55 protein-coding genes and 1 pseudogene (1 of these 56 running past the window's edge) are annotated in these 57,671 nt (G+C 35.0%); 31 read left to right on the top strand and 25 right to left on the bottom strand.

Annotation, left to right across the window (positions count from 1 at the left end):
- The 6 genes from ES765_RS15705 to ES765_RS15680 all read right to left on the bottom strand — a co-directional run.
- Nucleotides 1-1,005, bottom strand: partial view of an aldehyde dehydrogenase family protein gene (locus ES765_RS15705; protein ID WP_138115260.1) — the 5' portion only. It extends 549 nt beyond the left edge of the window; the window shows 1,005 of its 1,554 coding nt (coding positions 1-1,005); it begins with the start codon at nucleotides 1,003-1,005; its stop codon lies off the left edge, out of view.
- Between the two features lie 76 nt (nucleotides 1,006-1,081).
- Complete coding sequence (locus ES765_RS15700) at nucleotides 1,082-1,456, bottom strand: DUF1304 domain-containing protein (protein WP_138115259.1); 375 nt, start codon at nucleotides 1,454-1,456, stop codon at nucleotides 1,082-1,084.
- Nucleotides 1,453-1,995: a 3-hydroxyanthranilate 3,4-dioxygenase gene (locus ES765_RS15695; protein ID WP_138115258.1), complete on the bottom strand. Its 543-nt coding sequence runs from the start codon at nucleotides 1,993-1,995 to the stop codon at nucleotides 1,453-1,455. Before ES765_RS15695 ends, ES765_RS15700 begins: the two co-directional genes overlap by 4 nt.
- 111 nt (nucleotides 1,996-2,106) lie before the next feature.
- On the bottom strand, nucleotides 2,107-2,613 hold the full coding sequence (locus ES765_RS15690; protein ID WP_171017323.1) for a CAP domain-containing protein: 507 nt from the start codon (nucleotides 2,611-2,613) through the stop codon (nucleotides 2,107-2,109).
- 285 nt (nucleotides 2,614-2,898) lie between these two features.
- Nucleotides 2,899-3,378 (bottom strand): CAP domain-containing protein, encoded by a 480-nt coding sequence (locus tag ES765_RS15685; protein WP_138115256.1) that lies wholly within the window; start codon nucleotides 3,376-3,378, stop codon nucleotides 2,899-2,901.
- 189 nt (nucleotides 3,379-3,567) lie between these two features.
- On the bottom strand, nucleotides 3,568-4,092 hold the full coding sequence (locus tag ES765_RS15680) for a CvpA family protein (RefSeq protein ID WP_138115255.1): 525 nt from the start codon (nucleotides 4,090-4,092) through the stop codon (nucleotides 3,568-3,570).
- Between the two features lie 82 nt (nucleotides 4,093-4,174).
- Between ES765_RS15680 and ES765_RS15675 the strand changes: the two genes are divergently transcribed.
- The 3 genes from ES765_RS15675 (at nucleotide 4,175) to ES765_RS15665 (ending at nucleotide 8,029) form a co-directional block, all read left to right on the top strand.
- Nucleotides 4,175-4,531, top strand: coding sequence for a hypothetical protein (locus ES765_RS15675; RefSeq protein ID WP_138115254.1), 357 nt, complete (start codon nucleotides 4,175-4,177; stop codon nucleotides 4,529-4,531).
- Nucleotides 4,532-4,695: 164 nt separating this feature from the next.
- A complete protein-coding gene (gene glpK, locus ES765_RS15670) occupies nucleotides 4,696-6,183 on the top strand; it encodes a glycerol kinase GlpK (RefSeq protein ID WP_138115253.1) in 1,488 nt (495 codons plus the stop codon).
- A gap of 178 nt (nucleotides 6,184-6,361) precedes the next feature.
- A complete protein-coding gene (locus ES765_RS15665; protein ID WP_138115252.1) occupies nucleotides 6,362-8,029 on the top strand; it encodes a glycerol-3-phosphate dehydrogenase/oxidase in 1,668 nt (555 codons plus the stop codon).
- Here the strand turns inward: ES765_RS15665 and ES765_RS15660 are convergent.
- From ES765_RS15660 to ES765_RS15645, 4 genes are all read right to left on the bottom strand, one after another.
- The gene (locus tag ES765_RS15660) at nucleotides 8,003-8,245 is read right to left on the bottom strand and encodes a hypothetical protein (RefSeq protein WP_138115251.1); all 243 of its coding nucleotides are present in this window, start codon (nucleotides 8,243-8,245) and stop codon (nucleotides 8,003-8,005) included. The two genes, ES765_RS15665 and ES765_RS15660, sit on opposite strands and share 27 nt — an antisense overlap.
- Nucleotides 8,246-8,511: 266 nt before the next feature.
- Nucleotides 8,512-8,844, bottom strand: coding sequence for a hypothetical protein (locus ES765_RS15655; RefSeq protein WP_138115250.1), 333 nt, complete (start codon nucleotides 8,842-8,844; stop codon nucleotides 8,512-8,514).
- Between the two features lie 18 nt (nucleotides 8,845-8,862).
- A complete protein-coding gene (locus ES765_RS15650; RefSeq protein WP_138115249.1) occupies nucleotides 8,863-9,315 on the bottom strand; it encodes an alpha/beta fold hydrolase in 453 nt (150 codons plus the stop codon).
- 130 nt (nucleotides 9,316-9,445) lie between these two features.
- Nucleotides 9,446-10,447 (bottom strand): NAD(P)H-dependent glycerol-3-phosphate dehydrogenase, encoded by a 1,002-nt coding sequence (locus ES765_RS15645; protein ID WP_138115248.1) that lies wholly within the window; start codon nucleotides 10,445-10,447, stop codon nucleotides 9,446-9,448.
- Between the two features lie 109 nt (nucleotides 10,448-10,556).
- On the opposite strand from ES765_RS15645, the gene ES765_RS15640 reads away from it, so the two are divergent.
- Nucleotides 10,557-11,471 (top strand): nicotinic acid mononucleotide adenyltransferase, encoded by a 915-nt coding sequence (locus tag ES765_RS15640; RefSeq protein WP_138115247.1) that lies wholly within the window; start codon nucleotides 10,557-10,559, stop codon nucleotides 11,469-11,471.
- A gap of 59 nt (nucleotides 11,472-11,530) precedes the next feature.
- Here ES765_RS15640 and ES765_RS15635 read toward each other — a convergent pair whose 3' ends face one another.
- The 3 genes from ES765_RS15635 to ES765_RS15625 form a co-directional block, all read right to left on the bottom strand.
- Entirely contained in the window at nucleotides 11,531-11,935 is a 405-nt protein-coding gene (locus tag ES765_RS15635) for a DUF421 domain-containing protein (protein WP_138115246.1), read from the bottom strand.
- Nucleotides 11,936-12,057: 122 nt separating this feature from the next.
- Nucleotides 12,058-12,447: a hypothetical protein gene (locus ES765_RS15630; RefSeq protein WP_138115245.1), complete on the bottom strand. Its 390-nt coding sequence runs from the start codon at nucleotides 12,445-12,447 to the stop codon at nucleotides 12,058-12,060.
- Nucleotides 12,448-12,534: 87 nt separating this feature from the next.
- Nucleotides 12,535-13,383, bottom strand: coding sequence for a helix-turn-helix domain-containing protein (locus tag ES765_RS15625; RefSeq protein WP_138115244.1), 849 nt, complete (start codon nucleotides 13,381-13,383; stop codon nucleotides 12,535-12,537).
- Nucleotides 13,384-13,526: 143 nt separating this feature from the next.
- Here ES765_RS15625 and ES765_RS15620 point away from each other — a divergent pair, with 143 nt between their 5' ends.
- Both ES765_RS15620 and ES765_RS15615 read left to right on the top strand, forming a co-directional pair.
- Entirely contained in the window at nucleotides 13,527-14,501 is a 975-nt protein-coding gene (locus ES765_RS15620; protein ID WP_171017322.1) for a phytanoyl-CoA dioxygenase family protein, read from the top strand.
- Nucleotides 14,502-14,583: 82 nt separating this feature from the next.
- Complete coding sequence (locus ES765_RS15615) at nucleotides 14,584-16,209, top strand: SulP family inorganic anion transporter (RefSeq protein WP_138115243.1); 1,626 nt, start codon at nucleotides 14,584-14,586, stop codon at nucleotides 16,207-16,209.
- A gap of 52 nt (nucleotides 16,210-16,261) precedes the next feature.
- Here the strand turns inward: ES765_RS15615 and ES765_RS15610 are convergent, their stop codons facing one another.
- The gene (locus ES765_RS15610) at nucleotides 16,262-16,630 is read right to left on the bottom strand and encodes a DoxX family protein (RefSeq protein WP_138115242.1); all 369 of its coding nucleotides are present in this window, start codon (nucleotides 16,628-16,630) and stop codon (nucleotides 16,262-16,264) included.
- A gap of 51 nt (nucleotides 16,631-16,681) precedes the next feature.
- On the opposite strand from ES765_RS15610, the gene ES765_RS15605 reads away from it, so the two are divergent.
- The 3 genes from ES765_RS15605 (at nucleotide 16,682) to ES765_RS15595 (ending at nucleotide 18,872) form a co-directional block, all read left to right on the top strand.
- On the top strand, nucleotides 16,682-17,056 hold the full coding sequence (locus ES765_RS15605) for a DoxX family protein (protein ID WP_171017321.1): 375 nt from the start codon (nucleotides 16,682-16,684) through the stop codon (nucleotides 17,054-17,056).
- 206 nt (nucleotides 17,057-17,262) lie between these two features.
- Nucleotides 17,263-17,619 (top strand): DUF2237 family protein, encoded by a 357-nt coding sequence (locus ES765_RS15600; protein WP_138115241.1) that lies wholly within the window; start codon nucleotides 17,263-17,265, stop codon nucleotides 17,617-17,619.
- 212 nt (nucleotides 17,620-17,831) lie between these two features.
- Nucleotides 17,832-18,872, top strand: coding sequence for a lactonase family protein (locus tag ES765_RS15595; RefSeq protein ID WP_171017320.1), 1,041 nt, complete (start codon nucleotides 17,832-17,834; stop codon nucleotides 18,870-18,872).
- Here ES765_RS15595 and trxA read toward each other — a convergent pair.
- The 5 genes from trxA to ES765_RS15570 all read right to left on the bottom strand — a co-directional run bounded on the left by trxA (nucleotide 18,869) and on the right by ES765_RS15570 (nucleotide 22,815).
- Nucleotides 18,869-19,165: a thioredoxin gene (gene trxA, locus ES765_RS15590; protein WP_138115239.1), complete on the bottom strand. Its 297-nt coding sequence runs from the start codon at nucleotides 19,163-19,165 to the stop codon at nucleotides 18,869-18,871. The two genes, ES765_RS15595 and trxA, sit on opposite strands and share 4 nt — an antisense overlap.
- A 50-nt stretch (nucleotides 19,166-19,215) precedes the next feature.
- Nucleotides 19,216-19,917, bottom strand: a complete 702-nt coding sequence (locus ES765_RS15585; RefSeq protein WP_138115238.1) for a DsbA family oxidoreductase — start codon at nucleotides 19,915-19,917, stop codon at nucleotides 19,216-19,218.
- Between the two features lie 225 nt (nucleotides 19,918-20,142).
- The gene (locus tag ES765_RS15580; protein ID WP_138115237.1) at nucleotides 20,143-20,622 is read right to left on the bottom strand and encodes a c-type cytochrome; all 480 of its coding nucleotides are present in this window, start codon (nucleotides 20,620-20,622) and stop codon (nucleotides 20,143-20,145) included.
- Nucleotides 20,623-20,782: 160 nt separating this feature from the next.
- Nucleotides 20,783-21,745, bottom strand: coding sequence for a YheT family hydrolase (locus ES765_RS15575; RefSeq protein WP_138115236.1), 963 nt, complete (start codon nucleotides 21,743-21,745; stop codon nucleotides 20,783-20,785).
- 95 nt (nucleotides 21,746-21,840) lie between these two features.
- Nucleotides 21,841-22,815: an NAD(P)H-dependent flavin oxidoreductase gene (locus ES765_RS15570; RefSeq protein ID WP_138115235.1), complete on the bottom strand. Its 975-nt coding sequence runs from the start codon at nucleotides 22,813-22,815 to the stop codon at nucleotides 21,841-21,843.
- Between the two features lie 120 nt (nucleotides 22,816-22,935).
- Here ES765_RS15570 and ES765_RS15565 point away from each other — a divergent pair.
- Nucleotides 22,936-23,415 (top strand): annotated as a pseudogene (locus ES765_RS15565) (acyl-CoA thioesterase).
- Nucleotides 23,416-23,496: 81 nt separating this feature from the next.
- Nucleotides 23,497-24,114 (top strand): GntR family transcriptional regulator, encoded by a 618-nt coding sequence (locus tag ES765_RS15560; RefSeq protein WP_138115234.1) that lies wholly within the window; start codon nucleotides 23,497-23,499, stop codon nucleotides 24,112-24,114.
- 20 nt (nucleotides 24,115-24,134) lie between these two features.
- Here the strand turns inward: ES765_RS15560 and ES765_RS15555 are convergent, their stop codons facing one another.
- Complete coding sequence (locus tag ES765_RS15555) at nucleotides 24,135-25,046, bottom strand: DMT family transporter (RefSeq protein WP_138115233.1); 912 nt, start codon at nucleotides 25,044-25,046, stop codon at nucleotides 24,135-24,137.
- Entirely contained in the window at nucleotides 25,043-25,396 is a 354-nt protein-coding gene (locus tag ES765_RS15550; RefSeq protein WP_138115232.1) for an arsenate reductase family protein, read from the bottom strand. Before ES765_RS15550 ends, ES765_RS15555 begins: the two co-directional genes overlap by 4 nt.
- 140 nt (nucleotides 25,397-25,536) lie before the next feature.
- Between ES765_RS15550 and ES765_RS15545 the strand changes: the two genes are divergently transcribed.
- Nucleotides 25,537-25,998, top strand: coding sequence for a DinB family protein (locus ES765_RS15545; RefSeq protein WP_138115231.1), 462 nt, complete (start codon nucleotides 25,537-25,539; stop codon nucleotides 25,996-25,998).
- Here the strand turns inward: ES765_RS15545 and ES765_RS15540 are convergent.
- On the bottom strand, nucleotides 25,995-26,738 hold the full coding sequence (locus ES765_RS15540) for a DUF3298 and DUF4163 domain-containing protein (protein ID WP_171017319.1): 744 nt from the start codon (nucleotides 26,736-26,738) through the stop codon (nucleotides 25,995-25,997). The two genes, ES765_RS15545 and ES765_RS15540, sit on opposite strands and share 4 nt — an antisense overlap.
- An 84-nt stretch (nucleotides 26,739-26,822) precedes the next feature.
- Here ES765_RS15540 and ES765_RS15535 point away from each other — a divergent pair, with 84 nt between their 5' ends.
- The 4 genes from ES765_RS15535 to ES765_RS15520 all read left to right on the top strand — a co-directional run bounded on the left by ES765_RS15535 (nucleotide 26,823) and on the right by ES765_RS15520 (nucleotide 32,750).
- Nucleotides 26,823-27,977 carry a cystathionine gamma-synthase gene (locus tag ES765_RS15535; RefSeq protein WP_138115229.1) on the top strand — a complete coding sequence of 385 codons (1,155 nt, stop codon included), beginning with the start codon at nucleotides 26,823-26,825 and terminating at the stop codon, nucleotides 27,975-27,977.
- A gap of 162 nt (nucleotides 27,978-28,139) precedes the next feature.
- Entirely contained in the window at nucleotides 28,140-29,483 is a 1,344-nt protein-coding gene (gene gdhA, locus ES765_RS15530; protein WP_138115228.1) for an NADP-specific glutamate dehydrogenase, read from the top strand.
- A gap of 134 nt (nucleotides 29,484-29,617) precedes the next feature.
- Complete coding sequence (gene recO, locus ES765_RS15525; RefSeq protein ID WP_138115227.1) at nucleotides 29,618-30,346, top strand: DNA repair protein RecO; 729 nt, start codon at nucleotides 29,618-29,620, stop codon at nucleotides 30,344-30,346.
- Nucleotides 30,339-32,750 (top strand): TonB-dependent receptor, encoded by a 2,412-nt coding sequence (locus ES765_RS15520; RefSeq protein WP_249356500.1) that lies wholly within the window; start codon nucleotides 30,339-30,341, stop codon nucleotides 32,748-32,750. The genes recO and ES765_RS15520 overlap by 8 nt, the downstream gene beginning before the upstream one ends.
- A gap of 54 nt (nucleotides 32,751-32,804) precedes the next feature.
- On the opposite strand, the gene ES765_RS15515 is transcribed toward ES765_RS15520, so the two are convergent.
- Entirely contained in the window at nucleotides 32,805-33,101 is a 297-nt protein-coding gene (locus ES765_RS15515; protein WP_138115225.1) for a hypothetical protein, read from the bottom strand.
- 186 nt (nucleotides 33,102-33,287) lie between these two features.
- Here ES765_RS15515 and ileS point away from each other — a divergent pair, with 186 nt between their 5' ends.
- The 4 genes from ileS to ES765_RS15495 all read left to right on the top strand — a co-directional run bounded on the left by ileS (nucleotide 33,288) and on the right by ES765_RS15495 (nucleotide 38,419).
- Nucleotides 33,288-36,686 (top strand): isoleucine--tRNA ligase, encoded by a 3,399-nt coding sequence (gene ileS, locus ES765_RS15510; protein ID WP_138115224.1) that lies wholly within the window; start codon nucleotides 33,288-33,290, stop codon nucleotides 36,684-36,686.
- A gap of 3 nt (nucleotides 36,687-36,689) precedes the next feature.
- Complete coding sequence (locus ES765_RS15505; RefSeq protein ID WP_138115223.1) at nucleotides 36,690-37,073, top strand: TraR/DksA family transcriptional regulator; 384 nt, start codon at nucleotides 36,690-36,692, stop codon at nucleotides 37,071-37,073.
- 86 nt (nucleotides 37,074-37,159) lie between these two features.
- Complete coding sequence (locus tag ES765_RS15500; protein ID WP_171017318.1) at nucleotides 37,160-37,732, top strand: DUF4097 family beta strand repeat-containing protein; 573 nt, start codon at nucleotides 37,160-37,162, stop codon at nucleotides 37,730-37,732.
- Nucleotides 37,733-37,765: 33 nt separating this feature from the next.
- Nucleotides 37,766-38,419, top strand: a complete 654-nt coding sequence (locus ES765_RS15495; RefSeq protein WP_138115221.1) for a lipoprotein signal peptidase — start codon at nucleotides 37,766-37,768, stop codon at nucleotides 38,417-38,419.
- A gap of 2 nt (nucleotides 38,420-38,421) precedes the next feature.
- On the opposite strand, the gene ES765_RS15490 is transcribed toward ES765_RS15495, so the two are convergent.
- Complete coding sequence (locus ES765_RS15490; RefSeq protein WP_138115220.1) at nucleotides 38,422-38,991, bottom strand: 5-formyltetrahydrofolate cyclo-ligase; 570 nt, start codon at nucleotides 38,989-38,991, stop codon at nucleotides 38,422-38,424.
- A gap of 497 nt (nucleotides 38,992-39,488) precedes the next feature.
- On the opposite strand from ES765_RS15490, the gene uvrC reads away from it, so the two are divergent.
- The 9 genes from uvrC to ES765_RS15445 all read left to right on the top strand — a co-directional run bounded on the left by uvrC (nucleotide 39,489) and on the right by ES765_RS15445 (nucleotide 52,632).
- Entirely contained in the window at nucleotides 39,489-41,282 is a 1,794-nt protein-coding gene (uvrC, locus tag ES765_RS15485) for an excinuclease ABC subunit UvrC (RefSeq protein ID WP_138115219.1), read from the top strand.
- Entirely contained in the window at nucleotides 41,260-43,560 is a 2,301-nt protein-coding gene (locus ES765_RS15480; RefSeq protein WP_410504677.1) for a patatin-like phospholipase family protein, read from the top strand. The genes uvrC and ES765_RS15480 overlap by 23 nt, the downstream gene beginning before the upstream one ends.
- A gap of 342 nt (nucleotides 43,561-43,902) precedes the next feature.
- Nucleotides 43,903-44,682, top strand: a complete 780-nt coding sequence (locus tag ES765_RS15475) for a DUF3108 domain-containing protein (protein WP_138115218.1) — start codon at nucleotides 43,903-43,905, stop codon at nucleotides 44,680-44,682.
- A gap of 7 nt (nucleotides 44,683-44,689) precedes the next feature.
- Nucleotides 44,690-45,655: a tryptophan 2,3-dioxygenase family protein gene (locus ES765_RS15470; RefSeq protein ID WP_138115217.1), complete on the top strand. Its 966-nt coding sequence runs from the start codon at nucleotides 44,690-44,692 to the stop codon at nucleotides 45,653-45,655.
- 6 nt (nucleotides 45,656-45,661) lie between these two features.
- Nucleotides 45,662-46,963, top strand: coding sequence for a peptidoglycan DD-metalloendopeptidase family protein (locus tag ES765_RS15465; protein WP_138115216.1), 1,302 nt, complete (start codon nucleotides 45,662-45,664; stop codon nucleotides 46,961-46,963).
- Nucleotides 46,944-48,581 (top strand): glucose-6-phosphate isomerase, encoded by a 1,638-nt coding sequence (pgi, locus tag ES765_RS15460; protein ID WP_138115215.1) that lies wholly within the window; start codon nucleotides 46,944-46,946, stop codon nucleotides 48,579-48,581. Before ES765_RS15465 ends, pgi begins: the two co-directional genes overlap by 20 nt.
- A gap of 170 nt (nucleotides 48,582-48,751) precedes the next feature.
- Nucleotides 48,752-51,460: a TonB-dependent receptor gene (locus ES765_RS15455; protein WP_138115214.1), complete on the top strand. Its 2,709-nt coding sequence runs from the start codon at nucleotides 48,752-48,754 to the stop codon at nucleotides 51,458-51,460.
- A gap of 95 nt (nucleotides 51,461-51,555) precedes the next feature.
- Nucleotides 51,556-52,014 (top strand): hypothetical protein, encoded by a 459-nt coding sequence (locus tag ES765_RS15450; RefSeq protein ID WP_138115213.1) that lies wholly within the window; start codon nucleotides 51,556-51,558, stop codon nucleotides 52,012-52,014.
- Nucleotides 52,015-52,035: 21 nt separating this feature from the next.
- Nucleotides 52,036-52,632 carry a DUF1080 domain-containing protein gene (locus ES765_RS15445; protein WP_138115212.1) on the top strand — a complete coding sequence of 199 codons (597 nt, stop codon included), beginning with the start codon at nucleotides 52,036-52,038 and terminating at the stop codon, nucleotides 52,630-52,632.
- Between the two features lie 23 nt (nucleotides 52,633-52,655).
- Here ES765_RS15445 and ES765_RS15440 read toward each other — a convergent pair whose 3' ends face one another.
- Nucleotides 52,656-53,699: an endonuclease/exonuclease/phosphatase family protein gene (locus ES765_RS15440; protein WP_138115211.1), complete on the bottom strand. Its 1,044-nt coding sequence runs from the start codon at nucleotides 53,697-53,699 to the stop codon at nucleotides 52,656-52,658.
- A gap of 105 nt (nucleotides 53,700-53,804) precedes the next feature.
- On the opposite strand from ES765_RS15440, the gene ES765_RS15435 reads away from it, so the two are divergent.
- Together ES765_RS15435 and ES765_RS15430 are read left to right on the top strand one after the other, a co-directional pair.
- Nucleotides 53,805-56,546, top strand: a complete 2,742-nt coding sequence (locus ES765_RS15435) for a carboxypeptidase-like regulatory domain-containing protein (RefSeq protein ID WP_138115210.1) — start codon at nucleotides 53,805-53,807, stop codon at nucleotides 56,544-56,546.
- A gap of 16 nt (nucleotides 56,547-56,562) precedes the next feature.
- A complete protein-coding gene (locus tag ES765_RS15430; protein WP_138115209.1) occupies nucleotides 56,563-57,567 on the top strand; it encodes a DUF5689 domain-containing protein in 1,005 nt (334 codons plus the stop codon).
- Nucleotides 57,568-57,671: the final 104 nt, after the last annotated feature.

Raw genomic sequence — 57,671 nt, 5'->3', positions numbered from 1 at the left:
TGGGTTGCCAATTCTTAATTGCTTATATGCAGCAACTATGGCATCTTTTACCTTGTCATACATTGACTCATGAATAATTAATCTTCGTGTCGATGTACAACGTTGGCCAGCTGTACCTACAGCACCGAATACGGCGCCTATTACGGTCATTTTTAAATCTGCATCTGGTGTGACGATGATGGCATTATTACCTCCTAATTCCAATAATGATTTGCCCAGTCTCGCTGCTACAGTTTGGGCAACTATTTTACCCATTCGTATAGAACCAGTGGCAGAAACCAATGGGATACGATTGTCTTTGGTCATGTATTCACCAACCGTATGATCACCATTTATTAGACATGAAATACCTTCTTGTAGATTATTGGCCTTAAGAACTGCCGCGGCTATATTTTGACAAGCGATACCGCATAACGGTGTTTTTTCAGAAGGTTTCCAAACACATACATCTCCACATATCCATGCTAATGCAGTATTCCAAGCCCAAACCGCTACTGGAAAGTTAAATGCTGAAATAATTCCGACAACTCCCAAGGAGTGATACTGTTCGTACATTCTATGACCAGGTCTTTCGGAATGCATGGTCAAGCCGTGTAATTGTCTCGATAGGCCCACTGCAAAATCACAGATATCTATCATTTCTTGAACTTCTCCTAAACCTTCTTGATAACTTTTTCCCATCTCATAGGAAACCAATTTTCCTAATGGTTCTTTAAGTTCTCTTAGCTTATCTCCAAATTGTCTAACGATTTCTCCACGTAGGGGTGCAGGTTTGGTTCTCCACTCCTTAAATGCAGCTGTTGCAGTAGTCATTACTTTTTCATAATCTGCTTGTGAAGTCGTCTTCACCTTAGCGATTAAAGATCCATCTACTGGGGAAAATGATGAAATGATGTCTCCTGATGCAAAATTATTGGAACCAGTAGATGTACCATCATTAATATCGTTGATTCCTAATGCTTTTAAGGCATCATGTATTCCAAATTCTGTGGCTATTTTTGACATTTTATAACTTTTTAAGCGATTAATGTTAGATTTTACGAAAATACAAAGAATATTATGCATTGGACATGCCAATGTCTTACAATGAAAATTTTATGATTGCCCAAAACGTGAATCCTATTAAAGCTGGAACACTTTGAATAAGGAATATTTTTTTTGAAACTGAATAGCCACCATAGATTCCAGCTACTACAACACATCCTAAAAAGAACAGGGCAATATTAGCTGACCATACTGGGGTGCTAATAAAAAAGGACCAAATGAGTCCTGCTGCCAAAAAACCGTTATACAAACCTTGGTTAGCAGCCATTTGTTTTGTAGGTTCAAATAGGTCTTGAGGGAAATGTATAAATACTTTTCTTCCTTTAGTTGTCCATGCAAACATTTCCAAGTAGAGGAAATAAATGTGCATTAGTGCAACCAGTGCCGTAATTGTTTTTGCAATAAGTATCATGCTTCTTTCGCAATAAAACGTTCGTCTACGGGCATTACAGTACCGCAGTTTTCACAGGTTCTTAATTCTTTGGAACTATAAAAGTGCTTGAAATGTGATAAGAAATCTTTTTCAATATCATTGAGGGTAAAATAAGCTTCGTATAATTTGTGGTTACAATTGTCACAAAACCATAATAGCCCATCGTCAACGTTCATATGTGCTCTTTTGCGCTCAATAACCAAGCCAATAGAGCCTTCTTTTCGTACAGGTGAATGTGGTACTTTAGCAGGGTGTAGATACATATCTCCAGGCCCTAATTGCATCGTTTTCTTACGACCGTTTTCTTGAATATGAACTTCTATAGTACCTTCTAACTGATAAAATAGTTCTTCCGTTTCATTATAGTGATAGTCTTTTCTAGCATTAGGTCCTGCTACAATCATTACAATGTAGTCGCCTGCATCTTTATATAGATTCTTATTGCCAACAGGGGGCTTAAGCATTCCCCTATTTTCTTCTATCCATTGGGTAAGATTAAATGGTGCTTTAATACTCATCTGTTCAATTTTAAGTGAAAGTTAAAAAAACTGTTTACCCTTACCTAAAACTAAAGCATAAAAAAGCCTTTGAATTACAAAGGCTTTTTTTTGTAAAATTATTAGAATTGACTATCTAAAAAATAGCTGAGTAAAGTAAAGGTCTCCATTGCTGTTTGGTCTAATGCTTATTGCAGAATAATTATAATCACCTTCAATATTTTTTCTATGTCCTGGGCTATCCAACCAAGCTTCGAAAGCGTCTTCAAGAGTATCGTAATTTCTTGCCACATTTTCTGCTACAAATACAGCCTCTGTTCTTTTTGAAATATTTTCTGCACGTTCACTAAATTTATCGTGGCTAGTGTTTCCTTTTTCAATCATATAGTCTGTATGAATACCTGCATAATAATATGTAGTACTTTCAAAAACCATTTCATTTAAACCGATACTAGCTCTAAAGTTATTAATCATGTCAAAAAGTTCAGCTTCTAAAGTATTATGTATATCAGAAGAAACTAAAGTTACTTTAGCTGATAAGTCATCAGTATTATCTTGGTAACCTGCAAAGTTTTCGTATTTGGAACAAGAGGATAATAAAACTACACTCAATGCTAAATAGGGGAAGGCTAATTTCATGTTGGGAAACATTTTATTATGAATTATGTTTCAAATGTAGACTCAAGGTTGATTTCTGAAAGAATAATCTCCATAGCGGTAATGAAAAAATCGTTAAGCTGCCAAATAAGGCAGAACGGATACCTATCGATTAAGTACATAGTTCATTTCATCGTGAAAAAGTGTAATTCGTGTGATTTTTCCCACTTAATTATCTACACAAATCAGAGTAACCTAGAGTAGTTAAAACAGAACCCTCTTGATGTTGTTTTTAAACGGAAAAATATGCTTTTAGCCTAATTTTGTCTATTGCTTGTAAAAAAGTTGGGTGAAATAGTAATTACCTAAATTATCTGTTTTAACACTGATACCCGTGTGGGTAAAATCCCCTTCCATAGTTTTCTTGTGGCTGCTGCTGGTATACCAAGATTGAAAAGCTTCAACCGCTGTTTGATAATCTTTAGCTACATTTTCTGCAACCATATCAACGGTAACTTCAGAATTGATGTTAGATGCTCTCGAGCTAAAATTGTCATGGCTAATACTACCTTTAGCAATCATGTAGTCGGTGTGAATGTTGGCATATTTGTAGGCAACATTGCTAAATTTAAGTGGGATAGTGTTTAAAGCTAACCTGTGCTCATTTACAATTTCCAGTAGGTCTTGTTCAATTGTAATTGCATTTTCTGCTTCTATAACAGGCATACCCTCAATAGGATCACTTGTGCAAGAACCAAAAAATACTACAAATAGGACAGAGACCGCATAATGCAATTTCGTTTTCATATAGTGTCATTTTGTAATATAGCCTTTTGGCGTAGCGCAGTAGGTAAGTAAGATGAGAATGTTCTAAGTTCTCTATCGATAGGGGGTATCGATAGCGTAATAGTATACAAAAAATGAATTCAGCAGGGAAACTATAAATTTTATTCGATGAAGTGTTTAAAATCTAGGAATAAGCGCTTTAAATGATTGCTAAATGGAAATAGAATCTTGAGGAAATTCCTTTGACAATGCTTCGTTCTCCAGCACCTTATAAAAAATCAATGCGCCTATATCTTTTATGGGTTTATATAATATAGATTCTTTTTTGGTATTCTCATCCATCAGGTTAAATGTGTTGTCCATACGGTCAAAAAATATGAAAGCAGCACCTAATAAGATTGCTACTTTTAAAGTACCGAATAGGGCACCGGCAATTTTGTTTAAAAGTCCGAGCATAGCAAAATTGGCAACTTTGGTTAGTAATTTACCTACTAAGTGTACACTGATAATAATAAATATAAATGTAATAATGAAGGCGATGATGCTCATATTGCGTTCATTCCATTCTAGATGTTCTGATAAATAATCGCCCGTTACATATGAAAAGTGAATTGCTCCATAAATACCAGCAATTAATGCAACGATAGAGGCTATTTCCATAAAAAGGCCATTTTTAAGGCCTTTCCATAAGCCCCAAACCAAAGGAATTCCAATAATTATATCTAAAAGCCCCATTCGTAAAGTGTTTTCGCAAATATAGAACTTTGATTTGTACCTTTGAAAGGTCTAAACAATAGTACTGAAGGACAGAATTATTATGGCTAGGGATATACAGTTAAAAGAGCGATGGAATTTTTTGGTGGAAACGCTATCAATAAAATTTTCTGATGGTGATCCATTAGAATTGGATGCAATTATATATTTGGTAGGTGTTCAAGAATTAGGACAATACCATAGAAAATATAAGAAAGATGATAAACTAGATTTAATGCATATTGCTATTTGTCGTCTCTTGGAGCCTTACGGATTTTATGAGTTTAGTTTTTTTGATGAGGATGGATGGCCACATTACACTATAAATGAGGAATTACCCCCGTTAAAGGCGGGTGAACAAACGGTGCTTATGAAAGAAGCAATTGTCAATTATTTTTTAGAAAAAGAATTCATTAAATAAACATTGTCAAGTCATATTCACCCATAATAATCGCATCAAAAGAGACTAGAGTACAATCTTCAATAGTGCTTTGGTCACATAAAATGTTTTTCAGGAAGTCTTCATTAGTCCCTTTTTTGAATTAGTTGTTAAATCAGCTATATTTAAGAAAATAACATACACAAATGTCAAGGCAATTTATAATATCATTAGATCAAGGTACTACAAGCTCAAGAGCTTTATTAGTAAATCATGAAGGTGCTATACAAGGGATGGTTCAAAAGGAATTCAAACAGATTTTCCCTAAATCTGGATGGGTTGAACACGACCCAAAAGAAATAGTATCCTCACAGATGGAAGTTTTACAAGAACTCTTGAAGCAAGAAAAAGTTGAACCATCAGAAATACTTGCTATTGGGATTACCAACCAAAGAGAAACTACGGTGGTATGGGATAAGAATACTGGAGAGCCGATTTATAATGCTATTGTTTGGCAAGATAAGCGGACAGCTGATATTTGTGAGCATCTCAAAAAAATCGGACTAACCGAGCATGTTAAAAAAACTACAGGACTTGTTATAGACTCATATTTTTCTGGAACTAAAGTTAAATGGATATTAGATAATGTTGAAGGAGCAAAGAAAAAAGCTGAAGCCGGTGATTTATTAATGGGAACTATAGATACTTGGTTAGTTTGGAATATGACAAAAGAGCATAATCACATTACCGATTACACGAATGCTTCTCGTACTATGATGTATGACATTGTAAATTTAAAATGGGATGACAAAATGCTGAAAGCCTTAAGCATACCCAAAAGTATGCTACCAGAGGTAAAACCATCGGCGGCGTATTTTGGAGATTATGAATACGATGGTGTGAAAATACCGATTACTGGTATAGCGGGCGATCAACAAGCGGCACTTTTTGGTCAAGGTTGTTTCAAGAAAGGTTCGGCAAAGAATACCTATGGCACAGGTTGCTTTATGTTAATGAATACTGGAGAAGAGCCTCAGTTTTCTAAAAACGGATTATTGACTACTATAGCATATGGTTTAAATGGAAAAGTAAATTATGCTTTAGAAGGTAGTGTTTTTATTGCAGGTGCAGCAGTACAATGGTTAAGAGATGGACTTGAAATTATTAAGGACGCCAAGGAAACAGAAGAACTGGCTAATTCTATAGAAGGTGAAAATTCTGTGTATGTAGTTCCTGCATTTGCAGGACTTGGAGCTCCCTATTGGGACATGTACGCAAGAGGGGCTATTTTTGGTTTGACCCGTGACACAGGCAAGGCTCATATTGCAAAGGCAACGTTAGAATCGCTCGCTTATCAAACTAAGGATATATTAAAGGCAATGGAAGATGATTCGGGTATTCAATTGAAGAACCTGAGAGTAGATGGTGGAGCGTGTGCCAATAATCATTTGATGCAATTTCAAGCAGATATTTTAGATTCGGAAGTTCACCGACCTGAGATCATAGAATCGACTGCTATGGGTGCAGCCTATTTAGCGGGTATTCAAGTAGGTTTATGGAAGCAATCTGATATTGATGAGAGCCGACCAATGAACCGTATTTTTAAACCCACTTTTGATCGGGTAAAAAGGAAACGTTTATATAAAAAATGGCAAAAAGCCGTTGAGCGCTGTAAAGGTTGGGAAGAAGATTGATTCTTAGAGATTTTATTTTACAATTATATAATTCAATCAAGCATATTTTAGAGCAATACTACCCATATCTTTGATATTGGGATTAGGTGTGAAATGAATTCAGCCTAATTGTGATATCATGCGAAATTTTAATTAGTGAGTCAGATTTCACCATTAAAAATTAAATAAACATCTACTGATGAAAAACATAAAATTTACCAATTTAGAACGTCAAAAGACGATTGATACTATAGAAGGAGAAGATTTTGACTTAGTCGTTATTGGCGGAGGCATAACAGGTGGGGGTATTGCTTTAGATGCTGCTTCACGTGGGCTTAAGGTTGCTTTGCTAGAGAAAGGTGATTTCGCCTCGGGTACAAGCAGTAAGTCAACTAAGTTAATACATGGAGGACTTCGTTATTTAAAACAATTTGATTTTTGGTTGGTAAAGGAGGTAGGTTCTGAACGTGCAATTGTACATAAATTGGCGCCTCATTTAGTATTGCCTGAAAAAATGTTACTACCCTTAATTGAAAATGGTTCTTATGGCAAATGGCTCACTTCAATAGGTCTTAAAGTTTACGATATTCTAGCGCAAGTTTCGGGAGATGACAAACGAAAAATGTTAAAAAAGAAGGAAGCCATGAAATTGGAGCCTTTGTTGCCAAAGAAGATTCTTAACGGTGCGGGGTACTATGCTGAATATAGAACGGATGATGCGCGTCTTACAGTAGAAACTATAAAAACCAGTTTGCTTTTTGGAGCGAAAGCGTTGAATTATGCAAAGGTGAACGAGTTTTTGTACGTAAATGAAAAAGTAGCAGGGGTTAAGGCAACAGATGAGATTACTGGTAAGGAATTTACCATAAAATCAAAATACGTAATAAGTGCGGCCGGCCCATGGGTTGATGAATTAAGGAGTTTGAATAATTCGAAAAAAGGAAAACAACTTCACCTTACCAAAGGGGTGCATTTGGTTTTCCCATATGAGAAATTACCGGTCAAACAATCCGTTTATTTTGATATACCAGATGGTCGAATGATGTTTGCTATTCCGAGAGGTAAAATCACCTATGTAGGTACTACAGACACAAATTATAATGACAGTAAGGATAATGTTACAACAAATATAGCAGATGCTATCTATTTGATTTCTGCAGTAAATAACATGTTCCCTAGTATCGATTTAGAACTGGGCGATATTGTTTCATCTTGGGCAGGGCTGCGCCCATTGATACATGAAGAAGGTAAATCTACCTCTGAACTATCGAGAAAGGATGAAATTTTCGTTTCTGATACGGGTTTGATAAGTATTGCTGGGGGTAAATTAACAGGCTACCGTAAAATGGCCGAACGAGTTGTTGATCGTATTGCCAAAAGAATGGAGGAGGAGTACGAGACTGAACTTAAGGATTGTTTTACCGAAAAAATATTTCTTTGCGGTAATGAAGATTTTAGAAAGTTCAAGCATGTAAAAAAATACATTACTGAAATTTATAATCGAATAAAGGATGATGGATTTACTGAACATGACGCTTGGTTTTTGGTAACCAATTATGGTAAGCAAACAGAGGTTATTTTAGATAATTACTTAAAGCTTGTTGAGAAGGATAAATATGTTCGCTTAGCAAAAGCTGAACTTACCTTTGGAATTGATTATGAAATGGTGCAAAATCCGATGGATTTCTTTATTAGACGTACAGGTAGGCTGTATTTTGATATTGATAGCATTAGAAGGCTTATGAATCCTATTCTTAAAGAATGTCAAAATAGATTCGGGGTGCCTGATAAAACAGTAGAAGATTGGAAAAAGACTTTAGAAGCTGATTTAAAGGAGCATTCAGATTTTTCGTTGACTCGAGACTGATAAATTCCATTCAATTGGCTTTCTTATAGAACTGCAATCCGTATTGGGTTTCTGAGAAGGGTCGTTGTAAAATTCTTCTGTGATTTGAAAAAAGCATGAATTAAATAGGGCGTGGCTATCATCTTGAAAGATGATGCCATAACCATTTTCTAAATGTTTCAGAGCCTCAATGGCGTAACGAACAGGTCTTACAGGGTCCAAACCATCACTCGCCATTAACGTTGGGATATTTGAAATTACAGGTTGATTTTCAATTTCAGAAGCTCTGTAAGAATGCCAATTGGCTAATGTGCCAAATCAAAGGAGGCAGATTCTTCTCCAAGTTCTGAATGTTATAGTAAAGAATTAAAAGCGGCTGTAATGTCAGTAAAAGGAAGTTCTTCATAGGTCAATACCGAAAAACTCATTGGTAAATTTATAAGTCTGTAAAGCTGCGTTATTTTGTTTAATTCGTTAATTAATGGTTCGTTGTCTTTATTTTCTTAGGCTTCGATAATCAATGGAATACTTGCAATTGAATTGCGGTCGTAGAGTGATTGTTTTAGTACTAGAAGAGCATCTCTTTGGTTTAAAATAAATTCCTCACCTTCAAAATCAAATCGCAAAGGCTCGGTTTGTAATTTATTCAAGACGTTTAATAATCGCTCTTTTAAATTTGGAAATCTGTTATTACAATCTTCATCGTTTTCGCAACGTTTACAAATTTTAAAAAGTGAACTTTCGAAATTTTGACTGAAGTCAGATAATAAATTTGATTCTGGTGCTAAAACGGAAAGAAGCACAGCACTTCTTACGCTTTTTGGAAAATCACGCATTATTGTGAATCCTAACTTTTAGCCGTAAGAACCGCCAAAAAGATTCCATTTTTTATAGCCTAACTCTTTGCGTAAATCTTCAAAATCGGCGGCAATTTCCTTACTGTTGTACCCGGAAAGGTCAACTTCATCATGTTTTATAGATTCTTTGCATTCATCTAAAAGGTCATTTAGAGCTTTAAATTCCTCTACCTTGGTATAATTTTGCCTTAAAATTGCTATTGCAGCTTCACCAGATTCGATACAGTTAGCTTCAGAAAGACCTGTTCCGCGTTGGTCCATCAATATAATGTCTCGCTCATTTCGTAATTGATAATTTTTCCAGAAATTTTCCATTGTCAAAGTTGGTGCACTTGGGCCACCTTGCGAATAGACAATAGGGTCTTTTTTTGAATCAATGTTTTTCGCTTTTAAAACTTTGTAGACAAGTTTCAGTAAACGAGAATCAGACTTTTCACGATTTTCGGACACCACTAAGGTTCCGCTGATAATTTATTTTTGGGGAGTAGTATTACAGGCACTGAATATAATTGCAAAAAAGAATATTATCCAAGAACGCATACTACTATCGATTAGTTCATTCTATGATAAGGAACTTTCTCTAATTCAATTTATCTGTAAGAGCAAGAAATACCTTCTTAGGGTTTTTGTTCTCGTAAAGTACTTGGTAAACGGCGTCTATTATAGGCGTCTTCACTTTTTTAGTGAAATTTTCTTTGATAGTATATGCACTTTTGGCAGCGTAATAGCCTTCGGCTATCATACTCATTTCCATCTGAGCACTTTTTACCGTATATCCTTTGCCGATCATATTTCCGAACATTCTGTTTCGGCTAAAAGTGGAATAACCTGTTACCAATAAATCGCCTAAATAGGCAGACTTATTAATATTACGGTCAATATTATGAATACGCTTGGTATACCGCTTCATTTCCCGAATGGCATTGCTCATTAATACACTTTGAAAATTATCACCATACCCTAATCCATGCGCAATACCGGCCGATATAGCATAGATATTCTTCAACATAGCTGCGTACTCAGTACCTATGATATCCTTGCTAATATTAGTTTTAATATAATTGCTTGATAGATTTTGGGCAACCAATTCAGCCTTATCGGTATCTGCACAGGCAATGGTCAAATAAGAAAGGCGTTCCAAGGCAACTTCCTCGGCATGACAAGGTCCGGTTATGACACCGATATTTTCGAAAGGTATCTTATAGATTTCATGAAAATGTTCACCTACGATCATTCCTGATTCTGGCACGATTCCTTTTATTGCAGAAAATATAATCTTATCCTTTATGGGTGTTTTAAGTTTTTCCAATTCCTCAACTAAAAACGCAGATGGAACAGCAAAAATTAATATATCTGCAAAGTTTACAGCCTCATTTATATCATCTGTTAAAAATAATTGTTCAGTCTTGAATTCGACCGAAGTAAGATAATTTGGATTGTGTTTTTGAATTTTTATATAGTCTATAGCATCAGAATTACGCATGTACCATCCTATCTTTTCTTGGTTGTTGGTCAACATCTTAACGATGGCGGTTGCCCAGCTCCCTCCTCCTAATACTGCAAATTTCGCATCCTTTTTCATACTACAAACTTACCAAATATTTACATGGTTATGATGCGTTGATAAACAAGCCTATATGGTTTTTGGCATGGTGATTGTTTATACTTTAATAACTTAAAAATAAAATCATATGAAAACAATTAAACTACTCACCGGTTATTTTCTTTTGGCCACACTAATGGTTTCTTGTTATGCAGATGTAATCATAGAAGATGATTTTATTGAAGAATCGGCATATAATACAGATCAAGTTTTACAGAGTTTTGATCTTTGGTATGTGGATATTAATGCTACACGTGGCGGTGGTGAAGTTCCATTTTTGCAACGTGCTTTTACGGTCTCTTTTAATCGTGGGGTGCTATATGCTAATAATAATATAGTTGGTATAGGAAAAACAGGCGGCGGTTATGGTATTGACGTAGGAACTTATGGCACTTTGAGAGGCATAGTAGATATAAACCATGATATAGATGGTCGTTGGGACTTGGAAGTATTTGCTATAAATGGAAATACGATTGAACTGTATGATGTTAGTACAGACACCTCTTATTTTCTAAAAGGCTACCAAACTAATACGTTTGATTATGATATGGTGTTCTACGATAACATCAATTATTTCATTCAGGAATATGATGCTTGGGAGAAAATCTATACGAGTGAAACGGGAGCTTTGAATGATTTTGATGATGAGAATTACATGCAATTTTTACCCAGTTTTTTCAGGTCGTCTTTAGATTCACCTAATACAAGTGTAGCCAATTTGCAATGGGATTATGAAGGTGATTATGAAGTATATGATGTGCAAGGAGACAATTCTCTAAAAACATTGACCTTAGATTATGATTTCTTAGGGGGTGATTATTTTGAATTTTATGTGATTAATGACAGCACGATAGAATTATATCACCCTGATAGTGGTACTACCTACGAATTTAGAGGAAGAGGTTATCAAGAATACTTAAAATCTGGCAAGGGTACCGATAGTAAAAAAAGGACTAAATCTTCTAATTCAACTATGGATGTAAAGAGGAAAAAAGTAAAATAGTTTTTGTGTTGATTGTCTCAAAAATGCCCTATTCATATAAATAGGGCATTTTTTATTTTTTAAATAGAAGCAACGTCTTCCAAGATTATAGAATCAATTTGAATTGATTCTGAAGAATGTAGTACAGATATATCACCTGTTGTTTCAAAAACAACGGCTTTAACCTGTGATAGTTGTAATACGTTAGCCTCACGTAATTTACCCCTTAAATCAGCCTGACTTACCAAGGCTTTTGTTAAATTCTCTTCAAATTTAGTTCCGTTTTTCATAAGCAAAATAGGTGTGTTCGTCAATACCTTTTGAGCTTTGTTAGATGTTGACATGATTTTTGCAAATAGTGCCTGAAGACTTGCTAATAGCACTAAGGAAACAAATGCCGGTATTAAACTTGAAACAGGTTTGTGAATAGCATCCGCCAAGATAGATCCCATGGCAATGGTGACAGGAAAATCAAAACTTGACATTTTTTCAAAAGTACGTTTCCTGTCACACGGGTAATAAGCATAATGTACAGGTAGATACAAACTGCGGCAACACACATTTGTATGATAGTTTTTAGGGAGAGAGGATTAAATAGTTCCAAGTGTTATTGTTTTGAAAGTTCTAGCGATTGAATATTGTTGGCACCATCTGTAGATTGCCATTTCTGATAGTCATTCTTGTTCTCAATGAAAATCCATGTTTTGGATAGTTCAGAGTTGTCACCTTCAATCGTAATGAATTCTTCCGTAGCGATCCAATTAAATGGGGTAGCGTCTTTATTGGAAACGCCTAATAAAGAGTAATCCAAGTTTTTTGTGCCTGTCCCATTTTTTTCAAAGGTAATTCTACCAACATTACTGACGGACATTCCTAGCTCACCAGGGGTTGCACGTTGGTATTTTTGAACAGTCCAAGTGCCAACCAATCTAGGAGAACAGGATGAAAGCGCAAAAAACGAAATAGAAAGTAGGAGTAGCTTTGATATAGTCTTCATAGTAGTATTTTTTTATCAAAATAACTTAAATGGGCATATAAGGTTTACTCATTAGCGTTTATTGATGCTTCATTCAAGAAGAAAATTCTAATTTGCATGTAATCTTTTTTTAAATGTAGAGGGATTTTCACCAGTAACTTTTTTAAACGTTCTGTTGAAATAGGAGAGACTTTCAAAGCCACATTCAAAACAAGTTTCACTTACGTTTTTTCCAGTCAGCAACAAACGCTTCGATTGGCTGATGCGATATTGATTTAAAAACTCGATAAAGGTACTACCTGTGGCTTTTTTGAAATAGCGGCAAAAAGCTGGCTTTGTTAAATTACAAAATTTTGCAACTTCATCTACAGAGATTTTACCTTGGTATCTTTCATCGATCAAGGCGTAAATGTCACGAATACGGTCTTGCTCTTTTTTACTATATCGGTTTTTATAAGGTTTTTTGTGTAACAGTTCAAATTCATTGCTTTGAGATAATCTTTTAAGAATGTTCATTATGGTCATGAAATATTCGAAGGGCTTAAGTGTGTGTAATTCTTTTAGTGCAGATCCAACAACCTTTTTTGTTTCACCGTGAAATGCAATACCATATCTCGATAATTCCAGTAACCTACTGAGACTTTTTAATTCTGGTACAGGGTCAACGAATGCATTTTTAAATGAGGGCTTAATATGCAATACTTCTTCACGATATGTTGTTTTTACTCCGTAGTCAAAATTTAAATGAGGAATGTTTGAGCCTATAAGTACAAGGTCGGTTCCCTCATATTCTGATATGTGATCACCTACATGGCGGGTACCCGTTGCACCTTCAATATATACCAATTCATATTCTGGATGAAAATGCCAGTAAAAAAGGGGGCTCAGTTTAGGGTCATGCAAAAGTCGGAATGGGCTTTTGGATATAGACTCAATCGTTTCTAGTTCAATTTTCATAGTTAAATGTAACAAAATTGCGCATTATTTTATTTGAATGGTTAGAATAAGTCAATATTGTTCAAATAGTGGTTAATATTAAGGTGGTTTGTAATAGGTATGAAATATAGTTTTACCATAACTATTACGCTAATTTTATAACTATGCAACAACCAAATGATAACGTAGAAATGGGTAACAAAGCCCATAAAGAGATACCTGGAAATCCTTCTACGGCGACTAGCAGCAAGCAAAAATTAAATACCCGTCCTAACGGAGAATCTTTACGTGTACTAAGTGATGAAGATTGGCAATTTTGGATGTATAACGGTTACATCGTAATTAGGAATGCAGTATCAAAAGAGCAAGCAAAACGCACAGCCGATTTTCTCTGGGAGTTTGACGAAAAGAGTCCTGCCGATGCTACAACCTGGTATGCTCCACCACGCGCTGAAATGAAAATGAAGGAATTGACAGGTACAGGAATGGTTGAGGTGTATAATCATCAGCATTTATGGAACAATAGGCAAACGCAAAGGGTGTATGATGCTTTTGTTGACGTATGGGGAACTGAGAAATTGTGGGTCACTATTGATCGTGCCAATTTAAACTTTCCGTTGCCAGCGGGTGTAGAAAAGAAAGGATTTATTCATTGGGATTATGACCCTGAAACTAAACCCCAAAATGTACAGGGTGTTTTGGCTTTAGCGGATCAAAGCGATGAAGATATGGGCGGTTTTCAATGTATTCCTTGGTTATACCGTAATTATGATACTTGGAAACTTACGCAAACTGAGAACCGAGACCGTTTTCAACCTAGCTTAAAAGGTTTGGAACATAAAATTGTTAAAGTAAAAATGGAAGCTGGCGATTTACTAATTTTCAATAGTACCGAACCACATGGAATACGACCCAATAAATCTAAAGATAAGGTGCGTATAGCTCAATATATTTCAATGATGCCCGCCGAACCAGATAATGAAGATCTGAAGAATTGGAGAATAAATTCGTGGAAACATAAAATAGCACCCGAAGGGTATGCCTTTCCTGGCGACCCACGCAATTGGGAACAAACAAAATATGAAACTGCCAATTTATCATCCTTAGGAGATAAACTATTAGGATTAAAAGACTGGTAAACAGATAATTTGGGAATAATCAGCATGTTTGTGGTGAGGCCAGTAAATATCACTATTTTTGCGCCCTTTAAAATAAAGCTACATGGCGAAGATTTTCAACTTATTCGATTTTAAACAAAAGGTAGACTATAAGACAGAAATTCTTTCTGGGCTTACCGTAGCCTTAGCTTTGGTTCCAGAGGCTATTGCTTTTGCCCTTATACCTGGGTTTTCACCTTTAACGGGACTTTATGCAGCTTTTGTATTAGCCTTAATTACTTCGATTTTTGGAGGTAGACCCGGTATGATTTCGGGTGCAACTGGAGCAATAGCTGTTATTTTTATTGGGTTAATATTAGAATTAAAAAGAAATTTTCCAGGTATTGAACCTGACACTATTTTAAACTACGTTTTTGCTACAGTCATAATTGCCGGATTATTACAGATACTGGCTGGAGTTTTACGATTAGGAAAATTTATACGTTTAGTACCACACCCGGTTATGTTTGGTTTTGTTAATGGTTTGGCGATAATCATTTTTATGGCACAGTTTCCGAACTTTTACCAAAAGGGTACTGATAATTTATTGACTGGTATGAACATGGCTATAATGTTAGTCCTTACCGTTATGACCATGGCCATTATTTGGGGACTACCTAAATTAACCAAAGCAATTCCATCTACCTTGGTTGCCATTGTTGTAGTATCAGCAATTGTAATAGGTTTTGGAATAGATACATTGACTGTTGCTGACACTATGGGAGCAGGGGAGACAATTAAAGGTGGTTTTCCTCCATTATCCATCCCACAAATACCATTGACTTTTGAAACTTTTAAAATAATCTTTCCTTTTGCGGCAATCGTTGCAGGTGTTGGTTTAATTGAGAGTTTGTTGACATTGAATATTATTGATGAGATTACCGAAACTAGAGGTAGTGGTAATAGGGAATGTGTTGCGCAGGGTACAGCGAACATATTGTCTGGCTTTTTATCTGGAATGGGTGGCTGCGCTATGATTGGGCAAAGTTTGATTAACACATCATCAGGAGCTAGAGCAAGATTATCTGGAATTACCGCTGCTATAATGTTATTGGTATTTATCATGTTCGGGTCTAGTGTAATTGAACGTTTACCCATGGCAGCATTGGTGGGTTTAATGTTTATGGTTGCTATTGGAACTTTTGAGTGGGCAAGTTTTAAGACTTTTCGAAAAATGCCAAATTCTGATGTGGTAGTCATGATTTTGGTAACCTTGATAACTGCAGTTACTCACAATTTGGCTATCGCAGTACTATTAGGCGTAATAATTTCAGCTTTGGCTTATTCGTGGGAAAATGCGAAGAGAATACGTGCAAGAAAGCATATTGATGAAGATGGAGTTAAGCATTACGAAATTTATGGACCTTTGTTTTTTGGTTCGACCACATTGTTTAGTGAAAAATTTGATGTTATCGATGACCCAGATGATATAATAATCGACTTTAAAGAAAGTAGGGTGGCAGATATGAGTGGTATAGAGGCCTTAAATAAGATTACCGAACGGTATTCTAAAGTAGGAAAGAAAGTTCATTTACGTCACTTAAGTAAGGATTGTATTCGCTTATTGGAAAATGCTGAAGAAATTATTGATGTGAATGTTATAGAGGACCCAACGTATAAGGTAATGTTAGATAAGCCTACAAAAGGAAATGGAGATAAGAAGAATCCGTTTAAACTTTGGGGTCTATAATACTTGAAACGGTATAGAGCCGTTTTATTACATTTATATTTAGCCGGCTGAATTAATAGGAGTAGTAGATAATTAGCATCGATAGTAATAAGAATATAAATGCTGGTAAAGATTTTGTTAAGGAATCATCAATCCTAAAGTGCATTATAATGGCACCTAGCATTAAAATAACCATAACTGCTGCTGCGGGTAAAGCCAATACAGGAACCCAAATAGATACAATTAATGAGAGTGCACTTAAAACTTTTAATGCACCTATTAAGTAGACCATTGATTCAGAAAGTCCATAGGAGGCAAATTCAGTTTTCATTGAAGAAGCATCACCTCCTCTATACGGAGTTTTTTTATTGAATCGAAAAAACCAAACATTTATGATGGCTATAAATATAATTATTTTGGCAGAAATGATAATATAGTTCATAATGTTTAATATATTTTCTATAAATTTAAACAAAATATATTGAACTAGTATATGTTATTTTCTGATTTTAAAGAATATTTTTGGATTACAAAGCTTATAATTATATTCTCTGGAGTTTCTTTTCTTTTCTTTGGAATTAGCTGTTTGTTCTCAAATTATATGGTGAGTGAGTTTAAGCGTTATCATTTAGAAAATTTTAGAATTTTAGTAGGTTTACTACAATTAATGGGCTCTATTGGACTTTTTATAGGCTTATTTTCTAAAAATTGGGCAATTTTGGCAAGTATTTGCTTAGCGGTATTAATGGCTTTCGGTTTTGTGGTAAGACTTAAAGTAAAGGATGCTTTTTTACTAGCATTTCCATCATTGTTCTATTCATTATTGAATATGGCGTTATTTATTCTCTTAACTCGATTTGAAAAATAAATAGCGTTACACAGATTTAAAATAATTGAACGATTATTATCCTAAATGGCTATGAATAATATTTGTGCAACTAAAATTTAGCACTAAGAGTAACACCAATTTAATATATGGGTATACGGATGAAATAATCTTTAAATATAAAACATATTGAAAGCTTTACTTTCTAATAGATACCATGTAATTATTAAGTTTGATAATATAAAATTATGTCCACTAACGTATTAGATACCACCCTAATTTCTTGTTGTTACGAGCCTTTAACAGGCTTTTATCGAGATGGTTATTGCAAAACAGGCCCTGAGGATGTTGGCACACATACCGTATGTGCAATTATGACCCTCGAATTTCTTGAGTATTCAAAAAATCAGGGTAATGATTTAACCACACCGTTACCGATGTATAAATTTCCTGGATTAAAACCCGGAGATAAATGGTGTCTTTGCGCAACACGATGGAAACAAGCTGCTAATGCGGGAGCAGCCCCACCTGTAATTTTACAAGCAACTCACAAGAAAACCTTAGAGCTTGTAGATTTCAGTCTTCTTTTAGAACATAAGTGGTAACAGTTTTAAAACGTATGCTCTTTAATTTATATGTGAATAGGCAATTACACTTCTCATGAATGGAGTTTTATAATATTTAATTTTGTACGATTCCTAATAGATAATTAAATTGCACTTATTTTTAAAAAGTTAAGTTCAAAAAGATGAAGTGTAAATTACTATTTATCATTTTAATGTCAGGGATGTTATTTGGCGTATTAAATAGTTGTAAGATGGAAGAATTGAAGAGTGAAGCAGTCCTTTTTGTAGGTACATATACCAATAATGGTAGTGAGGGTATTTATCGTTTTAATCTAAATCTAGAAACTGGTCAATTGAGTAATCAGTCGTTGGCGGCCTCGATAAAAAACCCTTCGTTTCTTACCTTTTCGCCCGATAAGAAAACATTATATGCGGTAGGTGAGGTTGATGATTTTATAGAAGGTAGTGGTTCAATTACAACTTTTAGAGTAAAAGATAACGTGCTCACCGAAATAGACACAAAATCAACGTATGGTGCTAATCCTTGTTATGTAGGTGTTGACAAAGAAGGAGATTTTGTGGCAGTAGCTAATTATTCGGGTGGAAATATTGCAATTTATAAAACCATGGATAATGGAGACCTTGTTCCATCACCACAAGTTATTGATCATAAGGTTTTAGATACACGTAAAACAGCGCATGCACACATGTCTAAATTTCTAAATGGAGAACTATTCGTTTCGGATTTAGGTTTAGATAGGATAAAAAAATATAGCCAAACCAATGGTAAGTTTTCTCCAAGCCAACAGAAAGAATTGGTTGTAACTGAAGGTGCAGGGCCTAGACATTTTGTGGCTTCTAAAGAAGGGAAGTTCCTCTATGCAATTAATGAATTGAATTCAACCATAACCTTATATAATCGAGAAGGTGAAAAGTATTTCGGTCTAGAAACCTACGATGCTGTAGCAGGCGATTTTAACGAAGAGAGTTTCTGTGGTGATATTCATTTGTCTCCAGATGGTAAATTTTTATACGGTTCTAATAGAGGAGAGAATACTATAGTAATTTTTAAAGTGGATGAAGCTAGTGGAAAATTAGAACTTATAGGAAGGGAATCTGTGAAAGGAGATTGGCCTCGAAATTTTTCAATAGACCCTAGCGGAAATTTTTTATTGGTAGCAAATCAGCGGAGTAATAACATTGTAGCCTTTAAGCGGGATAATGAAAGAGGAACTTTGAGTTTTATTAGCGAAGTTGAATTACCAAGCCCTGTCTGTCTACAATTTTATTAACTTGTTTTAATCACCTGTAGTAATTCATGTTTAGGAACTACTCCAGATTGTCTCCATACTTGCTTGCCATTTTTAAACAGAATCATAGTAGGAACTCCTTTTACTTGATATTTTGCAGCTAACGATTGATTCTTGTCCACATCTATTTTGACAACCTTAATTGCTTCGCCCAATTCTTCCTTAACTTGTTTAAGAATGGGAGCAAGTGTTTTGCAAGGTCCGCACCAGTCGGCAAAAAAGTCAACCAATACGGAGGTTTCATCGTTTATGATTTCAGAAAATGATGCTTTCATAATTGTTTTATTTGTTATAGTTCAAAACTATAGTATTTATGGAAGTTGAATTAACAAACTCCAGTTACTGGATCACAACTATCGCCTTCGTTAAGTGTTTTTGTTGAAGAAACTTGTTGAAATGCCGCTAAAAATGCAGATGCAGGTTGCGCACCACTAATACCGTAGGTGTCATTGATTATAAAAAATGGCACACTGTTTACACCGCGCTGTTGGTAATGTGCAATTTCTTGTTTCACGGAATAAGCAATCGAATCATCAGCTAAAATTTGTTTTGTTTTCTCAGCCGTCCATCCATATTCAGTCATGATTGAGCTAAGTATATCAATGTTGTTCAGATGCAGGTTTTCATCAAAATAGGCTTTCATGAAACGTTCTTTAAGTGCGTCCTTAAATCCTTCGTCACCTGCTACATGAAGTAGTTGATGTAGAGGTAGGGTGTTAATTGCTAGCCATTCTTCTCCAAAATTAAAAGTAATACCATCTTCTTTTCCACTAACCTTCAGCCGTTCGGTCATTTCAAGCGGACCTTCTAAATTTCCGAACTTATTTATAAGATAGGTATCTCTATCCAAACCTTCAGCAGGAATGTTAGGGTCCAACTGAAATGGATGCCATTCGATTTCTATAGGTATGCCTTTCCATTCTTTAATAGCTTTTTCTAATCTTTTTTTCCCAACATAACACCATGGACAGGCAACATCAGATACTATGTCAATTTTTATTTTATCTTTTTGCATTAATTTTTTCATTTCGTAGTATGATTACTTGGTCGTAAAAAGATGATAAAACCTACTTTCCATTTTTCAATATAATTATTCACTTTACGTAGCGTCTTAAGAGTGAATAATTATATTCATTCAGGTTTTCTTTTAATCAATAAATTGATAGAGAATTAAGATATATAATACGTCTTATAAAAGAAAACCCATACAATTAATTGAATGGGTTTTCTTTTATAAAGTATGGAAATTCGGTTACAGTGTACGTAAGTACTCTGCCAAGTTGCGAGCTTCTTCTTCGTTTAAGTTCTGATTTAGCATGATAGCATTGTTATATTCCTTCAACAATGCTTTTGCAATAGGGTCTTCCTTTAACATTTTATCTGGGTTGATAATCATATTCATAACCCATTCCGGACTTCTTCGTTCGTAAACTCCCTTTAAAGCTGGGCCAATCATACGTTGCTCAGCCATGTGACAAGCCGTACATATAGCTTGAAATTTTTCTTTACCTGCAGCAGCCATTTCTTCATTTACAGCATCAGCAAAGGTTACATCTGTAATTGGTCCTACACCCTTGTTGTCAAGGTCGACTGGTACACCTTCACTTTTTGTTTCAGCTTTAACTTCTTTTTTGGCTCTGTTCATTTCAAAACCTTCTTTTTTCTCTTCTTTTTTTTCGCCACAGCCTATAGCTAGTGTGCTAAGAGCTAATAAAGTGAATAATTTACGCATGTCTATAAAATAATTTATGAGTTGTTCAATAATTGAAGTACTAATATAGCAATTTTTACGGGTTGAAGTATGTTTTGTTTGAGTAGTATTAAAAATTTCAGCAGTAATGTTTGCGTATTATTTTTCTAAAACAATACGTACGTTTTGCGGAGTTGTGAGCTTAATCATATGCTAAGAGAAATTCTAAGGTTCTTCGCTCTGCATAGGTGAAGTTATTGGCTCCATGAAAACCTACATGGCCTCCATATTTAGGCATTTCGAAAAATAAGTTTTTATGTTGTTTGGCAATGTGTATTGGGTAACAGGCCTCCCCTAAAAATGAATCATTTTGCGCATTAATTAGTAAGGCAGGTACTTCTATATTTTTCAAAAACTGAAGACTACTACATTGCCTATAGTAATCCATAGCATCTTTAAAACCATGTGCTTTACTCGTGTAGATATCATCAAAATCTTTTAGCGTTTTCACCTGCTTGATGTCCTCATCTGAAATTCGAGTTGGAAAAAGTTGCTTTTTTATTTTAAGTTTTTCAATCAAATTACTCCTAAATCGTTCAGCATATAAAATGTTTTTAAACTGCAATAACTCATGTAGTGAATCTGCTAATTGGCACGGTACTGAAATGGCAACTGCGCCCTTAATTTCTTTTGGAACGATGCGTTCTTCTCCTAAATATTTCAATAATAGATTTCCACCAAGGCTAAAACCATGTAAAAAAATGTCTTGGTAGGTGTCTAATTGTAATACATGCTCAATCACAGATTGTAAATCTTCTGTAGCACCAGAGTGATAAGAGCGATATAGTTTGTTCGCAGTCCCACTACACCCCCTTAAGTTAATAGCGCAAACATCAAATCCAGATTCACTTAATAGTTTAGCAGTCCCTCTTATATAAGCTCTCTTTGAACATCCTTCGAGACCATGAATAATAATCACCAATTTCTTTGATGGAGTATGGGCATAGCTCCAATCCAAATCAAGAAAATCAGTATCAGGTAATATAATTCTTGTTCTGATTTGTTCTAGTTGTTCAACTTTACGCAGCAGTCCAGAATATATAGTAGATAGGTGGCCGTTTTTAAATAATAAAGATGGATTATATGAAGAATTTACTATCGGCATTGATATAATTGAAGATGGTGCCCTTGTTGAATTAGAAAGGTGTCATTGAAAATTTTTGACACAAGAAAGTGCTTAAATAAAAATAGCTAATTTTTTTATTTTGGATAGGTTGCAAGCACCTTAATCTGTTGTTCAATAGCCTCTTTAAATTCTGATTTTAAATGTGATACTAATTTAGTAACGGGTAAACTGTCTTCAATTAGTGCAGAACCTTGCCCTGCTGACCAAATCGTTTTCCAGGCTTTTGCCTCTGTATCTAATTCTTTTCCAAAATCAATTTTTCGGTCTTTTTTAAGATCCTCTTCTGTAATTCCGGCTGCTTTTAAACTAGCACCCAGAAAATTTGCATGAACCCCAGAAATGGCCGCCGTATATACTATATCGCTCGCCCCTGCATCAATGATCATTTGGCGATACTCTGGTGTAGCTTTACTTTCATCAGTATTTATGAAACGGGTTCCCATATAGGCCAAATCTGCACCCATTTGCAATGCCGATGCAATGTCTCTACCGGTGCTGATACATCCGGATAGTAAAATTGTTTTATGAAAAAATTTCTTTATTTCTGCTACCAAAGTCATAGGGTTGATTGTTCCTGCATGACCACCTGCACCAGCGGCCACTAAAATCAATCCATCTACACCAGCCTCAGTTGCTTTTTCTGCATGACGTTTTTTAACTATATCATGAAAAACGAGTCCTCCATAACTATGAATGGCATCCACCACTTGAGAAACGGCTCCCAAAGAGGTTATAACCAATGGAACTTTATGTTTAACGCATAATTTCACATCAGCCTCTAGTCTTGGATTGGTAGGGTGTACAATTAAGTTCACGCCGAAAGGCGCAGCTTTTTTACCCGTTTTTTCTTCAAATGTTTTTAATGCCAAGGTAATTTCTACTAACCATTCTTCAAAACCTTCACTTGTACGTTGATTTAATGCAGGAAAGGTTCCTACAATACCACTTTTACAACATTCAATGACCAATTGTGGCCCTGAAATTAAAAACATAGGTGCAGCAACGACAGGTAATGCTAAATCTTTAATGAAAGTAGGTTTATTTGACATAAAGTGTAATTTTCTACTGGTTTTAAAATTAAGTATAAAAAACCATGTTCTTTGTTCCTTAAGATTCAAAACTATATTATTTTTATGGAGTAGTGCGCATGCATAGTAAAAAAGAAGAATATGTACGTTAAAGATTTTGAAATAAGATGGAGTGAGGTAGACGCAAATCGTCATCTGGCAAATTCAGCATATATTAATTTTATGAGCCATACTCGTATTTCATGTTTGATGGATTTAGGGTTTGACTATAAAACAATGGCAATTCATGAAATAGGGCCTGTATCGTTTTATTAGCATTTATATTATTTTAAGGAAGTATTTCCTGGTAAACCTGTTAAGGTGTCTTTGGAAATAATGGGAATGAGTGAGGATTGCAAATTTTTTGAATTTCATCATAATTTTTATAATCATAAAGGGGAGAATATTGCCCGTTGTGAAATGATGGGAGCTTGGATGGATTTAAAAACCTGAAAACTCACAGGCCTAACCAACGAATTTTTAAGAACTTTTAGAGGCGTAGAAAAGGCAAAAGAATTTAGAGTACTTACAAAAGAGGACTCACGTAAATTTGCTAAAATTCCAAAAACCTTACAACAATAATCTGCCTAATGCTTCGATATGTAATGTTGGGCACAATCGATTAATTAATTTTTAATAACGCTATTTTAGTACATTTACGCTATGGTTAGCTTCTCAGAAGACATATTTCAAGAGACATACGGAAAAGTCAAAAAATTGATAGTCACCAAGAAGTTGACTCCTGGGCAATTGATTACCCAACAAAGATTGTCTCACACCCTAAATATTAAAGATGAGACCATACCCGTCGTTTTGCAGCAATTACAGGAGGAGTCGCTATTGGTTGGTAAGCTAGATAATGGTTTTGCCGTTCGAGAACTAAGCGAGCAGGATATTTGTGAGATGTTCGATTGCAGATTGGCTTTAGAAACAATGACCGTAAAGTTATTTACACTTAATGTTCCTCAATCAAAAATTGATGATTTAAGAAATTTATTGGTTCCCTTTGAGAAGGGACCACAAAACGTGTATGTTTTTCATAAAATCGACCGATACTTTCATGAATTTATTGCTAAGAATTGTGGAAATAGAATAATGTATGAATTATTTAAGTCAGCAAAAATATTACCGTTTATGGATCTTGTAGGCCTTGCAAGACCGTTGAATGCAATATTACAAGAACACCTTAATATAGTTTCTGCGATGCATCAAAGAGATGAGGAAATGGCGATTCGTGCCATTCAGTTACACCTTCAGAACACAAAAAAATCACATATATAAGTCAAAAAAAGGAGATAGGGTTATCCTATCTTGGTCTTCACAGGATTTGCTTTTGGTTTTCTACTTGCAAGATAAACGCCAACCAACACTAAACATGCTGCAATTATTTTTATTAGGGTAAGATTGTCTTGGCCAGTGAGTATAGCATATCCAATACCAATTAAAGGTTGAAGATAAACAAATGCACTTAGGGTAGAAGCTTTTAGTTGGGATAGGGCAAAAATATTAAACAAATAAGTGCAAAACGTAGTTCCGAATATTACAAATGCAATTCCCCAATAAGCTTCAAAAGGAAGGGTAGACCATGATATTTGCATAAATTCATCAAATCCAAAAGGTAAACATATTAGTACGCCTAAAGAGAATAACCACTTCATAAATGTAAAAGGATGGTATTTAGTGATAAGCACCTTCACAACTACTAAATATGAGCCATAGAATATAGAATTAAGGAAAATCAGAAAATTTCCCATAGGAATATTTGGAGCATCTAGGCGTACTTCTGAGCCAAATAGAATCAATCCTAAGGCACCTAATAGGCCGATACCGATTCCTATTATTTTTCTGCCAGATATATTTTCCTTTAGGATAATTGCAGATAAAATGAGAACAATAATTGGTGTGGTCGTAATTAAAACAGCGCTATTAATAGGAGTAGAAAGTGATAATCCTTTAAAGAAAACAAGCATATTTAAACCCATTCCTAAAAAAGCACAAAAAATCATTCGCAGATAATCTTTTCGTTCAATTTGCTCTTTAGGGCCCAAGGGTGAAATGAGCCAAAATATAATGGCTGCACCTAAAACCCTTAAAATAATAAAACCATAAGGTTGCGCATAATGGGGCATGATGCCTTTTGCGATAGTATGGTTAAGACCATAAATAGTGGTAGCACCAATTGCTGCGATTATTGCAAGTAGACGTTTGCTCACGAATGAATTACCTTTTTAGCAGCCTCTATGACCTTTTTAGTATTTCCGATAAATATTTGGTCGTCAACAATAATAACAGGGCGTTTTAAAAATGTATACTGTTCTAAAATTAAGGCCTTAATGTCAGCTTCTGATAGTTCTTGTTCTTTCAGGTTTCGCTCTCTATATAACACAGCTCTTTTGCTGAATAAAGACTCGTAGCTTTCTGAGAAATCGTGCATTTGTTCCAATTGACATGCGGTAATCGGATCAGTTTTTATATCCTGTAAGACAAAGTCAGTAAGGGGTTGTAATTCTTTTATAATTCGTTGACAAGTAGAACAAGTGCTTAAGTGATATATTTTTTTCATGCTTTGGTTGATAAGTTGAAGTTGCATTTTTTGACCTTAATAAGGTTAAAGTCATAAATTCTAAACGGGTCTTATGCGCTACAAAGAAACTTATTTCTCTTTAATTGTACTATTTTTACACTCCTTTTAAATACCAAAATATGTCTAAGAATCTATTTGAAATTACAGCACAGAATCGAAGAAATTTATATGCTATTTTAACCAAAACTCCAAAAGAAAAGCTTTTGGCAATACCTGATGGTTTTAATAATAATATTTTTTGGAATATTGCACACACTATAGTTACTCAGCAAATTTTATGTTATAAATTCTGTGGGCTTCAAATGCGTGTGCCTAAGGAAATGGTAGACAAATTCATGAAGGGTACTGTGCCAGATGGCACCGCAACGGATGAGGAAATCATGATGGTGGCAGATTTATTAATTTCTACTATAGAATGGGCAAAGGAGGATTATGACAATCAGCTTTTTCAAAATTATCAAGAGTACGCCACAAGTGCGAAGGTAACATTGAAAAATATTGATGATGCAGTCGCTTTTAATTTATTCCATGAAGGATTGCATATAGGGGCAATCATCCTATTGATGAGGCATGTTGGTTAAGGTTTTATAGGAAGGTTTAAAAATACATTAGCCTCGGTAAAAGGTATGGTCAGAATAATTGGGCCGTCACCATAAGAGGCTATCTCATAAGGCTCGTAAAATAACAATAATCCTTTATTTGTATATCCAATATTTTCTGGCAAATAGAAGTTTTCTGTTTCGAACATAAAGCCTGTACTATTTATAGCTGCTTCAGCGGGTATGTTTTCTTGTTTTCTGAATATACGTTCAGTAAATGTTATGAAATCCTCTTTAGATTTAAATAATTCTGGGTAATCCATTTCAGTACTGTTTACCTTGTCAAAATTTAAGAATCTAACAGTATTATAACCATGTGCACCACCTGTGAATAAATAGGATTTTAATTTAATGGTTAGCACATCCTTATTTTCAAATGTGATGGTACCATTGATTGTAGCTTCCCAAGGCATCGATTCTTCTGGGAATTTTGCATTTAGGTCTTCATAATCTTTTATGAAAGATTCAATAGCTCCCTCAATACTTTGTGCATTGCTTTCTTCGTCGAAATTTAACCATGCAATGATTTCTTCTTTCAGGGCTATATTAATGGTCTCACCCAATTTGGTCTTATTCAATGCCTTTGGAACCCCAATCTTCACTGTAGAACAATTTTCACAGACCTTATTAGAAATTGTAAGGGGTTCAAAAGCAAGTTTATTTTCATTTTCACAACTAAATAGTAGCATACATATAAGTAGGTAGATAAGCTTTGATTTCATTGGATTATAATATTTAGTGTAAAAATACGTCTTCATTGTATGCTCCGACAGATAACGATACATTTGTGTAAATATTTATTGAAAATGGGAGCTAAAACCATAAAATTTAATACGAAGACCATTCATGGTGGTCAACAACCGGATAAGGCATATGGAGCAGTGGTGCCACCCATTTATCAAACGTCAACCTATGCTCAAACCACACCAGGCGGCCATAAGGGATATGAATATTCACGAAGTGCAAACCCTACTCGAACGGCTTTAGAAAATTCTTTGGCTAGTATTGAAAATGGCGAATTTGGTTTGGCTTTTGGCAGCGGTCTAGCAGCCATAGATGCAGTAATTAAATTATTGGAGCCAGGTGATGAGGTGATATCAACAAATGACCTCTATGGAGGCACTTACCGAATATTTAAAAAGATATTCGAAAAATTTGGAATTGTTTTTCATTTTGTTGGCATGAAAAGTATTGATGCTATTCGAGATAAAATCAATTCAAATACCAAATTAATTTGGGTTGAAACGCCAACAAACCCTATGATGAATATTATAGATATAAAAGCAGTTGCTGAGTTGACAAATACTAATAAGATTCTTTTAGCCGTAGACAATACTTTTGCAACACCCTATTTACAAACACCATTAAATTTGGGAGCAGATATCGTAATGCACTCCGCAACCAAATATTTAGGCGGCCATAGTGATACCGTTGTTGGTGCATTAGTGGTAAAGAATAAGGAATTGGCAGATAGACTTTATTTTATTCAAAATGCGAGTGGTGCTGTTTGCGGACCTATGGATAGTTTCTTGGTCTTAAGAGGAATAAAAACCTTGCATGTACGAATGCAACGGCATTGTGAAAATGGAAAAGCAGTAGCTGAATACCTTAAAGGTAATCCGAAAGTTGAAACAGTGTATTGGCCTGGGTTTAATGATCATCCTAACTATGATATCGCAAAGGAACAAATGAAAGATTTTGGAGGAATGATTTCTTTTGTGCCAAAAGGAAGCAATTATGAAGACGCTATTAAGATTGTAGAGCGATTGCAGATTTTTACCTTGGCAGAATCTTTAGGTGGGGTTGAGAGTCTTGCAGGGCACCCTGCTAGTATGACGCATGCAAGTATACCTAAGAATGAGCGAGAAAAAAGTGGCGTAGTAGATGCTTTAATACGACTTAGTGTTGGTATAGAAGATGCCGAAGATTTAATTGCAGATTTAGAACAAGCAATAGGATAGCGTGTAATTCTTTGAACTTTAGAATTGAAAATAAGTAGTTTGTTGTTGAAGCAACAAACTTTATCGAATTTTGAAAAAATAAGCCATCAAATTACCTAAATAGCATAATTTTGCCATTATATTTTTATATACCAATAATTTAAATCAATTGTAAATAGCTTTATGGAAGATAAAATAAAAGCGTTTATGGATGAGGTTACCTCTAGAAACGGACATGAACCAGAATTCATACAAGCAGTGCAGGAAGTAGCCGAAACTGTAATCCCTTACATCGAAAAGCAAAAAATATATAATAGTAAGAGTATTCTTTTAAGAATGGTTGAGCCCGAGCGATTGATTTCATTTAGGGTAGCTTGGGTAGATGATGATGGCGAAGTACATGTAAACCGTGGGTATAGAATACAAATGAACTCGGCCATTGGCCCATATAAAGGTGGATTGCGTTTTCATCCAACCGTAAATGCTAGTATTCTTAAATTCTTGGCTTTTGAGCAAGTGTTTAAAAACAGTTTAACTACGTTACCAATGGGTGGTGGTAAAGGGGGGTCTGATTTTGACCCAAAAGGGAAGTCAGATGATGAAGTAATGCGTTTTTGCCATGCATTTATGTTAGAGTTGAACAGACATATTGGTCCAAATACAGATGTGCCTGCGGGTGATATTGGTGTAGGTGCACGTGAGATAGGTTTTCTATTTGGCATGTATAAAAAGATAAGTAACGAGTTTACAGGGGTGCTTACAGGAAAAGGGTTGTCATGGGGTGGTTCTAAAATTAGACCTGAGGCGACAGGATATGGTACCGTTTATTTTGCAGAAAGCATGCTTAAGACTAAGAATGAGAGTTTCGATGGTAAGACCGTTGTAATATCTGGTTCTGGAAACGTGGCGCAATATGCTGCTGAAAAAGCAATTTTTTTAGGAGCTAAAGTGGTGACTCTTTCAGATTCTAGCGGGTATATTTATGACGACGAAGGCTTAAATAATGAAAAGTTAGCCTTTGTTATGGATCTTAAAAACAATAGAAGAGGTCGTATTTCAGAATATGTGGGTAAATACCCAAATGCCAAATTTCATGAAGGAAAAACTCCATGGAACGTTAAATGTGATATTGCATTACCATGCGCTACACAGAATGAGTTGTTTAAAGAAGATGCTTTGAATCTATTAAAAAATGGGTGTATGTGTGTTGCCGAAGGCGCAAATATGCCATGCAATACAGATGCTGTTCATGAATTTAATAATGCTAAAATATTATTTGCACCAGGTAAAGCTTCAAATGCTGGAGGTGTAGCAACGTCTGGATTGGAAATGTCTCAAAATTCATTGCGTATTAGTTGGACCCGTGAAGAAGTTGATGAGCGTTTAAAAGATATTATGGAAGATATTCACACATCTTGTATTGAATATGGAAAGGAAGAGGATGGATTCTGTAACTATGTAAAAGGGGCCAATATTGCTGGCTTCGTTAAAGTTGCCGATGCAATGCTCGCTCAAGGTGTTATTTAAATTTTAAGTGAACACCTAAAAAATTTGGGTTTAATGTATGAATGCGAGGTTCTCTTTTGAGGGCCTCGCATTTTTTTAATTCACTCAGTCACCAATAACCAAACTACTATCTTTGTGCTAAGAGAGATTATGATATGCAGCTAACGACCAAGGCAATAGTGTTTTCTGCACTAAAATATGGCGATACGAGTTTAATTGTTAAGGCTTTTACCGCTTCAGACGGTATAAAATCTTATTTATTGAGAGGTGTATTGTCTTCTAAAAAAGGAAAATTGAAATTCGCTTATTTTCAACCGTTAACGCAACTAGAGATTGTTGCCAACCATAGAAATAAAGGCGCTTTAGAATCAATTCGTGAAGCTAAGGTGTATTACCATTACCAAACACTTTATGCCGATATGGCCAAGAATGCAATATCCCTGTTCTTAGCTGAATTGTTGGGTAATAGCATACGTGAGGAAGAACGCAATGAAGATTTGTATCAGTTTTTAGAAGCATCCTTGCAGTGGTTGGATATGCATAGGGATGTTGCAAATTTTCATTTATACTTTATGCTGTCACTCACAAAATTTTTAGGTTTTTATCCTGATGCATATCAGATAGATAGACCCTATTTTGATTTGTTAGAAGGTGAGTTTACTGCTACAGAATCTTTGAACCCAATGCTAAGAGGTGAAAATATTTATTATTTCAAGACCTTCTTAGGCATAAATTTTGATGCTATTGACACGATAAAGATGAAAAAAACCAACCGTCAAGAATTATTGAAATCACTGATACTTTATTTTGAATTGCATCTACAGGGTTTTAGAAAACCAAAATCGCTTGCGGTATTAAATGAAATTTTTGATTCGTATGTATAAGTTTCTTTTAGTAGCAGTATTTTTAATTACAGCCTTCGGTAATGCCCAGCAAATTACCGTTTTGGATGAGGATAGTGGTGAGACTATTCCAAATGTTGCTGTCTTCAATAAGGATAAGTCTAAAATTGCATTAACTGATCTAGAAGGTCAATTCGATGCATCTATCTTTTCAATTAAGGAGCGTCTTATTTTAAGACATATTGGTTATGAGGAGTTTAAAACCACAAAATCTCAAATGCAGAGACAGGGCCAAAAGGTGTATTTGATTATGAAAGCGCAGCAATTGGATGAGGTGGTTATGTCTGTCTCCAAATGGGAACAACAGAAAAAAGATATTCCCAATAGAATAGTTTCGTTAGATGCTAGATCAATTGCCTTTACCTCACCTCAAACATCTGCAGACTTACTTCAAAGTAGTGGAAAAGTTTTTGTACAGAAGAGTCAATTAGGGGGCGGTAGCCCAATGATAAGAGGGTTTGCTACCAATAGATTATTACTGTCTGTTGATGGGGTTCGAATGAACAATGCTATTTTTAGGGGGGGGAATGTTCAAAATGTGATATCTATTGACCCTTTTACAATTAAAAATACAGAAATCATATTTGGACCTGGTTCAGTAATTTATGGTAGTGATGCAATCGGTGGTGTTATGAATTTTTACACGAAAAAACCTGATTTATCCCAAAACGATAGTCTTTTAGTGCAGGGTAATGTCAATTATAGATTTGCTTCGGCAAATTCAGAAAATACTGTTCATGCAGATATTAATTTTGGTAAAAAGCATTGGTCTTCCTTAACTAGTGTAAGTTATAATAGTTTTCAAGATTTAAGAATGGGGTCTCATGGTGCCGATTCATATCTAAGAAATTATTTTGTGCAGACAACTAACGGTGTGGATGAATTGGTAAGTAATGGTTCTCCTCAAAAGCAAGTTACTACAGGGTATGATCAAATAAATCTTATGCAAAAATTGTTGTTCAAGCCTAATACAAAATGGGATTTGAATCTTGGTGCATACTATTCAGAAACATCAGATTTTTCTCGATATGATCGATTGATACGACCATCACGCGATGGTCTAGGGTTGCGCTCTGCAGAATGGTATTATGGGCCACAAAAGTGGTTTATGGGAAATGCCCAACTTCAAAAGAAGGGAAATGGAAAGGTTTATGACGGATTAAAATTGGGGTTGGCTTATCAACATTTTGAAGAAAGCAGGAATAAAAGAGATTTTAAAGATTTAGTCTTAAACACTACCATGGAAAAAGTAGATGCCGTGAATTTGAATATTGATTTTGAAAATAAGAAGATAGGTAATTTTAAGCTGTATTATGGGGGTGAATACATTTTCAACAATGTCGGGTCAAATGGTTTCGACACCAATATTGTAACCGATGAAAAAATTGAAGCTGCCTCTCGTTACCCAGATGGGTCCACTTGGCAAAGTTTAGCAGGGTATCTAAACGGAGAGTATAAGGCAAAACCCAACTTCACTCTTATGTCTGGTTTACGCTACAGCCACGTTTGGGTCGATGCTGTTTTTGACGATAAATTTTATGATTTCCCATTTGAAACTGCAGATTTAAGTACGGGAGCATTAACGGGTAGTTTAGGGTTCAGTTGGTTTCCTAGGGAAAATCTTCAATTTACATTGAATGGATCAACGGGTTTTAGAGCACCGAATATAGATGACGTAGGTAAAATTTTTGATTCAGAGCCAGGATCGGTCGTAGTTCCAAATCCAAATTTGGAACCTGAATATGCGTATAATTTTGAAATAGGTGTTCAACGAAATATAAAAGATAAAATAATATTGAAAGGAACAGCGTACTATACGTATTTAGTAGATGCCTTGGTGCGCCGCGACTTTAAATATAATGGAGTTTCTGAAATAGAATATGATGGTGAAATCAGTAATGTACAAGCAATACAGAATGCAGCTAAAGCGTATGTCTATGGTTTTGAATTTGGATTGGAGGCCTATCTTACAGAACAGTGGTCTTTATCTTCTAACCTAACTTTGACAGAGGGTGTAGAAGAGGAAGAGGATGGTTCTGAAACACCTGCACGACATGCGGCGCCAACTTTTGGAGATTTTCACGTTATCTGGAAAAACCAAAGACTACGTACGGATCTATTTTTAAATTATAATGGTGAAATTGCGTCTAATGAACTGGCAATGTCAGAACAATCAAAAGAGTATATATATGCATTAGATGTAAAGGGAAAGCCATATGCTCCTTCTTGGTACACGTTAAACTTTCGTTCGCAATATGATATAACGAACCGGTTCAAAGCTTCTGTCAGTTTAGAAAATATTACAGATCAACGTTATAGAACGTATTCATCTGGTATTGTAGCACCCGGACGAAATATTATTCTCGGTATAGGCTATCATTTTTAAATAAAAAAAGACCCGCAGGTAGCGGGTCTTTTTAAAATTACAAAAGGGTTAAAATTAGTTTTTAACTGCCTTTTCTACTTTATCGGCTGCATCATTGGCTGCTTTTTTTATATCATTACCTGCTTCTTTAGCTGCATCAATAGTGTCTTCGCTAGCTTCTTTTACTGATTCTGCAGCACCCTCGGCAGCTTCTTCTAAATCTTTTCCCGCTTCTTTTAAATCTTCACCAGCTTCTTCTAGTGCTGCACCTGCTTCTTCAGTTGCAGATTTTGCTTTATCTGCAGTATCTCTGCAAGAGAATGACATACTTAGTGCTAAAATTATTAATGATCCTAAAATTAATTTTTTCATCGTGTCGTTTTAAATGGTTATTGTTTTGTTTTAAATACGGGTCAAGTCATATTTTAGACGTTAAACTTGCTATTATTTATTATAATCAATGAGTTAGGGGTATTTCAATGCTGCCAATTCACTCAATTTAAATCTAAATTTTATAATTTTGCAGCCTTAAAAATCCAGTACCATAAGCATTTTTGTATGAAGTTCGCAGAATATCAAGGATTGAATTTACCAAAGGTTGCAGAAGAGATTCTTGACTATTGGTCAACACATGCCATTTTTGAAAAAAGTATTTCTACCCGTGAAGGGAAGAAGAGCTATGTATTCTATGAAGGTCCTCCTTCGGCAAACGGTATGCCGGGAATACATCACGTAATGGCACGTACCATCAAGGATATATTCCCAAGGTATAAGACCATGAAAGGATTTCAGGTGAAGCGTAAGGCTGGCTGGGACACCCATGGCTTGCCAATTGAGTTAGGGGTTGAAAAAGAACTAGGTATAACCAAAGAGGATATTGGCGTAAAGATATCGGTTGAGGAGTATAATGCGGCTTGTAAAAAAGCGGTAATGCGTTATACCGATGTTTGGAATTCCATGACTGAAAAAGTGGGATACTGGGTGGATATGGAAGATCCTTATATCACTTACAAATCCAAATATATGGAGACGGTTTGGTGGTTGCTGAAAGAAATTTATTCGAAAGGATTAATATATAAAGGGTATACGATTCAGCCATATTCCCCCAAAGCCGGCACAGGTCTAAGTTCACATGAATTGAACCAGCCGGGTACATATCAAGATGTAACCGATACTACGGTGACTGCACAATTCAAGGCTGTAGAGGAAACTTTGCCAGAATTTTTACAAAACGAAGGAACAATTTACTTCTTAGCATGGACTACGACTCCATGGACGTTGCCTTCAAATACCGCTTTGACCGTTGGATCTAAAATAGATTATGTATTGGTTGAGTCTTATAATCAATACACTTTTGAACCAATGAACGTTATTCTGGCCAAGAAATTGGTAGGAAAGCAATTTGCCGGCAAGTTTAAACAAGTAAATGAAAAGACTGAATTATTAGACTATACCTCTGGAGATAAGAATATTCCTTATTTTATTGTAAAAGAATTTAAGGGTAAGGATTTGTTAGATATCCGGTATGAACAGTTGTTGGATTATGTACTTCCGTATGAAAACGCAGAGAATGCTTTTCGAATAATTGCAGGGGATTTCGTTACTACAGAAGATGGAACAGGTATAGTACATACTGCACCAACTTTTGGTGCAGATGATTCTTTGGTAGCAAAACAAGCGGTTCCAGAAATACCGCCCATGTTGGTGTTAGATGAAAATGGGAATTTAGTACCTCTTGTAGATTTACAAGGAAAATTTAGACCTGAATTAAAAGAATTAGCTGGCAAATATGTCAAAAATGAATATTACGAAGATGGTAAAGCGCCAGAACGTTCAGTCGATGTTGAAATAGCGATACGTCTAAAGGAAGAGAATAAAGCGTTCAAGGTAGAAAAATACGTTCATAGTTATCCAAATTGTTGGCGTACCGATAAACCGATTTTATATTACCCATTAGATTCGTGGTTTATTAAGGTGACTGATGTTAAAGACCGTATGTTCCAACTAAATCAAACTGTTAATTGGAAACCAAAAGCTACTGGTGAACGAAGATTTGGAAATTGGTTGGCGAATGCAAATGATTGGAATTTATCTAGGTCACGGTATTGGGGAATTCCATTACCAATTTGGCGAACTGAAGATGGTAAGGAAGAAATAATCATTGGTTCTGTTGCTGAGTTAAAATCAGAAATGGCAAAAGCGGTTGATGCTGGTGTGTTGGAGAAGGACATTTTTGCAGATTTTACTATTGACGACATGTCTGATGCCAACTATGAAAAAATAGATTTGCATAAAAATATAGTTGACCAAATCACATTAGTATCCCCTTCTGGGAAACCTATGAGTCGAGAAAATGATTTAATAGATGTCTGGTTTGATAGTGGCTCCATGCCTTATGCCCAATGGCATTACCCATTTGAAAATAAAGATTTAATAGATGAAGGAAAGACCTTTCCAGCAGATTTTATAGCAGAAGGTGTTGATCAAACCCGTGGTTGGTTTTATACCTTACACGCTATAGCAACTATGGTCTTTGATTCAGTTGCTTATAAAAATGTTGTTTCTAACGGACTTGTATTGGACAAGGAAGGTAAAAAAATGTCCAAGCGATTAGGCAATGCAGTAGACCCTTTTGAAACCATGAACGAGCATGGTGCCGATGCGACAAGATGGTATATGATCAGTAATGCCAACCCGTGGGATAACTTAAAATTCGATACAGAGGGTGTCGCTGAGGTCAAGCGAAAGTTTTTTGGGACACTTTATAACACCTATTCTTTTTTTGGATTATATGCGAATCTAGATTCGTTCTCTTATACTGAAGATGATGTGCCTATAAATGAACGACCAGAGATTGATCGCTGGGTTTTATCAGAATTGAATTCACTTATAAAAATGGTCGACACAGCGTATGACGAATATGAACCTACACGAGCTGCCAGAGCAATTTCTGATTTTGTTCAGGAAAACCTAAGCAACTGGTACGTGCGCTTGTGTAGAAGGCGTTTTTGGAAAGGTGATTACGCTCAAGATAAAATTGCTGCGTATCAGACATTATATACTTGTTTGGATATTGTCGCAAAATTAGCTGCTCCAATTGCTCCTTTTTTTATGGATCGTTTGTATTTAGATTTAACGAAAGCTATTGTTAAGGATGGCTTTGAAAGTGTACATTTAGCAGATTTTCCGGTAGCCGATGAATCTTTAATAGATATAGGATTAGAGGTGAAAATGCAGAAAGCACAGACTATTTCATCTTTGGTACTTTCAATCCGTCAGAAAGAGAAAATAAAAGTGCGTCAGCCCTTACAAAGAATAATGATTCCTGTATTAGATGAGAATGATAGGGAAGATATAGAAGCAGTTTCAGAATTAATAAAATCTGAAGTAAATGTCAAGGAAATTCAATTGCTTGATGATGCTTCTGGTGTTTTAGTAAAGCGTATTAAACCAAATTTCAAGACACTGGGTCCTAAGTTTGGTAAGGATATGAAGCAGATTGCTCAGGTAGTAAGTACTTTTTCGCAGGATGATATTCAAAAAATCGAACAGAAAGGCGAATTAACAATCCAATTAGAAAATAAAAGTATTATTTTACAGTTACAAGATGTAGAAATTAGTTCTCAAGATATTGCAGGTTGGATGGTGGCCACTTCAGGTAAGCTAACAGTAGCTTTAGATGTTACCATTAATGAGAACTTACGAAATGAAGGTATCGCTAGGGAGTTGATTAATAGAATACAAAATATCAGAAAAGATTCTGGTTTTGAAGTAACTGATAAAATTGCAATCAAAATATTAAAAGACGGCTTTACGGAAGTGGCTGTACAGAATAATATAGATTATATTAAGACAGAGACTTTAACAGCAGAATTAAGCTTTGAAGAAAAATTAGACCAGGGTATCGAAATTGCATTTGATGAAGTGAACACAAAATTGTTTATTGAAAAATATTAAAAGATGGCAGAAGATTTAAAAGTAAGGTATTCTGACAAAGATTTGGCAGAATTTAAAGAATTGATAGGGTTGAAAATAGAAAAGGCTAAGGGTCATTTGCTACTTTTGAAAAGCGCCTATATGAACGATAGTAATAATGGTACAGATGATACTTCCCCAACCTTTAAGGCCTTTGAGGAAGGGTCGGAGACCATGAGTAAAGAGGCTAACACACAACTGGCCATTAGGCAGGAGAAATTTATTCGTGACCTTAAGAATGCAATGCTACGTATTGAGAACAAAACCTACGGTATTTGCCGTGTTACGGGAAAGCTTATAAATAAGGAGCGTTTAAAGTTGGTTCCGCATGCTACACTTAGCATTGAAGCTAAAAATATGCAATCTTAATTAAAACGCCTTTAGGGGCGTTTTTCAATATCAATACGGTGAGGAGCCCTTTAATATGTTGTCTGCTCTTTTGCTCATTCAGTCTTGTGGCTCAAAAGAAGTTGCATAAAATGATTTTGGCAGATAATATTAATTTAATCCAAGTCAATACTTCCAATTGTTTTAATGTTGAACTTAATACAAATCTGGGAAAGGAAATAAATGTTGAAGCAGAAATTGAAGGTGAATATGTCAAAGACCTAGATTTAGAGGTTAGGATAGTTGGTTCTACAATTTTGATTGAAGCCGGTTTTGTGCCCAGTTTTGAAAATCCTAATGATAAATTAAGCGCTCATAAAGTAGTTTCAATTCTCTTGAAGTTAACTATTCCTTCATATAAGAATGTTGAAATCTATGGTACAAATTCTCGAGTGGTGGTAAATGGAAAATTTAAGGAGTTGAATATTTCCTTATCAGACGGTGTTTGCGAGCTAAACAATATTCAAGGGAATGCTTTTGTAAAGACACAAAGTGGTACTATAAAAGTATTGGCTAATGCTGCGATTATTAAAGCAGAGAGTAAATATGGTATCGTCGAATTGAACCCCATACCTCTAGGAATCTCAAACTATGAATTACATACAGTTACTGGAAACATTGAACTAAGTAAAACCGAATAATATTTATACTTTTACCCTCATTGATTGAAGCCCATGAATATTAAAAAATCTGTCCTATTTATTGTATTGATACTAATTATTGATCAATGGAGTAAAATATATATAAAGACCAATTTTGTGTTGGGCGAATCTGTAGAGGTATTTAATTGGTTCAAAATCCTTTTTATAGAAAATGAAGGAGCGGCTTGGGGTGCTAAACTGAGTGATGTTTTACCTATTTCTGATGATATTGGAAAACTAGTTTTAACCATTTTCAGATTATTTGCTATTTTTGGAATCGGATATTGGCTTTTTGATGTGATAAGAAAGAAGGCTTCTACGACCTTAATATGGGCTGTATCATTAATTTTCGCTGGCGCATTAGGTAATATTTTAGACTCTGTTTTTTATGGTATTATTTTTAATGATAGTTATAATGAGGTAGCAACCCTTTTTTCGAATGAGCCTTATGGTAAATTGTTTTACGGTAAGGTCGTTGATATGCTCTATTTTCCAATGGTAGATACAACATGGCCAAGTTGGATGCCAGGAGTTGGAGGAAAAAACTTCAGATTTTTTGAACCTGTTTTTAATATAGCTGATACTGCAATAAGCACAGGTGTAGGGATACTTTTGGTTTTTAATAAAAGAGCATTTAGTAAAGAAGAGGAAAAAGAAGGATCAACTACAGTTAATGAAAAGCGATAAGTTCAAGGTGTTTGAAAAGAGTAAGTTTTAATTGGGGTAATGCAATAATTTAATGGGATATCGGTAGTAGAAATGTCATCAATTTCATTCTCCGCCTCAAAAAGCGATAGACCAATTTTTATAACATCTGACCTGCATTGATTTAAAAAGCGGTCATAATATCCTTTTCCATATCCAATTCTATTACCTATTTTATCGAAGGCTAATAACGGAATAAAAATAACATCAAGCTTTTCAGGATGGATGGTTATCCCGTCAATTGGTTCGGGTATGTCTAATGTAGTTGTTGTAAACTTTGTATTATCGGTAAGTAAATAGTGTTCTAATTCGGTGGTTGAAATTACCTTTGGTACTATTACATTTTTATCGAATCCTAAAAGTATAGAAATAATTCCTTCGGTATCTATCTCGAGTTTTTTTTCTATCGGCAGAAAAATATGAAAATATTGATTTTCCCAAATAGGTAATTGTAAAACTGAATTTGCAATAGCTATACTTTGTTGGGTTAAAAGTGTAGGGGTAATCGAACTACGTAATCTTGAATATTTTAAACGTAAATCCTTCTTCAGCATGGTGAAGTAGTCGTGATATTAATAGTATAGAATCTATTCTTTACCTGCAACAGCAAAAAACACCTTAAAAAATAACATTAAAATAAGGTATGTTCCTAAAGTGATGATATAACTTTCCATAGTTTCAATGTTTTGATTGTGTTAAGCGATATTCTTATTACGTTAAAAATAAGTATAATAATCAACAACATATCTATGAAAAGTACTTTTTTGTCGTTGAAACGCACTTTTTTATTAAAAAATTAACGTTGTGATAAATATAAAATTGTAAAAATGCCATTAAACGAATGAAAATCAAATAATTATCAGTTTTGAGTCGGGTTTGAATTACTAGCATAGTAAAATTTAATCCACCAATTTCAGTATTTGATATTTTGATGACGAAATAATATTAAATTCTCAATTTGAACCAAAAGACTTTAATCCTGGTTTTTCGTCTATGTAAATATGTGCACTACTAAACTAGTTTTTAAAGACTAATTTAGTGGTGCTAAATTATGTCAGAAATTCCTTTAAACATACAATTAAGTTCATTGCCTACCGGGCCGGGGGTGTATCAATTTTATGATGCTAATGATAGTATATTATATGTAGGAAAAGCGAAGAATTTAAAAAAGAGGGTGTCTTCTTATTTTAATAAGAATCATGAATATGGGAAGACACGCGTATTGGTTAAAAAGATTAGGGCAATAAAGCACATTGTTGTTCCTACAGAATCAGATGCTTTGTTGTTAGAGAATAACTTGATCAAAGAATTAAGACCTCGATATAATGTGTTGTTAAAGGATGATAAATCGTACCCTTGGCTGTGTTTAAAGAAGGAACGTTTTCCACGATTTTTCTCAACAAGAAGGGTGATTAAAGATGGTTCTGAGTATTATGGGCCATACACAAGTATGAAAACGGTTAGAACACTATTGGATTTAATTAAAAGTGTTTACCCATTAAGAACATGTAATTATGATTTGTCTGCTGAGAAAATAAACTCAGGTAAATTCAAGGTTTGTTTGGAGTATCATTTGGGTAATTGTAAAGGCCCTTGTGAGGGGTATCAATCAATGGTTGAATATGACCGACAAATTGATGATATACGGCAAATTGTTAAAGGAAATTTCAAATCTTCGATTACCTACTTTAAAGGACAAATGAAGATGCTAGCGTCTGAAATGAGATTTGAGGAAGCTCAAGAAATTAAAGACAAGATAGATGTTTTAGAGAATTATAAGGTTAAGACAACTATTGTCAACCCTAAAATCAGTAATGTAGATGTCTTTACTATTATTTCAGATAATTCGTTCGCTTATGTAAATTTCTTACAATTGGCACATGGTTCTATTATTAGGTCCCACACCATGGAAATTAAAAAGAAGCTAGAAGAGCGGGATGAGGATTTATTAGTGCTTGCAATTGTTGAATTAAGGGAGCGGTTTTCATCGGATTCAGATGAATTATATGTGCCTTTTATGGTTTCTTTGGCCCCTGGATTAAAAATTACCGTTCCGAAATTAGGGGATAAGAAACGTATACTAGATTTATCTGAGCGTAATGCTAAATTCTTTAGGCAAGACCGGTTCAATCAAATTAAAATTATTGATCCGGATCGCCATACGAATAGAATTATGGCTCAAATGAAAAAAGATTTACATTTATCAGAAGAACCTAGACATATAGAGTGTTTTGACAATAGTAATATACAAGGAAGTAATCCGGTTGCAGCTTGTGTGGTGTTTAAAGATGGTAAACCATCTAAAAAAGAATACCGGCATTATAATATTAAAACGGTAGTTGGTCCAGATGATTTTGCCTCTATGGAAGAGGTGGTTTACCGCAGGTATAAACGTCTATTGGAGGAAATGGAACCACTTCCCCAGTTAATTGTTATTGATGGAGGGAAAGGGCAGTTGTCTTCAGCAGTAAAAAGTCTTGATTTATTAGGATTGAGGGGAAAGATTGCTATTATAGGTATAGCGAAACGATTAGAGGAAATTTATTTTCCTGATGATCAAATACCGCTCTATTTGGATAAAAGATCTGAAAGCTTAAAGATCATTCAGAATTCAAGAAACGAGGCTCATAGATTTGGTATAATTTTTCATAGAAATAAAAGAAGTAAAGGTGCTATAAACTCTGAACTGGAAGGGATTGATGGTGTTGGTGAAAAAACGGCACAACAGCTTTTAAAACAATTTAAATCTGTTAAACGCATAAAAGAGGCATCAATAGAGAGCCTAAGTCAAATAGTTGGAGCGTCAAAAGCAAAAAAGATATATGAGTCTTTTCACAAAGCATAGTTATGGGATCAAAGGCACACTGATGTGCTTGGCATTGATAATGCTAAGCACTAATTTGCTTATTTCACAAAGTGATCAGAATGATGAAAGGCCCAAAATTGGTTTGGTCCTTAGTGGTGGTGGTGCCAAAGGCATGGCGCATATCGGAGCATTAAAGGTTATTGAGCAGGCAGGTATAAAATTAGATTATATAGGTGGTTCTAGTATGGGTGCCATAATAGGAGCATTATATGCTTCTGGTTATACGGCTACAGAATTAGACTCTATGTTCAATGCTACAAATTTTGGTACACTTATTCAAGATAATCTTCCAAGAAGCGCTAAAACTTTTTATGAAAAGGAAGACTCTGAAAGGTATGCGTTGACGCTACCCTTTAATAATTTTAAAGTATCCGTTCCACCAGCATATTCTGGTGGGCAGAACATTTATAATGAACTGGTTCGATTGCTGTATCATGTAAAAGATGTTAAGGATTTTAACAAACTGCCAACGCCATTTGTTTGTGTGGCGACTGATATTGAAACAGGAAAACAGGTAATTTTGGATTCAGGATATTTACCTGAGGCAATTTTGGCTAGTGGTACGCTTCCTTCCTTATTTGAACCTACGATTATTGATGATAAAGTTCTGATAGATGGTGGTGTAGTCAATAATTATCCCATAGATGAAGTGTTGGCAATGGGTGCTGATATCATTATAGGTGTTGACGTGCAGCATGGTTTATCTGATAGGGAGTCACTTATGTCGGCCACCGAGATTTTATTGCAAATAAACAATTACAGAACTGTTGCCGACATGAAGCGGAAATCCGCAAAAACAGATATCTACATCAAACCACAGATAGAAAAATATTCCGTAATTGAGTTTAATAAGTTAAAGGAAATTGTACAAACAGGTGTAGATGCAGCATTTTTAAAATATGAAGATCTTAAGAAAATAGCTACGGAGATTCAGGAGAATAAAAAATCAATTTCTGTAGTAGATTCAGATGAGCGTTTAACCCTAAACCGTTTAATAATCGATGGTAATACAAGTCATACGAGGGGGTATGTAAAAGGCAAATTAAGATTCAATTTAAACGAGTCTATTACATTTAAAAAATTACAACAGGGTATTGGGAATTTGGCGGCTACGGGTAATTTTAAAACCATTAGGTATAAATTAATGAACAACGCAGATGACGCAGAAGACTTGGTCTTGCCTTTAGACGAAACCCCGAACACTTCATTCTTGAGATTAGGTGCACATTTTGATGATTTATATAAAAGTGGCGCAATAATTAATCTTACCAAACGTAAGATATTGTCAAGGGATGATGTTGCCTCGTTCGACTTAATTTTAGGAGATAATATCAGATACAATTTTGAATATTATTTAGATAAGGGTACGTATTGGAGTTTTGGGATTAATTCGAGATTCAATGATTTTGAACAAGAAATTAATTTTGCTTTGATAAGCGACAATTTTGATGTTATACCAAATACCAGAATAAACACGCTTAACTTAACAGTCTCAGATTTCACCAATCAATTATATATTCAAACTGTAATTAAAGAAGAATTTGCATTTACTTTAGGTTCAGAGTTTAAGCACCTACAATATAGTACTAGAACTTTTGGTGAAGTTTCAGATCCGAATGTTCCTTTAAATTCGACGAACGAGAATAGAAGAACATATTTCGAAAAAAGTGATTATGTTAGCGTATTTGGTACTTTGAAGTTAGACACATATGATGATAAATATTTTCCTTCTCGAGGGTTGTATTTCAGTGGTGACATGCATTATTACATTTTATCGTCAGATTTCAATAATAATTTCAAGGATTTTTCGGTATCTAAGGTAAGAGGGGGTATGGCATTCCCAATAGTTAAAAATCTATCTATTAATTTAGAGACTGAGGGCGGGTTTAAATTAGGTACCTCAAATGTGACTACATATGATTTTGTTCTTGGCGGTTATGGTACTGATTTTATAAATAATTTCACTCCTTTTGTTGGGTATGATTTTCTTAGCTTACCTGGTAATAGTTATGTAAAGGCATACGGTAGATTAGATTTTGAGTTTGCCAAAAAACATCATGCACTTTTTACTGTAAATTTCGCTAATGTGGATGATGATCTTTTTAGAACTGGAGAATGGTTTAGTGCGCCTAATTATTCGGGTTATGGCATTGGGTATGGATGGGAGTCATTTTTAGGCCCAGTTAATCTCTTGTATTCATGGTCGCCAGAAACGGAAAGGTCACAATTTTTTGTTAGCGCTGGGTATTGGTTCTAAGGTAAAATCTGCTAAAGAAAATTCCTCAACCATCTTTATTCTTAATAGTTTCCTAAATACGTAACAGAAGTGTGAATAACTGTTAAGTTTATCATTAAAGTAAGTTAAACAGCACTACGGGTTTGAAGTTGTGACTTAAATTTGTAGTAGTTAAGGGGTGGTTCCCTTACAACTTTAAGTAGTGGTTTTTCATAATTTAAAGTTTGGTTGGTTATTTAGGAAAAGCCCAGTTTTTAGACTGGGCTTTTTTTGTGCAATACATTGGAATTAATTTTGTTTAAGTTATTGTAATGATAGTAATCAATAAGCTTCAATTACTACTTTTACGTTAAAGTAAGGACTATGAAAAAACTAATATTACTTTCCTTTCTCTTTTTAACTTTAGGTGCTCAGGGTCAAAATGAGCAGTCTGCTTTTAATCCAGGAGAATGGTTAAAGTTTAGAATGCACTATGGGTTTTTAAACGCTAGTTATGCTACGTTACAAGTTAAATCAGCTACGATTAATGATAAATCCGTTTACCATGTTGTCGGACATGGTGAAACCACAGGTATTGCGAGTTGGTTTTTTAAAGTTGAGGATACGTATGAAAGTTATTTTGATAAAGAAGATGGTAGGCCCTATCGTTTTGTGCGAAAAATAAATGAAGGAGGATATACAAAAGATGTAGAGATAAACTTTAATTATAAGGAAGCGAAAGCTGAACTTAATGATAAGAAAAACAAGAAAAAGCTTAATTTTACGTTGCAGGGTAACATACAAGATTTAATATCCGCTTTTTATTTTTTGAGGAATAATTATAAAACGGAAGACCTAGAAGAAGGAAAGGCTATTACCTTGAAGATGCTTTATGATGATGATGGAGTTTTTAACTTTAAGCTTAAGTATTTAGGTAAGGAAATCATCAACACCAAATACGGTAAGGTAGAATGCTTGAAGTTTAGGCCTTTGGTTCAGTCAGGTCGTATATTTAAAGAACAGGAAAGTTTGTCATTATGGGTTTCTAATGATGATAATAGAATTCCGATACGAATAAAAGCAGATTTAGCGGTGGGAGCAATAAAGGCAGATTTGGATGGCTATAATGGTCTGAAGCATCAGTTTAAAATTATAATGGATTAACCGGTAAATGAAAGATAACGAGCAAATCAAATCCCAAGTTTCTAAACTTGAAGAAAAATATAAGGATTCAGGGCAAGATTTGAGTTCTTACCTAGACGGTTTACTTCATCAACGTTACTTAACATATTGGGACTATATTCATTTAGACACCTTGTTGAGTCTTCAGGTTCCTAGAACTCACTTTCCAGATGAAGAAATCTTCATTATGTACCATCAGATTACTGAACTCTATTTTAAATTGATTTTACATGAGCAAAAACAATTAGTAGATGATAAAAGTGATAATCTTGACTTTTTCATAGAAAAGGTAAGAAGGATAAATAGTTATTATACGGTACTTATATCTTCTTTTGGTATTATGATAAAAGGTATGGAGCGAGAGCAGTTTTTGCAATTTCGCATGGCATTGCTTCCAGCGAGTGGGTTTCAATCTGCACAATATAGAATGATTGAACTTTATTCGACTTCGTTAGAAAATTTAATCCATGTTTCAGAAAGGGCTAAATTCTCATCAGATTATTCGGTTGAAGACTTATATGCACATATGTATTGGAAAAAGGGAGCTACAGATCTTAGTACAGGTGAAAAGACGCTAACTTTGAAACAATTTGAGTATCGGTATACGCCTAGGTTAATTCGAATTGCCAAACAGGTAAAAGATGCAACAATTTACCATAAATTTTTAGGTTTACCTGATGAGCAAAAACAAAACAAGGAGCTGGTCGATGCCTTAAAAGCATTAGATATAAATGCCAATATTAATTGGCCATTAATGCATATGGGCTCTGCTCATAGGTATTTACGAAAAGAATCTGGAGACATTGACGCTACAGGTGGAACAAACTGGAAAAAATATCTACCACCTAGTTTTCAAAAAATCGTTTTTTTTCCAGAAATTTATACAGAACAAGAATTAAATAATTGGGGCAGGCAGTGGGTAGACCATGTGTTGAATCCAGATAAAGCAAAATAGGTAGTAATGCATAAATATTGGAGCATAATATTGTTATTGACTGTTTTTGTATCGTGTAAAGACGATGTAGAGCAGAAGAATGGTATAGTACAGGAAATTAAGATACCCGAAGAGCTGAAAATAAATGAGCAATTTGGTTTTAATCTAGATGATTTTAATGTTCAATTAGACACCATCAAATATGGTGACAGTTTTGGAGAATTAATGTTACAGAACAAGGTTGCTTATCCAAAAATCGCTATAATTTCAGAAAATTTTAGAGACACTTTCGATGTTCGAAAAATTCGTGTGGGTAAACCATATGTAATTTTAAAATCTAAAGATACTATAGAACAAGCTCAAATATTCATTTATGAAAACGACCCCATAAATTATACAGTTGTAGACTTAAGGGATAGTGTGCAGGTCTATAAAAACAAAAGAAAGGTAAAATACGTTCGACGAGAAGTGTCTGGTGTAATAGAAACCAGCTTGTCAGAAGCTATATTAGATCAAGGTATAGATTATAATGTGACTCATAATTTGGCAAATGTGTATGCTTGGACTATAGATTTCTCTAGGTTGCAAAAGAAAGACAAGTTCAAGGTTATCTATAATGAGAAATATATAAATGATACAATATATGCCGGTGCAGAACCAATCGAAGCGGCGTATTTTGAACATAACGGTAAACCCATTTATGCGTTTGCTTATGAAAACGATTCGCTTAGAAGTTTAGTTGACTATTTTGATGAAGATGCTAATAATCTAAGAAGAACATTTTTAAGAATGCCAGTAGAATATGGCAGGCTATCCTCAAGGTATAATCTCAAAAGGAGGATAAAACATTATGGATTCAAAATAAGACCACATAAAGGCACAGATTATGCAGCATCTATAGGCACACCAATTATGGCTACAGCAGATGGCACCGTCATTGAATCAACTAGAAGAGGTGGTAATGGTAAATATGTTAAGATTAGGCACAATGGCACCTATGCTACACAGTATTTGCATATGAAAGCTCAAAAAGTTAAAAAAGGTCAGTTTGTTCGCCAAGGTGATGTAATAGGTTGGGTTGGTATGACAGGTAGTACAGCCGGACCACATGTTTGTTATCGATTTTGGAAAAATGGCCGGCAGGTAGACCCATTGAAAGAAGAATTGCCTCAGGCAGAACCGTTACATGACACTTTAAAACCAGAATATTTCGCTTATATATCCCCTTATAAAGAACAGTTAGATTGCATTATATACCCTAAAGTATTATTGGAGGAGGAAGAGGACTTATTAACACTTAATCAAGAAGATGGCATTAAACAAAACTAACCCTACCCAAACCTCAATTTGGAAAGAGCTTACTGCTCATTACAACGAAACTAAAGATGTACATTTACGAAGTATGTTCGCTTCTAATGCAGATCGAGCTGAGAAGTTTACCCTTAAATGGAACGACTTTTTATTTGATTATTCTAAAAACAGGATTACTTCAGAGACCATGCAAATGTTATTGCAATTGGCCGAAGAGGTAAAGTTGAATGACGCTATTAAAAAGTGCTTTAATGGAGATGTTATTAACGAAACAGAGGGAAGGGCAGTGCTACACACGGCACTTAGGGCAAAGAAAACAGATACGGTAACCGTTGATGGTGTCAATGTAATGCCAGAAGTTTACGAAGTTAAGGAACATATCAAAGAATTTTCCAGCAAAGTCATTAATGGTGATTTAAAGGGATATACGGGAAAATCGTTTACTGATGTTGTAAATATTGGTATTGGCGGGTCAGATTTGGGTCCGGCTATGGTAACCGAGGCTTTAAAATTTTACAAAAATCATTTGTCGGTTCATTTTGTAAGTAATGTTGACGGTGATCATGTACATGAAGTTCTAAAAACTTTAAATCCAGAAACGACCTTGTTTGTAGTGGTTTCGAAAACATTTACAACCCAAGAAACATTAAGCAATGCTACAACTATAAAGAAATGGTTTTTAAAGCATGCTTCACAAAAAGATATTGCTAAACATTTTGCCGCAGTATCTACAAATACCGAAAAGATAGCAGAATTCGGAATTGATGCTGCTAATGTTTTCCCTATGTGGGATTGGGTTGGAGGCAGGTTTTCGTTGTGGAGTGCGGTTGGTCTAACCGTTGCTCTTGCAGTTGGGTATGACAATTTTGATGACCTTTTGAAAGGTGCCAATGAAGCCGATATGCATTTTAAGGAAACAGATTTTTCGGATAATATTCCGGTTGTCATGGCATTGTTAAGTGTTTGGTACAATAATTTCCACGGTGCCGAAACGGAAGCTATAATACCATACGCTCAATACCTTAGTAGATTTTCAGCTTATTTGCAGCAAGGGATAATGGAAAGTAATGGTAAAAGCGTGGATCGATCTGGTAATCAAGTTGGTTATGAAACCGGAACAATTATATGGGGAGAACCTGGTACTAATTCCCAACACGCATTCTTTCAATTGATACATCAAGGCACTAAATTGATACCAGCTGACTTTATTGGGTTTAAGCACTCTTTGCATGGCGATAAAGACCATCACAATAAATTAATGGCCAATTATTTTGCGCAAACAGAAGCTTTAATGAATGGAAAGACCGAAGTAGAAGTAATTGCTGAACTAGCATCTAAAAAGGTAGCAAAGAAGGAAATCGAGGAACTTGCTCCATTTAAAGTTTTTGCAGGGAACAAACCTACCAATACGGTATTGATTGATAAATTAACACCGAAAAGTTTAGGTTCATTAATTGCCATTTATGAGCATAAGATATTTGTACAAGGTATAATTTGGAACATTTTTAGTTATGATCAATGGGGTGTTGAGCTAGGCAAACAATTAGCAGGAACCATACTCGATGACATTCAAAGTTCGAAAATCTCAAATCATGATAGTTCCACTTTACGACTTCTTCAATATTTTAAGAAATAATTTAGAATATTAATAAGTTCTTTGAAAAAGGTATAACTATTTCATTTACAGGTCTATTATATTGTTTTTTCAAGTATTTTTGTAGTGCTGATTTAACGTTACCTTAACGTTAAAGGTTTAAAATTATATGACTTTTGCAGCAAGTTAAAAACTAACAAATACCTGAAAAAATGAAAAAAATGTACTTTGCAATTGCGGCATTTTTAATGACCGTAACTGCTTTTTCACAAGGAACTATTACTGGTACCGTTCTAGATGGCGACACCAGCACACCATTACCAGGTGCAACGGTAATGGTAAAAGGAACATCAAATGGAACTTCAACTGATTTTGATGGCAATTTTACAATTGAAGTAAGTGCCTCAACAGGAAGTTTAGTAGTAACCTATATAGGTTTTTCTACAAAACAAATTACATATTCCTCTACCGGAAGTATTGGTTCAATAGTTTTGAACCCTAATGCAGAAGAATTAGAAGGCGTTATTGTAACCGGGGTACAAGATATTGCCAGGGACCGTAAGACTCCTGTCGCCGTTTCTACTATTAAGGCAGAAGAAATCCAATTAAAACTAGGGTCTCAAGAATTTCCAGAGTTATTAAATACTACACCGTCAATATACGCTACTAAATCAGGTGGTGGTTTTGGTGATGCGCGTGTAAATATTCGTGGTTTTGATACCAATAACTCGGCGGTAATGATTAATGGTGTTCCTGTAAATGACATGGAAAACGGTCAGGTATATTGGAGTAACTGGGCGGGTCTTTCAGATGTGACATCTGCAATTCAGGTACAAAGAGGGCTTGGTTCTTCCAAATTAGCAGTATCATCTGTAGGTGGTACTATAAATGTTATTACCAAAACTTCTTTAAATGCCGAAGGGGGTGCCATTGGTGCAACAGTAGGTAATGATGGATATGTAAAAACATTAGCCTCTTATTCTTCTGGTCTTTTAGATAATGGTTTTTCTGCTTCAATGTTAATTAGTAGAACTGGGGGTAGTATGTATGCAGACGGTACTAAATTTGAAGGCTATAACTTCTTTATGGGATTAGGGTATACTTCAGGTAATCATAGTCTAGAATTTATGGTAACAGGGGCACCACAATGGCACCATCAGCGAAGCAGAGCTACTTCAATTGAAACACAAATTGAATATGGTGATGGAGATGGTGAGCCAAATAGAAAGTATAATGAAGATTGGGGCTACCGAAATGGTGAAGAATATAGCTTTCGCCGTAATTTCTACCATAAGCCTGTTATCAGTTTGAATTGGAACTGGAATTTAAGTGAGAAAACTACGTTAGAAACTTCTACCTATGCATCTTTTGGTCGTGGTGGAGGTACTGGAGAGATTGGTGAAATTAATGGAAGAAGACAATTTGCTCTACCTAGAACTGCTGATGGCTTAATAAGAGTAGATGATATTTTAGCGTACAACACTGGTCAATTGGTGTCAGATTTCAGTGCTACACCAAGAGAGCAAATTAATGGTCAATATGTAAATAATAGTGATCAAAATGCAAACGAAAATAATACCAATGGTATATCAAGAAGAGCCTCTATTAACTCTCATAACTGGTATGGTATTTTGGCAAACTTCAATAACCGTATCTCTGATGATTTGACTATTGATTTTGGTGTCGATCTTAGAAAGTATAAAGGATATCACTACAGAAGAGTAAGTGATCGTTTAGGTGGAGATGTATACCAAGAGACTGATAATAGAAACAATCCAAATCAATTATTCTCAGAAACCTATAAAGCTAACCAGCCATGGTGGGTATTTGGTAATATAGATGATGAAGAAAAAATAGATTATTACAATACTGGTTTGGTTAATTGGTTAGGAGCTTTTGGCCAATTAGAATATAATTTTACTGAGGATATCACTGGTTTTGTTCAAGGAGCCTTATCCAATCAAGGTTTTGCAAGGGAAGAGTTTTTCAATGAAGTGCCTGCAGCAAAAACTGATTTTGAGAATATTCTTGGTGGTAACGTAAAAGGTGGTGTGAACTGGAACGTAGACGCAAGAAATAACTTTTTTGCTAATGCAGGGTATTATTCCAAACAACCGTTATTTGACGCAGTCTATATTAACTTTGGTAATAACTTAAACCCTAATTTAACTAATGAGAAAATCACAGGTTTTGAATTAGGATATGGTTACAGAAGCTCAAAGTTTAGAGCAAATGTCAACTTGTATTATACCAGCTGGAAGGATAGATTTGAATCTACTGGAGCAACTTTTAATGCAGGTGAGCTAGATGAGATTCGTGGTACTGCTAACATTTTAGGTATTACGCAGGTTCACACAGGTATTGAGTTTGATGGTAGATACCAAGCTAGCGATAAATTTGCGCTTACAGGTATGATGTCAATAGGTAACTGGGAATATAAAGATGATGTTACAGCTACATTTTTTGATAATGATCAATCGCCTATTGTAATAGGTGGTGTTGAACAGCAAGAGACTTTGGCCTTAGATGGTGTTAAAGTTGGTGATGCCGCTCAATTTACTGCGTTCGTTGGTGCAGATTACAATATCATTGATAATTTGAATGTTGATTTTGGATACCGCTTTGCGGGTAATCTTTATGCACAATTTGATGCAACAGATGTTGGTCCTGATGGTGCTTTAAAGCTACCTTCTTTTGGTCTTGCTGATGCAGGTGTAACGTATAGAGTACCTTTTGATGATAAAGCATTAAGCTTTAGATTGAACGTGAATAACGTCTTTGATACAACGTATATAGCAGAGTCTGACACTAACAGATTTGCACAGCCGGGTGATGATACTTATGATGGTATCAGTACAAATAACCGTGTATTCTTTGGTTTCGGTACTACGTGGAACCTAAGTGCAAGATTTAACTTCTAAACTAGGTTTTTAAAATTATTTTAGACCCTGACTGCAAAGTCAGGGTTTTTTTATGCTCAAAAATCAGTACATTTAAGGTTTTAATAAATGAAAATATGGAAGAAACAGGATTAGCGTATACTTGGATACAACCTTTGCACTCTTACTTAGCTTATATCGCATTAGCTGTATTGTTTTTGGCCGTCGCTAACGCAATAACAGGGCTCATTGGAAAAAGAATATTTAATATGGAAAAAGATTTAAGGTTAAGTCTTTTCGCCTTAATTTTATGTCATATCCAATTGTTGGTAGGGTTGCTGCTCTATTTTATTTCTCCCAATGGCTTAAGTGCTATTCAAGAATTTGGAATGGGAGGGTTAACTTCGGCAGCGCGTTTATTGGCGGTAGAACATCCTTTTATTAATATTTTAGCAATAGTGTCCATAACAGTGGGTTGGTCACGTCATAAGAAATTTGTCGAAGGGGATAAAAAATTTAAAAGTATTGCCGTTTTTTACGGAATCGGATTGCTGCTTATTTTGAGTAGAATTCCTTGGGATCAATGGTTTAATTAATTAATCAATTAAAATAAATAAATGAATAAAATTAAATTAACACTAATAATGGTGTTTTGCAGTGCTGCATTAGTAGCTCAAAAAAAGGAATTGTTCAATGGTGAAAATTTAGAAGGTTGGACAATTTATGGTACTGAAAAGTGGTATGTTGAAGATGGACTATTGATTTGTGAGAGCGGTCCTGATGCAGAATATGGGTATTTAGGTACAGACAAGCAGTACAAGAATTTTATTCTTGATTTGGATTTTAAACAAGAAGCAGACGGTAACAGCGGGGTTTTTATTAGGTCAACGGTAGAAGGTACAACTGTGAATGGTTGGCAGGTAGAGGTTGCTCCTCCTGGCTCTTTTACCGGAGGTATTTATGAATCTTACGGTAGACAATGGTTAATCAAACCAACTTTGGATAAAGACAAGGCTTTAAAGTTTGGCGAGTGGAACCATATGAAAATTAAAGTAGATGGTGATATAGTAACATCTTGGGTAAATGGAACAGAAATGGTTTCTATTGATGATGAAATTATCGGTAAAGGAGAAGGTTCTATTTTATTGCAAATTCATGCCGGAGGTGGTATCAAGGTAAATTGGAAAAATATCAAATTAGAAGAATTAGATTAGTCATTTTCACCACATGATAATATCTACGGATTTGATTTTTTAATCAAATACAGATAAATAGGAAAATGGTCGCTATAACCACCAACATAGCTACCTCCCGCATAAGTACGTAATGGATATCCTTTGTATTTACCTTTGGTATCCATTAAGTAGTTAGGGGTATAAATGCCTACTTTCCAAAAACTATACGATTGTTTTGAATCATTAATTAGGTTAGAGGTCATATATAGTTGGTCAAATAAATTCCATTTGTCCCTGTAGGCTAATGAGCCTCTTCCTTTTTTAAACAGTTTTTCCATAGGGCCATATAGGCTTAGTGAATCTAGGTTTTTATAGTCTCTTTCAACCTTAAGTATTTTTTTAAAACTGGGATCGACAGGGTCATCGTTAAAGTCTCCCATACTAATTAATTTGGCATCTTTATCTTGTCGTCTCACAGAATCTATGATGCGTTTATTTAGTTTTGCTGCTGCTAATCTAAATGGTCGGCTTCTTGCTTCTCCACCACTTCTAGAAGGCCAATGATTTACTAAAAAATAAATCTTTTCATTGTCCAATAGTCCTTCGACAATAAGTTGGTCTCTTGTGTAGTTTCGTTTGCCATCCAAATTAAATAGTAGTAATCGATGGCTGTTGAAATTTACCGGAATAAAGGCATCTTTTTTATATAGTAATGCAACATCAATACCACGTTCATCAGGAGAATCGAAATGGATTATTCCATAATTGAAAGGTTCTAGATTGCGATGGGCAATTAAATCTTGTAAAACGCTTAAATTTTCTACCTCACAGACACCAATAACATCAGGAGTAGTTGTATTGGCTGTCGAACCGATTTCTGAAATAACTTTCGACATTTGTTCTATTTTCATAAGATAACGTTCTTCCGTCCAATGATCCTTGCCTGCTGGGGTTCGATCATCGTCAAAAATTAAGGTGTCATTTTTGGTGTCAAAAAGGTTTTCTAAATTATAAAAGGCAATTGTCCTAACCTGATAGGTAGTAGTTTTTTGTGATAGTAAACCCACATGTATAAAAAGTATAAAACAGAATAGATATTGCTTCACAAGAGATGTTTGATTTCAATTATTAGCTAGTATACGGAATTTTGACGTTAATTATTTCATAAAAACGTATCTTAATTGTTTTGTAATTAGGCTATTAACTGTTGAATGATAAGGAATATCTTGTTTTTAGTATTGTTTTTTGAGATGATTCCACTTCAATCTCAGACCACTCCATTTGTAAAAGGAGTAGTTAAAGAGGTCTCTAAAGGGGAAATAATCACTAATGCCGCCATATGGGTAGAAGGTGAATCTTTGTCGGTTAAAACCGATATTAAGGGTGAGTTTAAAATGGTGATTTTGAATAAAGGCGAATTTATAGTACATATTTCTGCGCCAGATTATGTCGTAAAACGTATTCCTATTTCCATTGACAGCAATAACTTAAATTTAGGAAACATCTTTTTAGACCGAGACATAACGTTTGAGAAAACTATTAACCTCATAAGCCTAGCAGATGACGAGCTACTAGATGATGAAATTAACTCCAATGCGTTGGCGTTACTTCAATCGACCAAGGATATTTTTCTCAATAGAGCCGCCTTCGATTTTGGACAGGCATTTTTCAGGGTAAAGGGATATGATTCTCAATATGGAGAGGTGCTTTTAAATGGAATTCCAATGAACAAAATGTATGATGGTAGACCACAATGGAATAATTGGGGCGGTTTAAATGATGTTATTAGAAATCAACAATATACAAACGGGCTAAGTGCTTCTGATTTTACGTTTGGCGGAATTTTAGGAAACACCAATATTGATCTACGACCATCTGGGTTAAGACCTGGTACGAGATTATCCTCTTCCGTGTCTAACAGAACCTACAGCGGTAGATTAATGGCAACGTATAATTCTGGACTGAAAAATGAAAGATTTGCCTTTATACTTTCCGCATCCAGAAGATGGGCAAAAAAAGGATATATAGATGGAACGTTATACGATGCGTATTCTTTTTATGGTTCAATGGAGTATCTTTTTAACAAGAACAATAGTATTAATTTTACGGGTATTCTTGCATCGAATAGGCGTGGGCGGTCATCAGCCATTACCGAAGAGGTATTTCTTATACAAGGAAATAAATATAATCCCTATTGGGGTAATCAGAACGGAAAAATTAGAAATTCTAGGGAACGAAATATTAAGGAACCATTATTTCTTTTAAACTATTTACATGAATCTACAGGGGTCAGGATAAATGCAGGAATAGCATATCAAACGGGCAGTTATAAAAAAAGCAGGATAGGATATTTTAATGCTCCAAATCCAGATCCAACCTATTACCGATACCTGCCTAGTTTTTATATGAATAGTCCTATTGGCGCTAATTTTGAAAGTGCCGCTTTGGCTGAGGAGGGTTTTTTAGCTAATCCCCAGTTGGATTGGAACAATGTATATAAGGCAAATACAAGTCCAGCTCAGAATGGTGAGGCCGCGTATGTATTTTATGATGATACTACAAATGATAATCAATTTACGGCAACAATAAATACGAATATTGATATGAACAGTCATGTAAGGTTAGATTTTGGATTGACCTTTAGGCAATTAATATCCCAAAATTATGCTCAAATTGATGATTTATTAGGTGCAGAATTCCACCGTGATATTGATACGTTTTCTGAAACTCTAAACGATATTGGAACTGAAGTTAATAAGCAAACTAACGATGTCTTCAATTATAGATATGATTTGAATGGTGGTGTAGCTAATTTTTATTCTCAATTGAATTTAAGTTATAATAAATTAAGTGGGTTCATATCTGGAAAATATAGTAAAGTTGGTTATAAGAGAAGTGGATTGTTCCAAAATGAACGTTTTATTGATAATTCATTTGGTGAAAGCGAGAATATAGAATTTTCAAATTGGTCGTTTAAGTCTGGCGCTACTTATAATATTACAGGAAGACATTGGGTTTCTGGTAACGTAGCATACCTTAATAGAGCACCAGTTCTTCAAAATATATTTATAAATCCAAGAGAGTCGAATGCAGTTGTGCCAAACTTACAGAATGAGACGATTAGTAGTGTTGATGCTAATTATTTTATAAGAATGCCGAAACTTACAGGAAGAATTACTGGATATTATACCCGTTTTCAAAACACAACGGATGTCAATTTCTTTTTTGTCGATTCTGGAATAGGTTCTGATTTTGTTCAAGAAGTAGTAACTGATTTGGATAAGTTGCATTTAGGAACCGAACTAGGATTAGAATACCAGCTGTCAAGTGCAGTGAAAATATCATTGGTAACTTCTATTGCAAAATACCTGTATGCCAGTGACCCATTCGTGACTATAAATTTTGATACGGCTGGCGCTAGTGAAGATTTGATAGACATTACCGGTTCTAAGTCATTAGGTCAATCCGCTATTAAAGGATATAAACTTGCACAAGGCCCGCAGAAAGCAATTGCAGTTGGTATTGAGTATAGGGCTCCCAAGTATTGGTGGGTGAGTGCTACGGGCAATTATTTGGCTAATAATTATGCTAATATTTCTACGATTACAAGGACGAAAAGTTTTGCAATAGACCCAGAAACGAAACAAAGATTCCCTGATGCTACCGATGAAAATGTTCAAAAGCTATTGGAACAAAAACCTTTAGATAATTTCTATTTACTCAATCTAGTTGGTGGTAAGTCTTGGTTAAAAAAAGGTAAGTATATAAGTGTGTTTGCAAGCATCAATAATGTCTTTGATACCACCTTTAGGACTGGTGGATACGAACAAAGTAGAAATGGAAATTATGGGCAATTAAAGCAAGATAATTTTAGTGGTAGCCCATCTTTTGCGCCCAAATATTGGTATGGTTTTGGCCGAACCTACTTTTTAAATATGGCTTTCAGTTTTTGAAAATTAGCTAATCGAGATGAACTTAAAAAATAATCTTTGTTTAAAATTATTCATAATAGGTCTTTGGCTTGTTGTAGGTAGTTGTGTTAAGGATAAGGAATTTGAAAAACCAGAAGTGTTTTGTTCTGATGATAACCTTGCTACAAAAAGTATTTCACAACTTAAAAATCTATATGATGGTCAGACAGTACAAATTCAAGAAGACTGGGTAATCGAAGGGTATGTTTCATCTTCTGATAAGGCAGGTAATTTTTTCAATATTCTTCATTTTCAAGATAAGTCTAGTGATCCAACGGAAGGTTTGCAGATAGAATTAGAATTAAGGGATTCGCATTTATTTTTTAATGTTGGTCAGCATATTTTTATAAAGCTTAAAGGGTTGTATTTAGGTAAGTCTAGTGGTGTATTTAAAATTGGGGGTGTTTTTACTTCTTTCGGTAATCGTAGTGTAGGTAGGTTACCAAATAGTGTTGTTTTTAAACATGTATTACTGTCTTGTGAAACCAATATTGGTATTGAGCCTACTTCCTTTACTATATCAGAATTAAAAGAAAATTTAGTTAATACCTTGGTGAGTATAGATAATGTTGAATTTTCACAGGAAGATATTGGTGAACCTTTTGCCCTAGTAAAAGAAGAGACTAAAAGGACTTTAGTTGATTGTGCTGATAATGAACTTATGCTGCTCAATAGTGGTTTTTCAGATTTTCAATCTCAAACTATTCCTGCTGAATTGGGTACAATTACTGGAATTTTATCTATGGACAAAGGTGAATATCGATTGATTATTAGAAGCCTTGCTGACATAGAATTTAATAGAGAACGCTGTGAAGATTTGGTTGATGAGTTTACTAACGATGCTATATTGATATCTGAAATCGCTGACCCAGATAATAATGTTGGAGCACGATTTATCGAACTTTATAATTCTTCAACTGAATCCTTTTCTCTAAAAGGATGGAGTTTGGTTCGCTATACGAATTCAAATATAACTGTGAACCTGAGTTCGATTAAAACATAACTAGTTGATTTGTTTTAACGGTTTGATATTTGATGCTAGGTTTCTTGGGCAAGAAGCTATATGCAATAAGGCCTGAGATAATATTCACCAAGAAATTACCAAAG

It is taken from the genome of Maribacter sp. ACAM166 (genome assembly GCF_005771495.1).
Classification (GTDB): domain Bacteria; phylum Bacteroidota; class Bacteroidia; order Flavobacteriales; family Flavobacteriaceae; genus Maribacter.
The sequence above is the reverse complement of the archived record's forward strand: the minus strand, read 5'-3'. Positions and strand labels throughout refer to the sequence as shown.

What these genes read in the sequence shown, in the direction of transcription:
- ES765_RS15605 (WP_171017321.1), top strand. Translation starts at nt 16,682, where the DNA reads ATGTTATTTTCTGATTTTAAAGAATATTTTTGGATTACAAAGCTTATA.
- ES765_RS15595 (WP_171017320.1), top strand. Translation starts at nt 17,832, where the DNA reads ATGGAAGAATTGAAGAGTGAAGCAGTCCTTTTTGTAGGTACATATACC.
- ES765_RS15470 (WP_138115217.1), top strand. Translation starts at nt 44,690, where the DNA reads ATGAAAGATAACGAGCAAATCAAATCCCAAGTTTCTAAACTTGAAGAA.
- uvrC (WP_138115219.1), top strand. Translation starts at nt 39,489, where the DNA reads ATGTCAGAAATTCCTTTAAACATACAATTAAGTTCATTGCCTACCGGG.
- ES765_RS15515 (WP_138115225.1), bottom strand. Translation starts at nt 33,101, where the DNA reads ATGAAAAAATTAATTTTAGGATCATTAATAATTTTAGCACTAAGTATG.
- ES765_RS15550 (WP_138115232.1), bottom strand. Translation starts at nt 25,396, where the DNA reads ATGAAAAAAATATATCACTTAAGCACTTGTTCTACTTGTCAACGAATT.
- ES765_RS15630 (WP_138115245.1), bottom strand. Translation starts at nt 12,447, where the DNA reads ATGAAGACTATATCAAAGCTACTCCTACTTTCTATTTCGTTTTTTGCG.
- ES765_RS15495 (WP_138115221.1), top strand. Translation starts at nt 37,766, where the DNA reads ATGAATATTAAAAAATCTGTCCTATTTATTGTATTGATACTAATTATT.
- ES765_RS15580 (WP_138115237.1), bottom strand. Translation starts at nt 20,622, where the DNA reads ATGCGTAAATTATTCACTTTATTAGCTCTTAGCACACTAGCTATAGGC.
- ES765_RS15700 (WP_138115259.1), bottom strand. Translation starts at nt 1,456, where the DNA reads ATGATACTTATTGCAAAAACAATTACGGCACTGGTTGCACTAATGCAC.
- ES765_RS15430 (WP_138115209.1), top strand. Translation starts at nt 56,563, where the DNA reads ATGAACTTAAAAAATAATCTTTGTTTAAAATTATTCATAATAGGTCTT.
- ES765_RS15585 (WP_138115238.1), bottom strand. Translation starts at nt 19,917, where the DNA reads ATGAAAAAATTAATGCAAAAAGATAAAATAAAAATTGACATAGTATCT.
- glpK (WP_138115253.1), top strand. Translation starts at nt 4,696, where the DNA reads ATGTCAAGGCAATTTATAATATCATTAGATCAAGGTACTACAAGCTCA.
- ES765_RS15690 (WP_171017323.1), bottom strand. Translation starts at nt 2,613, where the DNA reads ATGAAATTAGCCTTCCCCTATTTAGCATTGAGTGTAGTTTTATTATCC.
- ES765_RS15680 (WP_138115255.1), bottom strand. Translation starts at nt 4,092, where the DNA reads ATGGGGCTTTTAGATATAATTATTGGAATTCCTTTGGTTTGGGGCTTA.
- ES765_RS15455 (WP_138115214.1), top strand. Translation starts at nt 48,752, where the DNA reads ATGAAAAAAATGTACTTTGCAATTGCGGCATTTTTAATGACCGTAACT.
- ES765_RS15640 (WP_138115247.1), top strand. Translation starts at nt 10,557, where the DNA reads ATGAAAACAATTAAACTACTCACCGGTTATTTTCTTTTGGCCACACTA.
- ES765_RS15520 (WP_249356500.1), top strand. Translation starts at nt 30,339, where the DNA reads ATGTATAAGTTTCTTTTAGTAGCAGTATTTTTAATTACAGCCTTCGGT.
- ES765_RS15645 (WP_138115248.1), bottom strand. Translation starts at nt 10,447, where the DNA reads ATGAAAAAGGATGCGAAATTTGCAGTATTAGGAGGAGGGAGCTGGGCA.
- ES765_RS15475 (WP_138115218.1), top strand. Translation starts at nt 43,903, where the DNA reads ATGAAAAAACTAATATTACTTTCCTTTCTCTTTTTAACTTTAGGTGCT.
- ES765_RS15665 (WP_138115252.1), top strand. Translation starts at nt 6,362, where the DNA reads ATGAAAAACATAAAATTTACCAATTTAGAACGTCAAAAGACGATTGAT.
- ES765_RS15675 (WP_138115254.1), top strand. Translation starts at nt 4,175, where the DNA reads ATGGCTAGGGATATACAGTTAAAAGAGCGATGGAATTTTTTGGTGGAA.
- ES765_RS15505 (WP_138115223.1), top strand. Translation starts at nt 36,690, where the DNA reads ATGGCAGAAGATTTAAAAGTAAGGTATTCTGACAAAGATTTGGCAGAA.
- ES765_RS15695 (WP_138115258.1), bottom strand. Translation starts at nt 1,995, where the DNA reads ATGAGTATTAAAGCACCATTTAATCTTACCCAATGGATAGAAGAAAAT.
- ES765_RS15685 (WP_138115256.1), bottom strand. Translation starts at nt 3,378, where the DNA reads ATGAAAACGAAATTGCATTATGCGGTCTCTGTCCTATTTGTAGTATTT.
- ES765_RS15600 (WP_138115241.1), top strand. Translation starts at nt 17,263, where the DNA reads ATGTCCACTAACGTATTAGATACCACCCTAATTTCTTGTTGTTACGAG.
- pgi (WP_138115215.1), top strand. Translation starts at nt 46,944, where the DNA reads ATGGCATTAAACAAAACTAACCCTACCCAAACCTCAATTTGGAAAGAG.
- ES765_RS15490 (WP_138115220.1), bottom strand. Translation starts at nt 38,991, where the DNA reads ATGCTGAAGAAGGATTTACGTTTAAAATATTCAAGATTACGTAGTTCG.
- ES765_RS15545 (WP_138115231.1), top strand. Translation starts at nt 25,537, where the DNA reads ATGTCTAAGAATCTATTTGAAATTACAGCACAGAATCGAAGAAATTTA.
- ES765_RS15535 (WP_138115229.1), top strand. Translation starts at nt 26,823, where the DNA reads ATGGGAGCTAAAACCATAAAATTTAATACGAAGACCATTCATGGTGGT.
- ES765_RS15540 (WP_171017319.1), bottom strand. Translation starts at nt 26,738, where the DNA reads ATGAAATCAAAGCTTATCTACCTACTTATATGTATGCTACTATTTAGT.
- ES765_RS15435 (WP_138115210.1), top strand. Translation starts at nt 53,805, where the DNA reads ATGATAAGGAATATCTTGTTTTTAGTATTGTTTTTTGAGATGATTCCA.
- ES765_RS15635 (WP_138115246.1), bottom strand. Translation starts at nt 11,935, where the DNA reads ATGTCAAGTTTTGATTTTCCTGTCACCATTGCCATGGGATCTATCTTG.
- ES765_RS15655 (WP_138115250.1), bottom strand. Translation starts at nt 8,844, where the DNA reads ATGCGTGATTTTCCAAAAAGCGTAAGAAGTGCTGTGCTTCTTTCCGTT.
- ES765_RS15625 (WP_138115244.1), bottom strand. Translation starts at nt 13,383, where the DNA reads ATGAAAATTGAACTAGAAACGATTGAGTCTATATCCAAAAGCCCATTC.
- ES765_RS15620 (WP_171017322.1), top strand. Translation starts at nt 13,527, where the DNA reads ATGCAACAACCAAATGATAACGTAGAAATGGGTAACAAAGCCCATAAA.
- ES765_RS15660 (WP_138115251.1), bottom strand. Translation starts at nt 8,245, where the DNA reads ATGGCGAGTGATGGTTTGGACCCTGTAAGACCTGTTCGTTACGCCATT.
- recO (WP_138115227.1), top strand. Translation starts at nt 29,618, where the DNA reads ATGCAGCTAACGACCAAGGCAATAGTGTTTTCTGCACTAAAATATGGC.
- gdhA (WP_138115228.1), top strand. Translation starts at nt 28,140, where the DNA reads ATGGAAGATAAAATAAAAGCGTTTATGGATGAGGTTACCTCTAGAAAC.
- ES765_RS15445 (WP_138115212.1), top strand. Translation starts at nt 52,036, where the DNA reads ATGAATAAAATTAAATTAACACTAATAATGGTGTTTTGCAGTGCTGCA.
- ileS (WP_138115224.1), top strand. Translation starts at nt 33,288, where the DNA reads ATGAAGTTCGCAGAATATCAAGGATTGAATTTACCAAAGGTTGCAGAA.
- ES765_RS15465 (WP_138115216.1), top strand. Translation starts at nt 45,662, where the DNA reads ATGCATAAATATTGGAGCATAATATTGTTATTGACTGTTTTTGTATCG.
- ES765_RS15450 (WP_138115213.1), top strand. Translation starts at nt 51,556, where the DNA reads ATGGAAGAAACAGGATTAGCGTATACTTGGATACAACCTTTGCACTCT.
- ES765_RS15480 (WP_410504677.1), top strand. Translation starts at nt 41,260, where the DNA reads ATGAGTCTTTTCACAAAGCATAGTTATGGGATCAAAGGCACACTGATG.
- trxA (WP_138115239.1), bottom strand. Translation starts at nt 19,165, where the DNA reads ATGAAAGCATCATTTTCTGAAATCATAAACGATGAAACCTCCGTATTG.
- ES765_RS15570 (WP_138115235.1), bottom strand. Translation starts at nt 22,815, where the DNA reads ATGTCAAATAAACCTACTTTCATTAAAGATTTAGCATTACCTGTCGTT.
- ES765_RS15575 (WP_138115236.1), bottom strand. Translation starts at nt 21,745, where the DNA reads ATGCCGATAGTAAATTCTTCATATAATCCATCTTTATTATTTAAAAAC.
- ES765_RS15560 (WP_138115234.1), top strand. Translation starts at nt 23,497, where the DNA reads ATGGTTAGCTTCTCAGAAGACATATTTCAAGAGACATACGGAAAAGTC.
- ES765_RS15610 (WP_138115242.1), bottom strand. Translation starts at nt 16,630, where the DNA reads ATGAACTATATTATCATTTCTGCCAAAATAATTATATTTATAGCCATC.
- ES765_RS15615 (WP_138115243.1), top strand. Translation starts at nt 14,584, where the DNA reads ATGGCGAAGATTTTCAACTTATTCGATTTTAAACAAAAGGTAGACTAT.